Here is a 57671-nt window from a genome sequence, read left to right on the forward strand (position 1 = left end):
CCGTCCTTGGGTCGAAACACCCCCGGCGGAAGAATTGCAAGACGTGCCAGAAGTTGACGCGATTGACGCGTTGCGCGCTTTGATCACATCGCCAAACTATGCCGGTAAACAATGGGTGTACGAGCAATACGACACATCCGTCATGGGCGACTCTGTACGTCTGCCTGGCATGGGTGCTGGCGTTGTGCGTGTGCATGGCACAGACAAACTTCTGGCCTTCACATCCGACGTAACCCCTCGTTATGTAAAAGCAAATCCGGTTGAGGGTGGCAAACAAGCCGTGGCCGAAGCTTGGCGCAACCTGTGTTCTGTTGGTGCGAAACCTTTGGCGACCACCGACAATATGAACTTCGGCAACCCCGAGAAACCTGAGATCATGGGTCAATTCGTGGGCGCGATCAAAGGCATTAGTGCCGCTGTTTCCGCCCTTGATATGCCCATCGTTTCCGGCAACGTGTCGCTGTATAACGAAACCGATGGCACAGGCATTCTGCCGACCCCGACCATCGGCGCTGTTGGCCTGATTGACCACGCCGACGACCTAATCTGCGGTGATGTGCGTGACGGTCATGTTGCCCTTCTGATCGGTGCGGATAACAACGCCATCGGCACGCATCTTGGCCAATCTGCCTTGCTGGCTGAGGTCTTTAACCGCGAAGAAGGCGACGCGCCTGCGGTTGACCTAGACCTTGAACTGAAAACCGGCGAATTCATCCGCAACAACCGCGACATGATCCGTGGCTGTTCTGATCTTGCTGATGGTGGTCTTGCATTGGCGGCGTTCGAGATGGCCGAAAGCGCCGGCGTTGGCGTATCCCTTGATCCCGCCACAACACCTGAACTTTACGGCGAAGACCAGGGTCGCTACCTCGTCGCTTGTAATTTTGATCAGGCCGAAGCCCTGTTCATCGCCGCAGGCCAAGCCGGCGTTCCGGTGGCATCCGTAGGCACATTTGGCGGCGACACAGTCACCATGGGCGGAAGCTCTGCACCTTTGGCAGAACTTTCTGAGACCTACCGCACGTCCTTCGCGGCAGCCGTCGCTTAAATGACGCCCGATATCAAAAACCTGCTGACGCCTGATTGTGAAAACTGTCAGGCGTTGTGCTGTCTGGCGCTGGCCTTTGACAAGGGCGACGATTTCGCCATCGACAAGCCTGCAGGCATCCCCTGCCCCAATCTGCGCCACGACCACCAATGTAAGATCCATGAACGCCTGACCGATCAAGGCTTTGGCGGTTGTGTGAAATATTCCTGCCTTGGGGCGGGTCAATGGGTCAGCGCCCTGTATGGCCGCCAAACCTGGCGCAAAGATCCAAGCATCGCGCGTGATATTATCTCTGATTTTGCCATAGCGCGCGAAATGCGCGAAGCGCTGGAATTGTTATGCGCCGCCGCAAACCTCCCCCTAACCACGACGCTAAACGCCCAACGCGAAGACCTGATTTCTGAGATCACCGTTGACGGCGACGCCACCCGCATCGCCCTAAGCGCCTGGTCCAAACACATCAAACCACGCCATCAGGCCTTCCTCAAATCCCTGCGCGACGTGGTTTCGCACTAATTTCATCTTGCTAGAAATACTCCCGCCGGAGGCATCCCTTGTTGCATCCGGCGCAAATCCCCTTGCAGAACACGCCCCGCGCCCCTAAATCTTATATAACACTATGTTTACAGGAGCCCCCATGGCCGTCACTGCCCAGGATATAGAAGAACTGATCCGCGAAAGCTTTCCAGACGCGCAAATCACCGTGAATGGTGCGGATGGCGTGCATTTTAACGCCGAAGTCGTGGATGAAAGCTTCCGTGGCCAAAACCGCGTCAAACAACAACGCGCAGTTATGGCCGCGCTGAAAGGCAAAATGGATGGCTCTCACGGGGAAATCCACGCTTTGGGCCTGACCACACGGGCACCGGAATGAGTGACGTTCCCATTTTCTTACTTTTGGTCTTCATCCCGGGCATCCTGATGGTGGTCGGATACGTATGGTGGAACTGGCCCGAGAAGAATGGGCCCAAAGCACCACGCGGCACCGCGCCAGGACAAGGTGACACTCTTGTTGAAGGTGGCGGCGGCGGAAGCCGTGGAGGAGTTTCTACAGTCACGCGTGTCTCCAAAGACCCACAACAGTACGCCCGCGAGATGATGCCCAGAGGCAAGAAATGACCTTCAAACTGATCCTCTTTGGCATTATTGCCTTAATCGTTCTCGCCATTGCAGCAGAGGCACATTTTCGTAAGAAACGCCCTCTTTCCAGACACTCTGCGAATGACCGTCGATGGGATGATAAAAACAGTGGCGCAGAGACACAGCACATCATGCACACCTCTTGGCGCAACAGCCAAACCGGTGAAACAAGAGAACACAGCTGGAGTATCTCCAGAAACCCACATGAACAGGCAAAAGCACTCATGCCTGATGATGCCACACAAACGAAAGACCCAAAATGACCGACGTAAAAACACGTATCGACGAAACCGTAAAAGCCAATGACGTTGTTCTTTTCATGAAGGGCACAAAAGAAATGCCGCAATGTGGGTTCTCGTCCCGCGTGGCTGGTGTGCTCAACTTCATGGGCGTCGAATATCAAGACGTGAACGTGCTTGCCGATGAAGAAATCCGCCAGGGCGTCAAAGACTATTCCGACTGGCCAACCGTTCCACAGCTTTACGTCAAAGGCGAATTTGTCGGCGGTTGTGACATCATCACTGAGATGACGATATCAGGCGAACTTGATGGCATGTTTGAAGAAAACGGCGTCAGCTATGACAAAGACGCGGCTGACAAAATTCGCGAAGCCAACGCTTAAAACACCCACTCAAAACAAATTGTGTTGCCCTGATGGGGCAGCGCATCACATCTCTGACTTACCCAGCGAGCAGATTGATGTCCCTAGATGACCAAGCCCCTGTTTCCTCGATCCGCAATCTTGGCCCAGCCATGGACGAAGCCTGCGCGCGGGCGGGCATAGATACTGCGCAACAATTGCGAGATCTGGGCGCAGATGCCGCTTATGGGCTTTTGTTGAAATCTGGAAACAAACCACATTTCATTGGCTATTACGTGCTGGAAATGGCGCTTCAGGGACGACCTTGGAATGATTGCAAGGGTGATGAAAAAACGGCCCTTCGCAAACGGTTCGATGCTATAAAAACCCAGGCTTTTGATCCCCATAAGTCCGAGTTTGAAACATTGATGAATCAAATCGGACTACGCCAGTAATCCCCGCCCAAGTAAAAAGCGCCGCAGGGTCAAACCGGCGGCGCTTCATGTCAGGGCTTAAAAGCCAAAGGCTTAGGAACCCGCCACTTTTCCCTGTGCTTCTTGGGCCAATGTTTCGGCGCGTTTGGCAAGCGCATCCATCGTGTCCATGACGATCTCGGGGATCACAGCCACTTCGACCCGCTCAGGTTCCACCGGTTCAGGGACGGGTGCTTCGGAAATTTCACGGCGCAATTCTGCTATAAGCGTTTCCTGCGTCGCAAGCTTTGCTTCCAATGCGCCCACTTTATCTTCAAGTCCCGCCGTCTTATCCGCAAGCATCAAGCCAGACATCAACAGCATCCGCTCTTCTGGAATACGACCAATTTGCTTCAGCAAGGTTGCGGCCTCTGTATCCAGCATTTTTGCGGCCGATTCCAAGAAATGTTCTTCGCCAGCCTGACAGGTTACTGAGAAATTGCGTTCGCCAATTTTGATATTCACGTCGGGCATTATACGGCCTCCTGCGGTTCTGGCGATGGCACTGCACCCGCCTCGCTTTCAGGGGAATTCCCAGCTGATTGTTCGGCAGATTGCGCTGCTGTTATTGCAGGACGCAATTCAGATAAGATCCCGTCCAGCTCGGTGCGGTCCGCGTTTAACTGCGCACGCAACATCTCGATTTCAGCCTGCATACCACTGTTGATCAGCTCAAGATCACCGCCGCCTTCGGCATTAGAAACGCGTAACAAATCATTGTTTTCACGCATTTTATCACATATCAAACGCAATGCAGCAAGTTCACGCTGCTGGTCCGCTGATCGTTGACCGAACCCAATCACGCGTTCTTCCAGTTCTTGCATCGCACCTTCTTGACGCTCGTTCAAAAGCTTCAGGCGTTCTTCAAGCTGAGCGTTGCGTCCACGTTCATCATCCAGCGCACTGGTCAGTTCTGCAAGTTCAGTATCATTGCCGTTACCAAGCCCAGAAAGCGCGCCGCTGATCTGATCAAACGCCGCTGTTATCCGCTGTTCCAATGCCGCAATTTCAGCTGCTTTATCGCCGCCGCTAACGTCGTCATTAACGTCGTTTGTGGGATCGCTCATACTGCCAGTACTCCCTGTATCTTTCAAAAACTTCCGATTGGCCCGGACTAATCTAAATGGATCGGCTCTCGCGTATTTGCAGATGTCACGATCTCCGCGCGAATCAAGCTGATCATTAACTTTGTGCAACTTTACCCAAAGGTTACACGGAATTCTTCCCCCTTCCCGCCTTTATTGGTTACAATCGCCTGAAACCCGCCGACAGACCTGCAACATGTGCGGATTTACCGCCAACAACAGTTCTTTTGCCCTTTTCAGGCGCTCAATCGCGCCATCTTGGCGGTTTAAGGGGGCTAGAAGCCCATCCACGCCTTGAAATCACACCCCGGACTGATATGAGGAAGCATCTGCTTTTTATAACGCCAAAGGATCATGCCTTGGAAACTCAGCCAACGGATATCGCCGCTCTTCAAACAGCGAACCCTGACCACTGGAACAAAGCGACCGCCATTCGTGCGCTGGCACTGGATGCCGTGGCCGCTGCTAACTCTGGTCACTCTGGTGCGCCAATTGGTCTTGCCGATGTGGCAACTGTGCTGTTTGAAAAGCACCTGAAATTTGATGCAAGCGCGCCAAATTGGCCTGACCGCGACCGGTTTATCCTATCTGGTGGTCACGCATCCATGCTGATCTATTCTCTGCTGCATCTCACCGGTTACGAAGACGTGACTTTGGATCAGATCAAAAACTTCCGTCAATGGGGTGCGATCACCGCCGGTCACCCGGAATATGGTCACGTGTCTGGCGTTGAAACCACCACAGGTCCCCTGGGCCAAGGCATTGCAAACGCTGTTGGTTTCGCCATGGCAGAAGAAATTCAGCGCGCGAATTACGGCAAGAAGATCGTTGATCACCACACCTATGTGATCGCGGGCGACGGCTGCCTCATGGAAGGCATCAGCCAAGAAGCCATTGGTCTTGCGGGTCGTCATAAACTGTCCAAATTGATCGTGCTTTGGGACAACAACGACATCACCATCGATGGCAAAGTGTCCCTGTCTGACATCACAGATCAAACCAAGCGTTTCTCAGCATCTGGCTGGTCTACACATGAATGTGACGGCCATGATCCGGCTGACATTGACCGTGCGATTGAAGAAGCCAAGAACACCGGCAAACCTGCGTTTGTTGCTTGTAAAACCCACATCGCTTTGGGCACCACCGCGCAAGACACATCCAAAGGCCACGGCGCATTGACCGCACCTGAGCTGATGACAGCCGCCAAGGAAGCTTGGGGTTGGGACCACGACGCATTTGTCATCCCTGCTGACATCAAATCCCAGTGGGAAATCATCGGATCCCGCGGAGCCGCGGACCGCATGGAATGGCTGGAACGTTTCGCATCTGTATCTGAACGCAAACAAGCTGAATTCAACCGCGTTTATGCGCTTGAGGCACCAAAGCAGCTGTCCTCAGCGATCAAACGTCTGAAGAAGAAGATCGTCGAAGAGCAGCCCAAAATTGCGACCCGTAAATCAAGCGAAATGGCTTTGGAAGTGATCAACCCGATCATGTCTGAAACCGTTGGCGGTTCTGCCGATTTGACCGGATCAAACAACACCAAGACCGAAACCCTTGGCATGTTTGACCTTGAAAACCGTGGCGGTCGTTACGTTTACTGGGGCATCCGTGAACATGGTATGGCAGCTGCGATGAACGGCATGGTTCTGCATGGCGGCATGCGCGCTTATGGCGGTACATTCTTCTGCTTTACCGATTATGCGCGCCCGTCCATGCGTCTGGCGGCTTTGATGCAGATCCCGACTGTCTTTGTCATGACCCATGACAGCATTGGCGTTGGCGAAGATGGCCCAACCCACCAACCGGTTGAACATCTCGCAATTTGTCGTGCAACCCCAAACACTTGGGTGTTCCGTCCGGCCGACACCGTGGAAACCGCAGAAGCTTGGGAAATGGCTGTCACAACAACCACGACCCCATCGGTCATGGTTCTGTCACGCCAAAACCTGCCAACCGTGCGCACAGAACATAAGACAAAAAACCTTGTGTCACAGGGCGCTTATGTTCTGGCAGATGCCGACGACAAACGTCAGGCGATCATCATGGCATCCGGTTCTGAGGTCGAAATCGCCCTTGCAGCCCGTGACATTTTACAAGCCGAAGGCATCGGTACACGCGTGGTTTCCATGCCATGTATGGAACTGTTTGAAGCTCAAGAAGAAACCTATCGCAAACGCGTTCTTCCGGGCGGCCCAGTGCGTGTCGCCGTGGAAGCCGCGGTTCAGCAACCTTGGGACAAATGGCTCACAGGTGAGCGCGGAAAATCCACCAAAGCTGGTTTCGTCGGCATGACAGGTTTCGGCGCCTCCGCCCCAGCAAACGTTCTATACGAACAATTCGGCATCACCGCCGAAGCTGTTGCCCAAAAGGTGAAAGATCTGCTGTAAGCAGTTAAATCTCACTATTTTTTAAAATGGCCCCTCGTTTTTAGGGGCCGTTTTATATTTTTATTATGCAAAACTATTTGAGAAGATGACATGAAACTTTCACGCGCCGCTTTATTTTCCGCCATTTTACTTTCAGCCTGCAATCGAACAACAGATTCCCCTTTGGATACGAAACTTCAAACGATCGAAAATTCCTCTGGTACGCAAAGCTCAACTCCCGCGCAGAACACCCAAATAAATTTCAATGAGGAAGTGGCCTATCTGACCCGCCAATGCCTCGCTGCCACGCGAGGAAAGTCAAATCCACCAATCACGCGAATCGGATACAAAAAACAGCCCTTAAGAAACACCTATTCTATTGAGGGTGCCCCCGTCGGTTTTTTCAGCAACACCTCACGTCAATCGATCTCTCTTACTTATGAAACTTCGGGCAGCTGCCATATCAGTATTAATGGCCTAGGCGTCAACACATCTCGCGGGTTGGGATCTGCACAAGAACGCGAGCTATATGACCTTGTCTTTTCAACAGGTGAGCAACTTGGCTACTCAAAACGACGAATTGAAGGGTACGCTGGCACGACTGAGTATCTGGTAAGGGATGGTTTTCGTACTAAGGTCATATCTTCAGTGGAAGTTTCCCATGGCCAGCGTAGCACAGAGTTCTATTTTTGGTCTTGGGGTACATAGCATCAGGCATACAGCACTGTTGTATATGTACTTCCGTTCCCTCTAATATCTCCTAATTCTCCAGAGAAATTGTGAATATTCCAAAAGTTAAAGCAGACCACTGCGCCTAGCGGATAAAGGAAAAAACTCTCCCATCCGTCACTGCAAATCCAACTACGATGATACCAAAGCCGATCCAGGCTGCCGGTGCGACCACCTCGCCCAAGAACAACGCGCCTAAGGCAATCGCAAAAGGCGGAATCAACAGCGTAACCAACATCAAGTTCGCCGCCCCCGCCCGCTTTAAGATCGCAAAATACAACACATAGGCCAGCACTGTGGACAGGGTCGCAATGCCAAACAACGCGCCCCAGGTTGGGGCCAATAGGCCAAAGTCAGGCACGCCATCCGTAAGGATCACAATCGGGATCATCAAGACCGTGCTGCCTGTGACCATGCCAAATGCATTCATCAAGGGCGGCTGCCCGGCCAACATGACTTTGCCCCATACGCTGGCAAACGCATAAGACAGTGCCGCAAGGATCACCGCCAATTGCGCAAGATTGCTGGGGTTGAGGCCGGATAAAGCCTTTGGCCCCATGATGAACGCCACACCCGCGAGACCGATCAACGCGCCTGCGATCTTGTTACGTGTCAGCGGTTCATCCACCAAAAGCAACCCAGCCACCACAGCGCCAAACATCGCCGTCGTGCCGTTTAGAATCGACGCGATGCCGCTTTCAATCTGCTGTTGTCCCCAGAAAATAAGCGAAAATGGGATGGCATTGTTCAATGCCCCCATCCCAAGATAGGCACACCAAATGCGGGGATTTCTGGGAATTGGAATGCGTTTTAATAAGACAAGCACACCCAACATCGGCAGAGCCCAGAACACACGATGCAGGGTGATCGTCATGGGGGGAACCTCTCGCAAAGCCACTTCCGCAAAAAAGAACGACCCGCCCCAGACCGCCGCCAAAGTCAGCAGTAAGGCTATTGATTTCATATCCATCATGTTCGATTTCGTCAGGTTCTGTATCGTCGCATTCTTCATCAGAATTCTTTCCTGTAAGGCCTACTAACGCTTGCTTGAACAGCGCGCCTCATCCAACCCGTTTCTTGCGCAAAGGGATTGGTCACTTTTCCAAAATAGTCGCAAACCCTTGGATTCACTTCGGAATATTGGCCAAGATCAGAACAGGAATTTTCATATATATCTGGAACCTTGCCAAGCACCGCAATTGGCCCTTGCCACATCAGGTGAGCATCCAATTGCAGTATACCCGCAGTTTCCAGATCTTAGCACCTCGGCGTTCAGCTAGTGCCCAATAGCACGCCCCAAAACGAAACCGGAACGGGCTGAAAACCCGACCCGGCTGACCAAGCTTACAGTTCAGATCACGCCATGAGAACGCGCGCTTCATAGCCCTTCAAGCTGGGGCGTGCGCTGTGGCCATAGCTTTGACAATCCTGCTCAAGCTCAGGAAATAATTCGTAGATCTCCCGCCTGCTGGCCTCAGAAACGCTTTCCATTGAAGCCGCCCCCGGGTGAAAGCTTTCTGACAGCGCCCCTTCGGCAAAGACGATCTGATGCGTATCGAACATCATATGGAAATATTCCACCATCCCCCCAGGTTTGCGCAGAATATTGACGTCATTCACCATATGTTTCGCAGGCACCAACGCTTCGTTGCCATGGGGCAACATATCATGTTGAAACGGATCTCGAATATACCAAACGTGGCGCGCTTTACGTTGACGCACGGCTGTCAACCTAAGGGGGCGCGGTTGACTTCAAAACGCATTCCGAATTTCGCCGACACAGCGCTTCAGCCACGGGATCAGATGGCAGCAAGCCGATGGGTTGGTGCATTGATGCGAAACCCTAACGATTTGTGACCGAAGGTTAAGGAATGCTTGATGACAGGCGAAGAAGCCTATAGCGCCGATGCAACGCCCCTTTTTGCACCACAGGAGATCTGACAATGCTTGACCCTGAAACCCGTACATTGTTCCTTGATACGACTCAGAAATTCGTAAACGAGGTGCTGATCCCAGCAGAGGCCGAAGTCTCTGAAACCGATCAAATCCCAGACACCATCGTGTCACAGATGAAAGATCTGGGCTTGTTCGGCCTGTCGATCCCTGAGGAATTTGGCGGTCTTGGCCTAAGCATGACAGATGAGGTCGAGGTCGCAATGATCTTGGGGCAAGCCTCTCCCGCGTTTCGATCCTTGGCGGGTACGAACATCGGCATCGGATCCCAAGCGATCATTTTCGGCGGCACCGATGATCAGCGCAGAACATATCTGCCCCCCATGGCCAGCGGCGATCTGATCGGATCTTTCGCACTGACAGAACCCGACGTGGGGTCGGATGCGGCATCGGTCAAAACCAGCGCGCGTAAAACCGATGGTGGATACGTCCTGAACGGCACCAAGCGGTTCATTACAAACGCACCCGAAGCCGGCCTGTTTACGGTCATGGCACGTACGGGCGGAGCAGGCGCAAAAGGCGTGTCCTGTTTTCTTGTGGAAGCCGACAGCACGGGCTTGTCTGTTGGGGCTTGGGACAAAAAGATGGGGCAAAAAGGTGCCCATACGGCGGATGTGATCCTTGATGATTGTTTTGTGCCCGATGATGCCCTTCTTGGCGGTCAGGAAGGCACCGGGTTTACCGCTGCGATGCGCACGCTTGATAAGGGGCGTCTGCATATTTCAGCCATTTGCGCAGGCGCCGCGCGGCGCCTGATGGATGAAGCCTTGCGCTATAGCGTTGAACGTCAGCAATTTGGCAAACCCATTGCGGAATTTCAACTGGTGCAGGCGATGCTGGCAGAAAGTCAGACCGAAATTTATGCGGCGGAAAGCATGATCCGCGATGCGGCGCGCCAACGCGATGATGGGGAAGATACGGGAATGCTTGCGTCATGCTGTAAGCTTTATGCCAGCGAAATGGTCGGGCGCGTTGCCGATCGTGCCGTGCAGATATTTGGCGGTGCAGGCTATATGGCTGACTATCCAATTGAGCGTTTCTATCGGGATGTGCGCCTGTTCCGCCTCTATGAGGGCACAAGCGAGATCCAAAAGATCATCATCGCAAAAGCGATGATACGCAGACTAAAGCAGTCATAAGTGTGCCCGATGGTTAGAACGGGGCCGCGAGGTGGCAACAGCCTGTGACCCCATGTAAATCGCATTTCCCGCACTTTAAACTTGATCTACCCGCAGAGCTTTGCGAAACGGCTAAGGGAGGCCTGCAAATGCAGGCGCTTTCGGTCTTCTCTATCAACCACACCTCAGGAATGTCCTTATGACCATCACCCATCTTGTCACCCATTCCGGCGGTTTTCATGCGGATGAGCTGCTGTCGTCCGCTGTGCTGTCACGTCTATTCCCGCAGGCACAATTGGTACGGACACGCGACCGCGACTGGATCACACCGGGTGCTGGGAAAATCATCTATGACGTGGGCGGGGATTATAACGCCGAGGCGCAGATCTTTGACCACCACCAGCGCCCCAGCCCTCTGCGTGAGGACGAACAACCTTTCAGTTCTTTTGGGTTGATTTGGGCGCATTATGGCCGCGATTTCTTGAAATTCATGGATGTCCCAGAAGATGACATCGAAACCATCCACGCCTCCTTTGATAAGAAATTCGTCTTACCGATTGATCTGCTGGACAATGGCGCGATGGAACCTTCGGTTGCTGGCCCCCTGTCAATCTTGACCCTGCCCTCGCTTTTGGGCAGCTTAAAGCCGGTCTTTGATGACACGTCCCCCACCGCCGATGATGATGCCTTCCTGTCGGCCATGCCAATCGCCCAAAGTTTCATCGAAGCGCAGATCAAAAACCTTGCCGCCAAATCACGTGCCAAAAACATCGTGATGGATGCGATTGCAGCGGCTGGCCCCTCGCCCATTCTGGAACTGCCCATGGGCATGCCCTACCGGTCTGCCTTGGATGAAGCCGAAGCCGATCACATGTTGTTTTTGGTTGTGCCGCGAGGCGACGATTGGACCATAACAGGCATCAAACTGTCCCATGATACGTTTGAACAGCGCGCAGACCTGCCTGCGGCTTGGGCCGGTTTGACCGATGCGGCTTTGGAAGAGGCCAGCGGCGTTAAGGGTGCTAAATTCTGCCACAACGCCCGCTTCATAGCGGTTGCGAACAGCCGTGAAGCAATCATGGAAATGGCGGCAATCGCCGTGCGCGAAGCTGCGTAACATCAATATTCCAGATTAATTTGGCCGAAACACAAAAAGCCCCCGCATGGTGATCCATACGGGGGATTTTTTATTCAGATATTTGCCTAGGGCAAATTAGCCAACCAGCTCAAGACCGGAGAAGAAGAACGCGATTTCTTCTGCTGCAGTTTCTGGAGCATCTGAACCGTGAACTGAATTTTCGCCGATGGACAGCGCGAATTCTTTACGGATTGTGCCTTCAGCTGCGTCTGCTGGGTTGGTTGCGCCCATAACTTCGCGGTTCTTCGCGATTGCGTCTTCACCTTCAAGAACCTGAACAACGATTGGCTCAGAGATCATGAATTCGCAGAGTTCGCCAAAGAATGGACGCTCAGAGTGAACACCATAAAATTGCTGTGCTTGTGCCAAAGACAACTGAATACGCTTAGATGCGACAACGCGCAGGCCAGCTGCTTCGAATTTTGCAACGATTGCACCGGTTAGGTTGCGTTTGGTAGCGTCTGGTTTCACGATGGAAAAAGTGCGTTCAAGGGCCATGTCGGTCTCTTTCAAAACAGGGTTTCTGCGCAAGGCTCCATGCCCCACGCGCTATTGCCCGCCGCTTAACATGCAAATGCCGTGCGGAAAAGCCCTCGATTTGCCCCAAAGCAACAATAACGGATACAAGAGACTGTTTTGCGCGTTTAACGGTTAAATGACCCATAGACCCCGAATACTATGGGTCACTACTCGTTACATGCTGCAAGCCTATCGTTTTGGAATGGGGACACCCGGACAGGTGTACGACAAGATTAACTTGTTCAATTTAGACGATTTTGCTGGAAATTAAAATCCAAATTGATTTAATATGTAGTATGGAAAATGTTAATTTGTTTGCGTTGTCCCTACAGGATATACGCGTGTTTACGATGATAGCCGAGACCCAGAGTGTCAGCGAAGCGGCCCGGAACTTGAATATCAGTCAACCCACCGCCAGTTATGCGCTTGAGAAACTGCGCCGTGGATTCAATGACCCATTACTGGTGCGTACCGGGGGCAAAATGCACTTAACCGCGATCGGTCAAAGCATCGCTGATACGGCTGTCCCGATGCTGGATGATCTGAAAAACATTGCGCGCGCGACGGTTTTTGATCCCCTGACATCTGATCGGTCGTTCAATATTATGGGAGCAACGGCCGAACTGAAGGGCCCCTACGCTGGATTGCCCGCCAAATTCCGTGAACGCGCGCCAAACGCGGCCTTCTGTTATCGCACCTATGATCGTGAAAACTGTCTGCAGCGATTGCATGATGACATTGATATATTCGTGGGCGCAAATCTGCCTGACAGCCCCTCGATTGAACGCCACGTCCTGCACTCATATCCAGTCGTGGTGTATTATGATCCCACGATCCGATCTGCGCCTGAAACAGTGGAAGAACTTATTTCTTCAGAGTTCATCAGTTATACTGACCGTCACGCTACGATCGGGCTTGTTGATAAAGCCCTTCGAGAACAAGGTTACCCTCCGCGTAAGTTCCGCTTTATTGTAAATAACTTCTCTTCCTACGCAGATCTGGCTTTGGGTACCGACATTCTTGCGACCGCAAGCCTAGCAATGCGGACTTCAACCTTCTCTGAATTTGCGGTTGCCCCAATTCCTGCTCCACTGACGGTTCCGAAAATCCAGCATTACATCGGCTGGAGCAAACGCAAAAGCAACATGCCCTGCCTGCAATGGCTGGTCGAGCTGTTTCGCGAATGCAATGACGCCAATCTTGATAAGGTCACTATATAGCAAGAATATTCCCGCATTGACCCGGGGCGGGACTTGCGGCAAACCCACCCCATGTTAAAACTCGAAGATATCACCTATTCCGTCGCCGGCCGCACGCTGGTTGAGAACGCAAGCGTCACTATTCCTGAGGGCCACAAAGTTGGCCTTGTCGGGCGAAATGGCACGGGAAAAACCACTCTTTTCAAGGTGATATACGGCGAAATGCCCCTTGAAGGCGGTGCTGTTTCCCTGCCCAAACGTGCACGTATTGGGGGCATCAGCCAGGAAGTTCCATCATCGGAAACCAATTTGATCGATACGGTTTTAGCTGCCGATACAGAACGCGCGTCGCTGTTGGCCGAATCTGATACCGCCAAAGATCCCAATCGCATCGCCGAAATCCAGATGCGCCTGTCTGATATAGACGCCTGGTCTGCCGAAGCGCGCGCCGCTTCCATTCTGCGTGGCCTTGGTTTTGACCCCGAAGCCCAGCTAAAGCCTTGTTCCGCCTTTTCTGGCGGTTGGCGCATGCGTGTGGCTTTGGCTGCGGTTCTGTTTTCGCAACCTGATCTTTTGCTGCTCGATGAGCCGACCAACTATCTCGATCTTGAGGGCGCTTTGTGGCTGGAACATTACCTAGCCCGCTATCCCCACACCGTGATCATCGTCAGCCACGATCGTGGCTTGCTCAACCGTGCGGTTGGCGGGATTTTGCACTTAGAAGACAAGAAGTTGACCTTCTATCAGGGCAATTATGACACCTTCGCCGCGACCCGTTCCGCACGCCTTTTGGCCGCTGAATCTGAGGCCGCGAAACAAGATGCCCGCCGCGCCCATTTGCAGAAATTCGTTGACCGTTTCCGCGCGACAGCGTCAAAGGCTGTGCAGGCGCAATCGCGTCTGAAAATGATCGCCAAAATGCAACCGATCACCACCCCGCAGGAAGCCGCGCTTAAGCGGTTCACCTTCCCAAAACCCGAAGAGCTTTCCCCCCCCATTATCAACATTGAAAATGGCGCGGTTGGTTATGGTGGCACGCCGATCCTATCTAAGCTTGACCTGCGCATCGACCAAGATGACCGCATTGCACTTTTGGGCAAGAACGGCGAAGGAAAATCCACACTTTCCAAACTGTTATCTGGCCGTCTTAATGTGCAAGTCGGGGATATGGTTTGCTCCAGCAAGCTGCGTATCGGGTATTTTGCGCAGCACCAGGTTGACGAACTTTTCATCGACGAGACGCCGCTTGAACACGTTCAGCGTCTGCGCCCATCCGAAACCCCGGCCCGCCTACGCGCGCGTCTTGGCGGTTTTGGCATTGGCGTCGAACAAGCCGACACCCAAGTTAGCCGTCTTTCGGGTGGCCAAAAAGCGCGTTTGTCGCTGATGCTTGCCACAATCGATGCACCGCATCTGTTGATCTTGGATGAGCCGACCAACCACCTTGATATCGAAAGTCGCGAAGCCCTTGTGGAAGCTCTCACCGCCTATTCCGGCGCGGTGATTTTGGTCAGCCACGACATGCATTTGCTTGGCCTTGTGGCCGATCGCCTCTGGCTTGTCTCTGGCGGGCGCGTCACGCCCTATGAAGGCGATCTGGAAAGCTATCGCAAGTTCCTGTTGCAACGCGAGGCCCCTGTCAAAGATAAGAAGGCCGCTAAAGCCGCACCGAAAAAGGCGTCTCAAGAACGTATTAAAGAGTTACGTTCAGAGGTTCGTAAATCTGAAGAGCGTCTTGAAAAACTGCAAGTGATGGAAAAGAAATTGACCGCAAAACTGGCAGATCCAGCGATGTATGCCCCGGAACGCGCCAAAGAATACGAAGTGTTTCAAAAGAAATACGGCGAATTGCGGCAAGCTTTGGAACGTGCCGAGGAACTTTGGCTTAAGGCACAGGACAAGCTGGAAAAAGCTCAATCCTAATATGGGTTGGGCCTAATATGGGTTGGGCCTAATATAGGTTTGGCCCAAGACGGATTGAGGTTTCCCTTGCAATTGTCTCAACAAAAAATCACCTTTGGCATTGAGACCATAAAGGAAAACTCATGAGCGGTGATAACATTGCGCGCCTCGTTTACCTCGGCATGTTGATCTTGGCGATTGGCGGCTGGTATGTGGCCCAGAATCGCGTATCACGTGGGAAAAATGCACAATATGCTGCCATCTGGGGGCTAATTTTTGTCGGTGCCATCGCGGCGGTTGGCCTCTGGGAAGATGTCCGGCGCGACACGATTTTGAAACAATCCATCACAGACAACGGCAGCATTGAAATCCCGCGCCATCGCGATGGTCATTTCTACGCCCGCCTTTTCCTAGATGGGGTTGCCGTCGATTTCACCATCGACACCGGCGCAACCGAAGTTGTTCTCACCCGCGAAGATGCCCGGCGCATCGGTCTAAACCCAGATGAGCTTGCCTATTTGGGCCAAGCTTACACGGCCAACGGGCCCGTGCGCACCGCTGCAACACGCGTGTCTGAGGTCCGTTTTGAAGGGCTCACTGATCGTGATTTGCAAGTTTGGGTCAATGATGGCCCGATGCCTGGGTCCCTGCTTGGCATGCGGTATCTGAACCGTTTCAGCAAAATCGAAATCGCCCAAGGCATGATGCGTCTCGTGCGTTAACACCGTGCGAAACACATGATCCCGATGTTAGCCTTCAGCCTTTTTCACCCAGCGCCCATCTTCTTGGGCCCAGTATTGCGCGGGAATTTTCGCGCCGGTCATCAGCTTCCACTGGGTCCGCGCATGGGATACGGACTCTGGGTCATATCCATCAAATAAGATCATCGCCCGTTCAAGCTTTGCAACTTCTTCCGGCATCACATCCGCACGACCCACAGACATCAAGCATTGGGCATCATTAGCGATATCCATGCCGGTACCCAACAATATCGGTTGCGACGCGTCATGCGCACCCCCGGCCAATCCGTGGGGAATAAAGGATGTTGGGTCACCCAGCCAAAGACGTGTGTCCAGCACCTGCATCATAGCGTCATGACGCCCACGCACAGCGATGCGCCAGCCCGCTTGACGCGCCTTGCCCAATAGGATCGGCAAGACTGTTTCAAGCGGACTTTCCGTCAGGTGGTAAAAGAAAATAGAGCTCATTCAGCGCCTTACAGCTTATACTTCATCCATCAAGCGACTAAGCGCCATCACACCCCAACCGGACGCACCCTTGGGCGCATAGGTGGTTTCCGTGGTGGTCGCCGCAACGCCTGCGATGTCCAAATGGATCCAAGGGGTTTCGTCTTTCACAAACCGTTTCAGGAATTGCGCCGCCGTGATAGAGCCCGCCGCACGACCACAAGAATTGCGCATATCCGCAATTTTGCTTTTCAAAAGTTTGTCATAGGCCGGCGACAAAGGCAGACGCCAAGCGCCCTCGCCCTCGGTTTCAGCGGCCTTCAGGAAAGCCTTACACAACGCATCATTGTTGGAAAACACACCAGCGTTTTCATGCCCCAAGCCGACAATCACAGCGCCAGTCAACGTCGCCAGATTGATCATGCCGCGTGGCTGAAACCGTTCCTGGGCATACCAAAGCACATCGGCCAAAACCAAACGTCCTTCTGCATCTGTGTTGATGATCTCAACCGTGTCACCCTTCATGGATTTCACCACATCACCAGGGCGCGTCGCACTGCCCGATGGCATGTTTTCGACCAAGCCAACAAGACCAACGACATTGGTCTTGGCACCGCGCAACGCCAGCGCGCGCATGGCACCGGCAACAACGCCAGCACCGCCCATATCCATGGTCATGTCTTCCATGCCAGCGGCTGGTTTCAGGCTGATACCGCCCGTGTCAAATACCACGCCTTTGCCGACAAGTGCAAAGGGGGCTTCATCTTTACCGCCACCATTCCAACGCATTACAACGACTTTGGAGGGGCTGTCAGAACCTTGACCCACGGCCAACAGCGTACGCATGCCCAGTTTTTCCAGCTCGTCTTCTTCCAAGATCTCAACATCAAGGCCGATCTCTTGCATTGCGGCAAGACGTGCGGCGAAATCATCTGTGGTCAACACATTGGCCGGTTCATTAACCAAGTCACGCGTGAAAAACACACCTTCAGAAACCGCGGCCAAAGGCGCTGCGGAACGAGCGACGTCTTCAGGATTGGAGACCATCATCGTAACCTCGCCCTTTGTCTCGTCGCGCGCTTCCCCATCATCAGTACGGTAGACGTCAAAGGCATAATCCCGCAAAGCAATCCCGTATGAAATCTCTTCCGCGCGATTGATATTGCCACCAAGCACCGTCAAAGCGCCCTTGCCTTTCAGTTTCGCGATCTCAACGCCAGCTTTACGCGCAAGTTCAACAGAGGGGCGACGCCCCAGACGCACAACAACCAATGCCTCGGCCATCATCCCAGCGGGAAATGACATTAGCATTGCTGACCCAGGCTTCATTTCCTCAAATACATCGCTTTCCGACAGGCGCGCCAAGGCCCCTTTCGTCAAACGATTCACCCGACGCGCGGTCGCATCAAGCTTGCCATCTTCTGCGACAAAAACCGCAACGCGGCCTTCTAATGTGGCGATTGCGTCAATATCGGTTTCTTGAAAATGAATTGTTGTGGGCGTCGTCATAGGGGTCTCTCCGTGGTCGAAGTCCGTGATGAAAGATCACATGGTTTTCCCTTTGCTAGCGGTCTTGCGCCTAAAACACCAGATAGCAGTTTTACCCGCATTGAATTTGCGATATTCTGCGGACTGATCAAAGCGTTAACCAAAGGGGCCAATGTGGCGCGATTCGACCGATATTTGATTTCGCAGCTGATGGTTCTGTTCGGGTTCTTTTCGCTGGTGCTTGTCATGGTCTATTGGGTCAACAAAGCGGTTGGGTTGTTTGACCAATTGATCGCAGATGGGCAATCAGCAACCGTATTCTTGGAATTCTCGGCCCTCACTTTGCCCAGCGTTATTCAAATCGTTTTGCCAATTTCAGCTTTCATCGCAACGGTTTATACGATCAACCGATTGGCCAGTGAAAGCGAATTGGTCGTGGTGCAAGCGACCGGGTTTTCGTCCTTCCGATTGGCACGCCCCGTTATGATGTTTGGCCTTGGGGTCGCGCTGTTTTTGTCCCTATTGACCCATGTGTTGGTTCCCTCAGCCGCCCGGCAGTTGGCCGAACGCGAGGCCGATATTGCGCAAAACATTTCGGCAAAATTTTTCTCCGACGGTCGTTTTTTGCATCCAACGGAAGGGCTGACCTTATACATCCGCGAGATTGAACCCTCTGGCGAGATGGTTGACCTTTTCCTGTCAGACCGGCGCAATACTGCCAGCCCAACCACCTATACCGCACGACGTGCGCTTTTGCTGCGCTCCGCGGAAGGACCGCGGCTTTTGATGTATGATGGCATGGCGCAAATACTGAACCGTGAAACAAACACCCTGACGACGACATCATTTTCCGATTTCACCTATGACATCAGTGCTTTGATCGGTGACTTTGGAAACCGTCGCCCCCGTATAGACGAATTAACGACGCTTGACCTTCTGCGCGCAGACCCCAGCGCACTACAGCAAACTGGGTCAAGCCGCGCGTGGTTCATATCCGCTGCGCATGAACGCATCGCGCAACCGTTTTTGGCCATGGTGACCGCGCTTGTTGGATTTTCCTGCTTGCTTTTGGGGGGCTTCAGCCGCTTCGGTGTATGGCGTCAGATCATCTTGGCCGTCGCGCTTTTGGTGGTGATAAAAGCCCTTGATAACGTCGCATCTGACATTGCGCGCAAAGACGAAACACTTTGGATTTTGATGTATCTTCCCGTTCTGGCGGGACTTGCCTTGTCTGCATTGCTACTGTGGATCTCAGAACGCCCATCCCTGTTCAAACGCCGTGCGAGGGCACAAACATGAAGCTGCATCTGTATTTCGCCAAGCGTTTCATGATCACATTCGGTGCTGTATTCCTTGTATTTTTGGGCATTCTCATGCTTGTGGATGTCGCAGAGCAATTGCGCAAATTTGGCGATCTTAATCTGGATTTCAGCGCGATCCTTGTGTTGTCGTTGCTGAATGTCCCAACGACCCTCTATCAAATTCTGCCACTCATTACCATTTTGGCAACACTTGCGCTTTTCCTTGGCCTCGCGCGCAGCAGTGAGCTTGTCGTCAGCCGGGCCGCCGGGCGTTCTGCCTTGCGATCCCTCGCCGCACCTGTCATCGCGATTTTCGCCATTGGCGTCATCGCTGTCGCCGTCTTCAACCCCATTGTTGCCGCCACATCTGGGGCCTATGACGGGCGTGTTAATGTTCTGCGCGTGGGCACGGCTTCGACTTTGTCCATCAGTGACGAAGGGCTTTGGTTGCGCCAAGGAAACCCGGCAATCACCCCAGAAAACGCATCCACAACGGATCAGCGTATTCTGCAAACCGTTATTCACGCCCAAGCCGCAAGCCTCGCAGGCACCAGTTTACAACATGTGAGTTTCATCAATTTCAATGCGGATGGCCTGCCCTTGAGCAGGATCGAAGCACAAAGCGCAATTCTAAGTGCAGGCGGCTGGGTGTTAACGAACGCCAAGCTTTGGCCCTTGGCCACAAGCGACGGACGCCCAGCCAACCCCGAACGTGATTCACATGTTCACCAAGAACTGATCCTGCCCACCACCCTAACAGAAGAACAAATCCAAGACAGTTTTGCGGAACCCTCGGCCATTCCAATCTGGGAGCTGCCAAAATTCATCGCTCAGCTGGAAAATGCGGGCTTTGCTGCCCGTGCCCATTCCGTGTTTTTGCACACCGAACTTGCCCTGCCGCTTATGTTGGTCGCGATGGTTTTGGTCGGTGCGGGTTTCACCATGCGACACACACGTCTTGGTCAGACCGGGCCCATGGTTCTGATGGCGATTCTGCTTGGCTTCTCGTTGTTTTTCCTGCGCAATTTCGCACGCGTTCTTGGGGAAAACGGGAATATCCCAATTGAGCTCGCGGCCTGGGCACCACCTCTTGTGGCTATTCTATTGGCCATGGGGCTTTTGTTGCATATGGAGGACGGATGACACCGCCTAAGAAAATTACTGCATCACGCAGAGCATGCTTCGCCCTTGCCAGTGTATCTGCATTGTGTCTGACCCTGTTTGCGACCCTATCACATGCGCAAACCAGTCCCCCAAATGCGCGTCCCACCGCAGCGGCAAATACGGTAAGTTACGCCAGCTTGATCGCCGATGATTTGCGCCTTATCGGGCAAGCGGGGCTTGTGGCAGCCGGCAATGTTGAGATCTTCCACAATGGTGTCCGCCTGCGGGCCGAAAGCCTGCAATATGACAAACGCACCGAAGCACTGTCATTGGTCGGACCACTGCGCCTGACCGAGGGCGAAAACATCACCATCCTCGCAGATACGGCGCAACTGTCGACGGACCTGCGCAATGGTGTTTTGCGGTCGGCCCGCATCGTGCTTGAACAACAGCTACAGCTTGCCGCCAATGAAATTGGTCTTGTGAATGGCCGTTATATCCGCATGAACGATACTGTCGTGACCTCATGCCAGACCTGCGCCCAGAACCCCGTGCCTTTATGGGAAATCCGGGCGCGTTCAGTTGTGCATGATCGCAATGAAAAGCAGCTATATTTCACCAATGCCAGCTTTCGCATCAAGGGTGTTCCAGTTCTTTGGCTGCCCCGCCTGCGCTTGCCCGACCCCACGTTAGAGCGCGCAACTGGGTTTTTATTGCCTCGATTTAGGTCCTCGTCTCGCCTGGGTTCCGGGCTGCAAATGCCATATTTCATTCGCATCGGGGACCATAAAGATCTGACGTTAACCCCTTGGATCTCCTCACGAACGCGCACCCTTGAGGCGCGGTATCGGCAGGCGTTTCGCAATGGCGACATAACAATCGACAGCGCATGGTCAGATGATGATCTACAAACATCGAAACGCTGGTATGTTTTTGCAGAGGGAAAATTTGAACTTCCACGTGATTATCAGTTGGCGTTCAACATAGAAACGACCTCTGACCGAGCGTATTTGCTGGATTATGGGTTTTCTGACAAAGATCGCCTAGAATCCAACATATCGGTTACTCGCGCCCGGCGTGATAAATTCGTGCGTGCCGAACTTATCCATTTCAATTCCTTACGTGCAGGTGAAATCAACAGCACCCTCCCCACAATCGTCAGCAACTTTCTGATACATCGCCGCACTGAACCAAGTTGGATTCCTGGCGCGTTGGACTGGCAGGTTGAAGGTCATACACATTACAGAAGCTCCGACATCCGCGGGATCAGCGGCCGCGATGTCGCGCGTCTAAGTGCCCGTGTCGATTGGCGCAACAGCCACACCTTACAGAACGGCATGGTCTTTGCGACAATGGCTGGCGCTGACTTGGATTACTACGCATTTGGCGACGCCGCTGCTGGTGAAGAAGACGGGCTATACGGGACGGGCACGATTGGTGCTGAATTGCGTTGGCCCCTTATCCGCCAAGAAACCACGACCGGTGCAACCCATTTGCTAGAACCCGTGGTCCAAGTGTTCTACAGCCACAGCAATCGGTCAGGCCTCCCAAATGAAGATTCTGTCCTGCTTGAGTTCGACGAGGGCAATCTATGGTCAGACAGCCGTTTCTCAGGATCTGATCGTGTGGAAACAGGTTTGCGCAGCAACATTGGTTTCAACTGGACCCGCCAAGCGCCAAGTGGTTGGTCTCTGTCACTCGCCGCAGGGCGTATCTATCGTGACCAATCCAACGCAGCTTTCACCTCTGGGTCTGGCCTATCTGGCACAAGTTCTGATTGGTTGCTGGCCGCGCAAGTACAACTAAAAAACGGCCTCACTTTATCAAACCGTGCCTTATTTGATGACCATCTGGATTTCTCTCGCAATGAAACACGTGTGAATTGGTCCAATGATCGCATATCCCTTGGATCCTCATATCTTTGGATTGAAGCGGCCCCCGCCGAAAACCGTCCGCAAGCGTCTGAATGGGCGTTCGATGGGAAATATGATTTCAATGATCAATGGAGCGGCTCTGCCAATTGGCGTTATGATTTCATCAATGATCGGGCTGCAAAGATTGGATTGGGCTTGGAATACCGGAATGAATGTACCAACGTATCCTTCACAGCATCGCGCCGTTTCACATCAAATGCGGCAACGAAACCAGCCACAGATTACGGCATTTCAGTCAGTCTCGCTGGCTTTGGTGCAAACACGGGCCGCAGAGCTCTTGCACGACGGTGCAGTCCTTAGGTACAAGGTTTGCAAAGATGCGTGAAACATCGCTATTCAACTGGATCCTTAAGATCCAACTAGATCAGAACCGGTCGTATGACCGACGTAAAGGGCAATGGCTCGGAACATGGACAACAACATGAACGTCATTCAGCAAAGATCCGCGCAGGCAGTTACATTCGCAAGATCATTCTTCGCCAAAAGCCGCGCTTTGGCCCTTGGGGCTGCCGTCATGGCGCTGCCTTTGATCACGCTTCCACAGACAGCGGTCGCACAAAACCTGTTTGCCCCTGCGGCCACGGTCAACGATGCTGTTGTGACCAATTATGAACTTCGTCAACGGATCACCTTTCTGCGCCTTCTGCGTCAACCGGGCGATATTGAAGCCGAAGCCATCAAAGGCCTCATCGATGATCGCCTGCGCCGTCAAGCCTCAAAACTTGCGGGGATCACCGTCAGCGATGCGCAAATCGCCACTGGTATGGATGAATTCGCAGGGCGTGCACAGTTGACAGGTGAGCAATTCATCGCAGCCATCGGTCAAGAAGGTGTTGCCCCCGAGACCTTCCGCGATTTCGTATCCTCAGGTATCGCTTGGCGCGAACTTGTCGGCAGCCGTTACGCACCACGGGTTCAGATCACTGAAGCTGAAATCGACCGCGCCCTGGCCCTCGCATCTGGCAGCGGCGGCGTACGTGTTCTGCTGTCCGAAATTATTATTCCCGCCCCGCCAGAACAAATCGATCAGGCCCGTGCACAAGCTTTGCGTATCAGTCGCACCACCAGCACAGCCGCGGGTTTTGCCGCCCAAGCGCGCAATCTATCTGCATCGCAATCACGTGGTCGTGGCGGACGTATTGACTGGCTTCCTATCGGAAACCTGCCGCCCCAAATTCGCAGCCAAGTCTTGGCGCTTTCCCCGGGTGAGATCACCGCTCCGATCGAAGTTCCCGGCGCTGTCGCGCTGTTCATGTTGCGCGCAATCGAAGAAACCGATGCTGCTGCAACAGAAGTCGTTTCCATCGAATATGCACGTTATTTCATCCCCGGTGGCCGCACCGAAGCCGCCTTATCTGAGGCGCAAAAAATTGGCAATCGTGTCGACAGCTGTGAAGATCTATATGGTACAAACCTTGGCCAGGATGCATCGCGGTTGCAGCGCGACACGCTGGCGGTTGATGAAATCCCACAAGATATCGCGCTGGAATTGGCGCGCCTTGACGAGAACGAATACTCAACAGCCCTGTCCGTTCAAGGTGAAAATGGACCTGAACTGGTGTTCTTGATGCTCTGTGGTCGTGTGAATGCCATTGTTGAGGACACATCCCGCGAAGACATCCGTGCGAATCTTCGCCAACAACGCTTGGCATCATATGCCGACAGCTTGCTTGCTGAACTGCGCGCTGACGCCACGATCACCATCGCACCATGACATCAAGGTTCAATGGCGCTCCGATTGCCTTAACCTGTGGTGAACCCGCAGGTATCGGCCCCGAGCTTGCAGAAACCGTTTGGCAGGAATTGCAGCAGGATGGCCCGGCATTTTTCCTGATTGGGGACGCGACCCATCTGCCTGGAAACGTGCCACATATTCGCATCGATACGCCAAGCCAAGCCAATGCAGCAATGCCTGATGGGTTGCCCGTGTTGCACATGGATTTTGGCGCACCCAGGATCCCAGGTACACCAAATCCCACACATGCCAAAGCCGTCATAAAATCGATCGAAACTGCGGTTCAATTGGCCCAAGACGGCGCAGCCAGCGGCATATGCACCCTTCCGATTCATAAGAAAGCGCTTAAAGACGGCGCCGGTTTTGCCTTCCCCGGGCACACAGAATTTCTAGGGCATTTGGGTGGCGTCGACAACGTGGTGATGATGCTTGCTTCCCCCCTGTTGCGCGTCGTTCCCGTCACCATTCATATCGCCTTGGCCGATGTCCCCGCCCAATTGACCCCGGCCCTGCTGGAGGCAACTATCCGCATCACCCATGCCGGATTGAAACGAGATTTCGGTCTTGATGCACCGCGCCTTGCGATTGCCGGCCTTAACCCACATGCGGGTGAAGGCGGCGTTATGGGGCACGAGGACATGGATGTGATCGCGCCAACCCTTGAGAAACTGATCAGTGAGGGCATGGATATTCGCGGCCCTCTACCCGCGGATACCATGTTCCACGCGCGCGCGCGCGACGCCTATGATGTTGCGATTTGCATGTATCATGACCAAGCTCTGATCCCGATCAAAGCCCTTGATTTTGATCGCGGTGTCAATGTGACGTTGGGCTTGCCCTTTGTGCGCACATCACCCGATCATGGCACCGCTTTTGATATCGCAGGCCAAGGTATCGCCAATCCAGCATCGACGCTTGAGGCACTGCGCTTGGCAGCAAAAATGGGTTCAGCCCGCATTCAAGACGTGAAAGAAGCCTAATATGGCCACTATCGACAACCTTCCCCCGCTGCGCCAAGTCATTGAAACGCATGAACTTGCGCCAAAAAAATCGCTTGGGCAGAACTTTCTGTTAGACCTAAATCTGACATCAAAAATCGCGCGTTTCGCTGGTGATTTGTCGCAATGCGATGTGCTTGAGATCGGGCCTGGCCCTGGTGGCTTGACCCGTGCCTTGCTGTCAGAAGGCGCGCGCAAAGTGCTTGCGGTTGAGAAAGACCCACGCTGTATTTCCGCCTTGGCTGAAGTCCAAGCCGCCTATCCCGGCAAGCTTGAGGTCATCAATGCAGATGCCTTGGAACTTGATGTGTCACAGCATTTGACAGGCCCCGTGCGCGTGGTTGCCAACCTGCCCTATAATGTCGGCACCGAACTGTTGGTGCGCTGGTTGACGCCAGAAAATTGGCCACCATTCTGGGAAAGCCTTACGCTTATGTTCCAAAAAGAGGTTGCCCAACGCATCACAGCCCAACCCGGCAGCAAAACCTGGGGACGTCTTGGTATTTTGGCACAATGGAGATGCGAATGTCACACGGTGATGTCACTTCCCCCTGAAGCGTTCACGCCACCGCCAAAGGTCCATTCTGCCGTTGTGCATTTGAAACGCCGCGACACGCCCTTGTATGATGCCGACCCAAAAGTCATGAACCGACTGGTCGCTCAGGCCTTCAATCAAAGACGCAAAATGCTACGGTCCGCGTTGAAGAATTTTGTGCCAGATATGGAAGCGCACATAGAAGCCGCCGGACTGAAACCCACAGATCGCGCCGAACAAATCGACATCGAAGGTTTCTGCGCCCTCGCCCGCCAAATTGCGCCTCATATGCGCCAAGGGTAACATGTATGGAAATATGTTTGGATCAATCCAAACAGGCCGAACAAAAAAACGCCCCGTCGAAAAATTCTGACGGGGCGTTTTTTTAAATTTTATTCCGCAGCTTCTGGGCTGTCCGGAGAAACCGCTTCTTCTGCGACTTTCTTTGGAGCACGACGGCGCGGCTTGGGCTTGCTGTCTTCGACGACGGCGCCCTCTTCCCCATCTATGGCAACAGGTTTGCGGCGACGTGGCTTGCGCGCGGCGGGCTTTTCAGCACCTTCCGGCGTATCCACAAGCGTGGTCGGCGCATCCGTGATGAAAGACGGCAGTTCCGGTTGCGGTGCGTCGGATGGATCAATCACATCGGCCGGGCCAGTGATCGAGCCAGTGATCGGAGCAACCTGTTGCGGCGCATCAGCTTGGTGTTCGGCGTTGCGGTTGTCCGCGCGATTATCAGGCCGATTTTCGTTACGATTTTCGCTTCGGTTTTCAGTTCTGGCCTCATTGCGTCCGTCGGTACGCCCCTCGCTGCGATTGTCCTGACGCGTATCGTTACGGTTTTCATTGCGGGCGTCACGTTGGGCCTGGCGTTCGCGATGCTGGGCTTCTTGTTCCAAACGGCGCGCTTCGGCTTCCAAACGGCGCGCTTCGGCTTCCCGTGTCGCATCCCCCAACAAACGCACGTAATGTTCTGCGTGTTGTTGAAAGTTTTCCTCGGCGACGCGGTCATTCGCAAGCTGGGCGTCACGGGTCAGAGCTTGGTATTTATCAATGATTTGTTGAGGTGTGCCACGCACTTTTCCTTCGGGACCTGAGCTGTCAAAAACACGGTTCAGATTGTTCCCATTGGAATTTGTATTACGATTGCGGTTGGACTTACCACGCGAACGTTGTTTTGATGGTCTCATTTTTGATCTTCGCTAAACATAAGGTGGGCTAGGCCTGAAATTTCCAATATCGTTACCTCAACCGCGCTTCCTGCGTGGGGTTATCATCAACCGGGTTAAACGATGTTCTGGCTTACTGCAGATCATAGCACCTAAGGGCGCTTGTCTCTGCAGGAAAATATTACACATGTGCCCCAAATGAATACAAGTAAAATCGTGAAAATTTCCTAAAAAAGTCCAGATTTTCATCGAAATTAGCTGATCTGTAACGTCGAAGCTGATCTAAGCGGGTTTTCGTCCCACGACCACCCGATCCCGGCCATCCAAATCATGGCGGATCGACACATCGACAAGCCCCGCCTCTCGGAAAAATCCGCAGACGTCTGGCGCTTGCAGCGGCCCGATTTCCACAATCAACCATGCCCCGTCAGCCATGAAACCCGGCGCATCGCGCGCGATAATTCTGTAACTGTCCAACCCATCATTGTCCGGCGTCATGTCCGGCGTCAATGCGATATGGGGCTCAAAGTTCAGAACCTCGGGCGACAGATCACGCATTTCAGCCCCGGTAATATAAGGCGGATTTGATACAATCAAATCGTAAACACCCTGCGCCGCCCCAAGCCAATTTGATTGGGTGAACTCGGCGCGGGTTTCAAGCTTGTGAAGCTTCGCATTGCCCATCGCGATCTCAAGCGCGCTTGGTGAAATATCAACACCCTGCCCGCGGCTTTCGGGCAATTCTGCCAGTAAGCTTAGCAAAATCGCACCAGATCCCGTGCCAAGATCCAGGATGCGCGTGCCGCCCTTTTCTATCGCCACCTCAATCAGAATTTCCGTTTCAGGGCGCGGATCAAGCACCGCATCGCTGACGTGAAAATCCCGACCATAAAACGCGCGGCGGCCAATGATATGAGACACCGGACGGCGCGAGGCCCGCGCGACAACTGCCTGTTCGAAACAAACGGCTTGTTGCGGTGAAATTGGATCTTGCAACACAAGTGTCAATCGCCCCGGATCAACATCCAAAGCAAAAGCCATCAATCGGCGCGCATCCCGCGCAGCATCCGGCACATCCGCAGATTTGAGGGTCTGCGTGGCCTTAAACAAAGCAATCTGAGCCGTTTCCACAGTCATCGCGCCGCTTACAGGTTTTCTTCGGCGGCCAAGCGGCGCGCCTGATCATCTGCCAAAAGGGCGTTGATAAATTCATCCAGGTCCCCGGCAATCACCTGATCCAACTTATATAAAGTCATGGTGATGCGATGATCGCTGACCCGCCCTTGGGGGAAATTATAGGTGCGAATGCGTTCCGATCTATCCCCTGATCCAACCTGATCTTTGCGCGCCTCAGAACGTTCATCATGCAGATTCTGACGTTCCATATCAAACAGACGGGTCTTCAGAACCTGCATTGCAATTTCGCGGTTGCGGTGTTGTGATTTCTCAGAACTTGTCACGACAATCCCTGAGGGCATATGCGTGATACGCACGGCAGAATCGGTGGTGTTGACGTGTTGCCCACCCGACCCAGAAGCGCGCATGGTATCGATACGGATATCACCAGGATTGATTGTGATATCAACGTCTTCGGCCTCGGGCAGCACAGCAACCGTTGCCGCAGATGTATGAATACGTCCGCCACTTTCGGTTTCTGGCACGCGCTGCACCCGGTGCACGCCGCTTTCAAATTTCAGACGCTGGAACACATTCTCGCCTTTGACATGAATGACGGCTTCTTTGATGCCGCCAAGCTCCGTGACGCTTTCTTCCAGAACGTCGAACTTCCAACCGCGCCCTTCGGCATAACGTTGGTACATCCGCATCAAGTCACCCGCGAATAAAGCGGCCTCGTCCCCGCCAGTACCAGGGCGGATTTCGATCATCGCCGGGCGTGCATCAGCGGCATCTTTTGGCAGTAACGATAGCTGAAGTTCCTCTTCTTCAACAGGCAGGCGCGCTTGCAGCTGCGGCAATTCATCCTGCGCCAGTTCCTTCATTTCCGGATCCTGCATCATGGCTTCGCACTCAGCTATATCTGCGAGAAGTTGCTTATAGCTGATGATCTGGTCAACCACGGGACGCAGCTCAGAATACTCGCGCCCAAGTGCCGCGATATCAGCGCCTTCAGCGCCAGCATTCATCTGTGCTTCAAGAAATTCAAATCTCTCGGTGATGCGGGAAAGTTTTTCAAAAGGAACCATGTCTTCCCTTCCCCTATTCACAGCGTTTGGTCAAGGGCGGTCCCTGTGATATGCTGTATCTATGAAACGGATTGCGATGATATTCACTCTGATCAGCACGGCCGGGTTTGCCGATGTCACCGCCCCCAATGGGCGGGTTATCGATTGTTTTTGCACAGATAAATCAGGCAGTCGTCAAGAACTCGGCCAGGAAATCTGCCTGTTTGTCGATGGCCGAGCCTTTATGGCGCGCTGTGAGATGTCACTGAACGTTCCCATGTGGCGTGAAACCGGGGCCGCTTGTGTCACATCGAACTTAAAGCCCCGCCAAAGCCAACCAATGGGACACACGCCGTTGATTGACCCCAAGATCTGAACGCCCAAACCGCAAATGCCCGCGCATATGCAATCTATCGCCATCAATCCAAATGTTTGTCGTATCGGGGAAGCCCCAAAACGGGCTGCGGGTGATATAGCTGACGTGGCCTTCCTCAAGGCCACCATCCAAAAGCTGGGTGCGCGTGGTCTCGTCAATCACGCGCATGATCCGATCCAAAGCTTCGCGCCCCGGCTCGCTCAACAAGCGCACAGCTTCGAACCCGCCGTCTTCCTTATAATTCCCGGCCTCATGATAGGCGCTTTCACGGGAATGATAATCACCGGCCTCATGCGGCGCGTGGCGCACGTAAAACCGTACGATCAAAACCGCACTTAGAACTCCAGCCAAGAGCCATGTCATCATTTTTGCATTCCTTTGCATTTCAATAAGGCCCCAGGCAGAGGTATGTGTCGCAAGACGAACGGGTCAACAAAGCGCAAATACCCCTTCATCTTGCATAAAATACTCAACTCAAAGCTCGCCTCGCGCACGTTTGCCCCAGCCATATAGGCACAACAGTTCCGTCGCCACATGTGCCCCTGCCACGGCCGTTGCGCCGGTTGTGTCGTAAGACGGGTTTACCTCGACCACATCCATGCCCAACAGATTGATCCCGCGCAGATCACGCAACATTTGCGCCGCCTGTGCGGAGGTCAGCCCGCCCCAAACAGGTGTGCCTGTACCAGGGGCATACGCCGGATCCAATGCGTCGATATCAAAAGTCAGATAGGTCGGATGATCGCCCATGATCTCTTTGATCTTGGCAACTGTCGCCTCTGGCCCAATGCGATGGACTTCGGGCGCATCAATGATGTTCATGCCCATGGGATCTGGATTGTCGGTGCGAATGCCAACTTGCACCGAGCGTTCCGGGTCGATCAGGCCAAGTTTAATCGCCTTGTAGAACATGGTGCCATGGTCAATCCGATCCATGTCGTCGTCTTTCCAAGTGTCGCCATGGGCGTCAAACTGCAGCAATGCCAAGGGCTTGCCGAATTTTTCCGCATAGGCTTTTAGGATCGGAAAGCTGATATAGTGATCACCGCCCAAGGTCAGGGTCGCGGCCCCCGCGTCCAAGATCTTCTTGGTGTGGGCCTGCAATGTCGCCGGAAAATCTGAAATTTTGCCGTAATCAAACGCCATGTCACCATAGTCGGCAACATTCATGTCATTCATCGGATCAAAATCCCAACCATAGGGCTTGTCTGGTGCCTGAAGGGATGACGCCTCGCGGATGGCGCGCGGGCCGAAACGGGTGCCGGGGCGGTTGGTGACGGATTGGTCAAAACACACGCCGGTCACGGCCACATCAACATTGGTCAAGTCTTTGGTGTATTTGCGGCGTAAAAAGCTTGGCGCGCCTGCAAAAGTCAACTCGTTTGACAGGCCGCGGTGACTGTCGCGGGTGAAAGCCATATCTTCGTGGTTCTTCGCGTCTTCCAGTGACATTTCATCCCCTCCCGGATAATATGATCAAATTATCTCACCCTTTATGCGTCACGCCACGTGCCCGTTTCAAGCCCTTCAATCGTCCAGTCCCCAATTGAATAGCGAATAAGTCGTAAACACGGATGCCCCACGGCGGCGCACATGCGACGCACCTGACGATTGCGCCCTTCTGTGATGGTCAGCTGCAGCCAACTGTCAGGCACCGATTTTCGCACACGAATGGGCGGATTGCGCGGCCAGAGCCCGTCTGGCTCGCCCATCACATCCGCCTGTGCGGGGCGGGTTACACCATCTTTCAACGTCACGCCTTTGCGCAACGTGCTGATCGCAGCCGCCTCCGGCGTGCCTTCCACCTGCACCCAATAGGTTTTGGGTTGTTTAAATTTGGGGCTGGCAATCCGATTTTGCAATTGGCCGTCATCGGTCAACAAAAGCAAACCCTCACTGTCACGATCAAGACGGCCAGCCGCGTAAACCTTTGGCACATCGACATAGTTTGAAAGCGTTTCCCGCGCAGAGCCTTGCATTCCTTTGTCGGTAAACTGACTAAGGACGCCGAATGGTTTATTCAGCAAAATAACGCGTGACATGGCAGGCTCTCCGGATCGGTGCAGACCGGAGTTTTTGAAAAACTCCGGCCCGGAATTTTCGTAAAATTCCGTTTACGCAGGTTGCGCCGTTTCTACAAGCTTTGCAAAGAAACTGGCCCCAATCGGTGCGACATCATCATTGAAGTCATAGTTCGGATTATGCAGCCCCGCGCCCTCGCCCGCGCCAAGGAACAGATAGGCGCCAGGACGTGCGTTCAGCATGTAAGAGAAATCTTCCGCTCCCATGCCGCCAATTGCGTTGGGATCAACCTTATCCGCCCCCACCAGATCTTTCGCAACTTCTGTCGCAAAAGCAGTGTTGTCAGGGTTGTTCACAGTCGCTGGATAGCCGCGTTCATAGTTCAACGTGGCCTCAACACCGTAGGCCGCAGCTGTGCCTGCAACGATCTCACCCAAGCGTTTTTCGACCATATCCTGTACCTCAGGTTCAAAGGTGCGCACCGTGCCACCGACAAAACCATCATCCGCAATCACATTATCCGCAGACCCCACATGGATCTGTGTCACAGAAACAACCACTTCCTGCATCGTATAGTGATTGCGGCTCACGATGGTTTGAATCGCATCCACCATCGCAACAGCGGCGACCAACGGGTCTTTGGTTTCCTGTGGATAGGCCGCATGACCGCCCTGCCCTTTAATGTTGATCTCGAAGGTATCAACCGCCGCCATCACGGGGCCAGGTGTTGCGGTGAAATGCCCTTCCTCAAGACCAGGAATATTGTGGATGCCATAAACCTGGCTGATGTCAAAACGATCCATGATCCCTTCTTCCACCATGACACCTGCACCGCCGCCACCTTCTTCAGCGGGTTGAAAGATCAGCGCAACACGGCCTGAGAAATTGCGGGTTTCCGCCAGATAACGCGCGGCGCCGAGCAACATCGTCGTATGCCCATCATGACCACAAGCATGCATCTTGCCTTCAACGGTTGAGGCATGCTCAAGCCCCGTGGTTTCCTGCATTGGCAGTGCATCCATATCAGCACGCAGACCAATGGTTGGGCCGTCAGATTTACCCTCAATGATTGCCACAAGACCAGATTGCGCGATGCCTGTGTGAATTTCGGTGATGCCGAATTCTTTCAAACGTTCGACCACAAACGCCGCTGTTTCATGGCAGTCAAACTGCAATTCTGGGTTCATATGCAAGTGACGGCGCCAGATTTTCATATCTTCCGCATAGGCGGAAATTCGGTTGATGACGGGCATGGGGGCTCCTGAAGTTTTGCCTATATTTGGCCTGATATTTGAGTTGTGCCGACTGAACCGGGAAATGCGCGGGGACGCAAGTGAGATTGCACCACTACCGTAATTTCACGGTGCAGCAAGCTTAGTGTCATCCGACAACACTGACAAAATCCGGAATAATTGTGGAATAACAATCGGATATCTGGTAATATTGATTGCAAGACACATTGAAACATCTATTGAAAGATATGTCCCATTCCACAGCACGTTCCTTCACTGAAACCATAAAAAATTGACCATCGTAGGTGCCCTCACATGTGCCGCTTTGCCCGCTTTTGCACAGGATGCACCACATAATTGGCAAGGTGCCTATGGCGGCCTTAGCATCAATGTGACCTCGGGCAATCTTATTGACCACCTTGATCTCGGCTCACCGCGTCACAGCTTGGAAAACAGCACCGACCTTGGGCTTTTCGCCGGGTATAACGTACATTTGAACAATAATATTGTTCTTGGCGGCGAGATTTCCCATCGTTTTGGCAGCAACCCATTCACCACTGCGCCCGCCGTCAGCATCGGTGAAAGCACGATGCTCAAAGCGCGCGTCGGTTATGCGACGGACGACTGGTTGTTTTACGGGCTTGTCGGGGCAACCCGCACTGACTTAACCGGCCCTGGCGTTGGTTCATACAGTATGAAAGGCACCGTTTACGGCGTTGGGGCGGATTATGCGGTGTCTGATCATTTTATTCTTGGGGCAGCCCTGACACGTGCGGCACCAAGCTATGAAACTTCATTTGATGTTGAGCGCACATCAATTGAGCTGCGCGCAGCCTATCAATTCTGATTGCCCTCGGATGTGAAACGAACACCCGGCCCCGCAAAGTCGGGCTTTTTCTTGGCAGAACCGGGCTGCTCTGATAGCGGTAAAGCGCAACTTAACGGAGCCCCCAATGACCCGCGATTATTCTGCCTCTGATGCAATTGTTCATACGAAAAGTGGCGGCGTTGCGCGTCTGCGCGAAATCATGCGGCGTTTGCGTGACCCTGAAAATGGCTGCCCTTGGGATATTGAACAGAATTTTGCGACCATCGCCCCATATACGATTGAGGAAGCTTATGAAGTGGCTGATGCGATTGAGCGCGAAGAATGGGGTGAATTGAAGGGTGAGCTGGGGGATTTGCTGTTTCAATCCCTGTTTCATGCGCAAATGGCCGAAGATGCGGGCTTGTTTAACTTTGACGATGTGGCCGAAACCATGTCAGAGAAAATGGTCGCCCGTCACCCTCATGTTTTTGGCGACGAAGATCGGGATAAATCTGCGGAACAACAGACAGCGGATTGGGAAAAGATCAAAGCTGCGGAACGTGCAGAGCGCGCGGAAAAAGGCGCTTTGGATGGCGTGGCAGTTGGGCTTCCAGCCTTGTTGCGAGCACAGAAATTACAGAAACGGGCGGCGCGTGTGGGATTCGACTGGCCTGAAACAGCCCAGGTTCTGGATAAAATCCAAGAGGAATGCGCCGAGGTTGTGGAAGCCCGCGACACCCTGACCCAGGTGGAAGTCGAGGAAGAAATCGGGGATCTATTGTTCGTGATGGCCAATCTGGCGCGGCATTTGGGCGTCGAACCCGAGGCAGCTTTGCGTGCTGCCAACAACAAATTCATCAAACGATTTGAAGGTGTTGAAACGCATCTCGCCGCCATGGAGAAACGCCCAGAAGACAGTACATTGGAAGAAATGGATGCGCTTTGGGATCAAGTCAAAATTGAGCAGCGAAAAAAATCCGACTAAATCATTCAGGTATTGACCTGACTAAAACAGTCAGATTAAAAGGGCGCAACAAAAACACCAACGGAGCGCGCCCCATGTCCGCACTTAAAACTTCCCTTTTCGCGACGACCCTTCTGGCAATCGCAGCCCCTGCAATCGCGGAAGAAGTGAATATTTACTCCTACCGCCAGCCAGAGTTGATCGCACCTTTGACCGACGCGTTCACCGCGGAAACAGGCATTGACGTCAACGTTGTGCACCTGTCCAAAGGCATGGTTGAGCGTTTGGAAGCAGAGGGCGATCGCTCCCCTGCTGATCTCGTGTTCACTGTTGATATCTCTCGTTTGAACGCTGTTGTTGACGCTGGCCTCACACAGGCTGTCGAAAGCGAAGCGATGAACGCCAATGTGCCCGAAATTTACCGTGACCCAGCCGGTCATTGGTTTGGTCTGACCACCCGCGCACGCATTGTATACGCATCCCGTGACCGTGTAGCCGACGGCGAAGTCACAACCTATGAAGACCTGACCGACCCCAAATGGGCTGGTCGTATCTGCACCCGTTCCGGCACAAACGCCTATAACGTTGCGCTGACCTCTGCGGTTCTGGCACATCACGGTGAAGAAGAAACGCGCGCTTGGCTGGAAGGCGTCAAGGGCAACCTTGCACGTGCACCCGAAGGCAATGACCGCGCACAAGTCAAAGCAATCTGGGCTGGTGAATGCGACATTTCATTGGGCAACACCTATTATATGGGCAAAATGCTGAGCAACGAAGAGCAGCGCGAATGGGCTGACTCAGTGCGTATCATTTTCCCAACCTTTGAAAACGGTGGAACCCACGTGAACGTGTCTGGTGTTGCGATGACGAAATCTGCACCAAACCACGATAACGCATTGAAAATGATGGAATTCCTGACGTCACCTGCGGCACAAGAAATCTATGCCGAAGCCAACTACGAATATCCGATCGCGGCGGGCACAGAAGCCGCAGAACTGGTCGCAGGCTGGGGGGAATTCACAGCCGATGACGTGAACCTGATGGAAATCGCGAAATTGCGCGGTGATGCGTTGCGCTTGACCGAAGAAGTTGATTTCGACGCGGGCAACTAAGCCTTCAAATTCAAACCCTTTTCCCGAAGGTGGCCCGCCGATTGTTTCGGCGGGTCTTTTTGTGTGATCTTGAACTTGGGGGGAAGTGCTCAAAAACTAGAAAACTAGAAAACTAGAAAACTAGAAAACTAGAAAACTAGAAAACTAGAAAACTAGAAAACTAGAAAACTAGAAAACTTTATCGCCAGAGAACAAGAACGCAACATGTAGCGCTTCACATTAGCCCGCCAGAGACACATGATATTCTCCGCCGAAATAAACGCGCCACCACTTCTTGGCTGGACATTCACATGCAGGAAAGCCACTGTCCCATTCTACCGGAGGGCGCAATGACTGCACGCAAAATCATCATCGACACAGATCCAGGCCAAGACGACGCGGTCGCAATTTTGCTCGCGCTGGCCAGCCCCGACGAGATCGAGGTTCTTGGCATCACATGTGTGGCCGGAAATGTTCCCTTGGCCCTGACCCAGAAAAACGCCCGTATCGTCTGTGAATTGGCAGGCAAACCGGATGTGAAAGTGTTTTCCGGCGCAGACAGGCCCATGAACCGAACCTTAGTGACCGCCGAGCACGTGCACGGGAAAACCGGGCTTGACGGCCCAACATTGCCCGACCCTGCAATGCTCTTGCAGGATGGACATGCTGTTGACTACATTATCGACACGCTGCGCGCCTATGAAAGCGGCACCGTCACCTTATGCCCACTTGGCCCGCTGACCAACATCGCGATGGCCTTTGAAAAAGCCCCCGACATCAAAGAACGCGTACAAGAAATCATCCTTATGGGCGGTGGATATTTTGAAGGTGGAAACATCACCCCGTCCGCCGAATTCAACATTTACGTTGATCCACAAGCCGCTGATATTGTGTTCAAATCCGAAATTCCAATTGTTGTTATGCCGCTAGACGTGACACATAAAGCCTTGGTCACCAAATCCCGCAATGACGCGTTTCGTACCATTGGGACACCTGTTGGGCATGCGGTCGCCGAGATGACCGATTTCTTTGAACGTTTCGACAAAGAGAAATACGGATCCGAAGGCGCGCCCTTGCATGATCCTTGTGTCACCGCCTATTTGATCCGCCCGAATTTGTTCAAGGGCCGCCATATCAATGTTGAAATCGAAACCCAGTCAGAATTGACCATGGGGGCGACCGTGGCCGATTGGTGGCGCGTCAGCGACCGTGCGCCCAACGCATTGTTCATTGGTGACTTGGACGCAGATGGGTTCTTTTCGCTGCTCACGGAAAGGCTGGCTCGGCTGTGAACATGCTGACCCTTTGCAGGCCTGATGACCGCGACCGCATGTTACGGATGGTCACACAGTTTCATGCCGAGGAGAAATTAACCACCACCGACGCCGAGCGCGCGGCTGGTATTGATGCCTTGTTTTCGGGCGAGGTGCAGGCTGCGGCTTGGTTGATTGGGCCCAAATCGTCACCCGTGGGCTATATCATTGTTTCATTTGGGTTTTGCATGGCCATTGGTGGACGCGAAGCCCTGATTGACGAGGTTTGGATCCGCCCGTCGGTCCGAGGGCGCGGCATGGGAAGCCAGTGTTTGGCGGCTGTGGCAAAGGAACTTACAGCAATGGGTGTTCGACGCATCAACCTGGACGTTTCCGTCGATAACCCAAAAGCAAAAGCCCTGTATGAAAAGATGGGCTTCGCACCCCATGAACGATATCAACGCATGAGTCTTCGGAACTGACAGGCGCGGAAACTTTGAAAGTTTCCGTTCCGTTTTCTTAATAAAGAAAACGTTGCAGACGTGAGCGCTGCATATTTACCCCCATATCAGCCTACCAGAACTGTGGCCCTATCCAGAATGCCGTGTTACACCCGACAAAACACGCGGATCCGAGGCATTTATGACCCTTTTACAAATCAGTTCATTGCTTATCGTCATGGCAGGCGCATTTGGTGCAATCAATTACCTATTCTTAAAATTGCCGTCTGCCATAGGCATTCTTGTTGTGGCCCTGCTGGCCTCTATTGCGATCCTGATCGTTGATTTCTTCGCCCCGCATCTCGGGATCGCCTCCCAGGTCACGTATACCGTGGAAGGCATTGATTTCTCGGACGCATTACTGGAAGGCATGTTGGGTTTACTTCTGTTTGCGGGCGCCTTGCACGTGAAGCTAGCGGATCTACGGGGCGAATGGCCCGTTGTTTTTCTGATGGCAACTTTGGGCGTCGCGCTTTCAACCATGATCGTGGGATTTGGCTTTAGCTGGATCACCGGCATGCCGCTTTTGGTCGCTTTGGTCTTTGGCGCTTTGATCTCACCGACGGATCCAGTTGCCGTTCTGGGCGTTTTGCGCGAAGCAAATCTTCGCAAAACACTGGAAACCAAGATCGCAGGCGAAAGCCTGTTCAATGATGGCGTTGGCTATGTGGTGTTCTTGGTTCTGATCGGTTTGGCGTTCCCGGATGCGGGCGGGCACGGCAGCAGCGGACACGGCGAAGAACCCTCGCAACTGGCTGCAGCCGCACAATTGTTCGTGCAAGAAGCCATTGGTGGTGCATTGTTGGGCATCGTCTTGGGTTGGCTCACCTTCCGTGTGATGCGCCAGATTAATGATTATTCCTTAGAAGTTCTGATCACATTGGGCCTGGCCTTTGGGGGCTATGAATTGGCCGTTTACCTACATGTCTCAGCCCCGATTATGGCGGTTTGCGCGGGACTTTTGATCGGCGACATCGGCACCAAACACGGCATGTCCGCCGAGACGCGCAAGTATGTTGACGCATTTTGGAAACTGATCGATGAGATTTTAAACGCCGTTTTGTTCCTGATGATCGGCTTTGAAGTCTTCGCCGTTGCCTTCTCGTTTGATGCCTTGATGGCCAGCACATTCGCGCTTGGTCTTGCCCTCTTTGCCCGGTTTGCTGCGGTCTATGTGCCTGTCACCCTGCTGCGCCCTTTCCGTACATTCAGCCCTGGTGTCGTACCGATCATGACATGGGGCGGCTTGAAAGGCGGGATTTCCGTGGCGCTGGCCCTTTCCTTGCCCGACAATGAATGGAAAGGCCTGATCCTAACGGCGACTTATGTGATCGTATTGTTCTCAATCATTATTCAGGGCCTGACCGTCACACGGGTAGCCAATCGTTTCGGTCGCGAACCGGACCTGATGTAAGGCAATCACATGAGCATCACGAAACGACTTGAAGCATCAAACCTGCGCAAAACCGGTCAACGCCGGACCATTGCGCAGGTTTTGGATGCCGCCCATGATCATCCCGACGTTGATGAATTGTTCAACCGTGCCGCGCAACGCGATGCGGGCATTTCACTGGCGACGGTTTACCGCACAGTTAAGCTATTTGAAGAACATGGCATCTTGGAAAAGGTCGAATTTGGCGATGGGCGCGCGCGTTACGAGGCGGCGGATCGTGAACACCACGACCATCTGATCGATCTCGACACAGGTGACGTGATTGAGTTCGTTGACCCAGAGATCGAAGCCCTGCAAGAGAAAATCGCACAGCGCCTTGGCTATCGCCTAAAGGGGCACCGGATGGAGCTGTTCGGCGAGAAAATCAAAAAGTGAACGGTTTATTTTGCTTTCATTTTCATCGTTGCCGTAAATGATTTAAAAATCTTTTCGCCTCTGGAGAACGCCTCGACCTCAGAAGTTTCTAACCAGATGAGGTCTGGATTTTCACAATGCGTGCAGCCACATACCATGGCGGTTTCGGGATATCCGACAGGTTCAACACATCTTTCATAACTTCGCGTACGGCCTTTGGGTGGGTGGTCTTTGCATCGCACGATTGCCATTTCAATATCCTTTTTGCATTTTCTAAAATCTGAACCGAATAACAAATTGATGCGCGCAACGTAATTTTATGGCGCGGTATAGAAGATTATGAACATTTTGAACTTGCCCCTCCAGCGGCATCCTGTCACCACTGAGAAAATCGCAGGGTAAGCCCAAATAAGGGCGATCCGCTGCATGCTTTCACACAGTTTAAGACGAGGCCCCTGATGGACAATCTGCGCGGTATTCTTCTGGTCATTGCGGCCATGGTTATGTTCACGATCGAAGACAGCTTTATCAAAGGTTTGTCTACCGTCTTTCCCGTCGGTCAAATCTTGATCGTTTTGGGCCTTGGTGGTGCGAGCGTCTTTGCGGTGATTGCTTACATCAAACGTCAGCCCTTGGTCGGCCCACAAGTGTTCAGCAAAATGCTGTTCTGGCGGTCTCTTGGCGAGACAGGATCCGCGTTTTTCTTTGTCACGGCCTTGTGGCTGGTGCCCTTGTCCGTGGCGGCGGCGCTGTTGCAGACCACCTCTCTTATTGTGACAATCGGCGCGGCATTCCTATTGGGGGAAACCGTCGGCTGGCGGCGCTGGAGCGCGATTTTCATTGGCCTTATCGGCGTATTGGTGATCATTCGCCCAGGGTTTGAAGGCTTTGAACCCGCAGCTTTACTGGCCGTAGCCGCTGCGGTGCTTTTGGCCGGACGTGACCTCGCGACACGTCGCTTGCCTACAGGCACGCCTTCGGTGGCCGTGTCATTCTGGGGTTTCTTCGCGGTCATTCCAGCAGGGATCATCTTGTCGGTTTTCCTAGGATCCCCGATCATGCCAACCCTTCCACAAACGGGCCTTTTCGTTGCCTGCGTGGTGTTTGGCACCGTCGGCTATTATCTAATCGTCACCGCAATGCGCATGGGGGAAGCATCTGTCCTTGCACCCTTCCGGTATACACGTCTCGTGTTTTCGATCATCCTTGGCTATTTCTTCTTTAATGAGATCCCAGATTTTTGGACCATGATTGGCGCCGCGATCATCCTATCATCCGGCATCTATGTCATCCTGCGCGAACGCCGCGTGCTTGAAAGCCGCGTGCCACCAGAAGATGCCTGAGCCTGATTATCCTGTCGGCAAAGCGTTGCTTTAGCGCAAACACTGGGCAAACGCCGGGAAAGCGCTGGAAATCGCCCCGGCGCTCCCCTAAACAGGCGCTAACTTTATTTGCCGCTGACGGAGCCCATGATGAGCACGATTTACGATATCCACGCCCGCGAAATTCTTGACAGCCGGGGCAACCCCACCGTTGAAGTCGATGTGATCCTGGAAGACGGCATCATGGGCCGCGCGGCTGTGCCATCTGGTGCATCCACAGGCGCTTGGGAAGCCAGTGAAATGCGCGATGGTGACAAAGCACGTTACATGGGCAAAGGCGTTTTGGGCGCGGTTGAATCCGTGAACGGCGAAATCGCTGACATGTTGGTTGGTTTTGACGTGACCGATCAGACAGCGATTGACGCGGCATTGATCGAACTTGACGGCACAGAGAACAAATCACGCCTTGGTGCAAACGCGATTTTGGGCGCGTCCTTGGCGGCTGCAAAAGCCGCGGCTGTTTTTTCAATGCAGCCTTTGTATCGCTATGTTGGCGGCACACAGGCCCGCGTTTTGCCGGTTCCCATGATGAATATCATCAATGGTGGAGAACATGCTGACAATCCAATCGATATCCAAGAATTCATGATTATGCCCGTGTCTGCGACCAATATTCGTGATGCCGTGCGCATGGGGTCTGAGATTTTCCACACGCTGAAAGGTGAACTTTCTGCCGCTGGCCTATCCACAGGTATTGGCGATGAAGGTGGTTTTGCGCCAAACATCGCATCCACCCGCGAAGCCCTTGATTTTGTTCTGCGTTCCATTGAAAAAGCCGGGTATACACCCGGTGACGACATTCAACTGGCGCTTGATTGTGCGGCGACGGAATATTACAAAAACGGCAAATATGTGATCTCTGGCGAAGGCAAAAGCCTGAGTTCAGAAGAAAACGTTGCCTATCTTTCCGCCCTCGTCAAAGACTATCCAATCCTGTCCATTGAAGACGGTATGGATGAAGACGATTGGGACGGCTGGAAAATGCTGACCGACGAAATTGGTGATAAAGTGCAACTGGTTGGCGATGACCTGTTTGTGACCAACCCCACCCGTTTGGCCCAGGGCATTGAAAAAGGCTGTGGCAACTCACTGCTGGTGAAAGTGAACCAGATCGGCACATTGACAGAAAGCCTTACGGCTGTGGACATGGCGCATCGCAACCGTATGACCTGTGTCATGAGCCACCGTTCAGGCGAGACCGAAGACGCGACAATTGCGGATCTCGCCGTGGCGACAAACTGTGGCCAAATCAAAACCGGATCACTTGCGCGGTCTGACCGGTTGGCGAAATACAACCAGCTGATCCGCATTGAAGAAATGCTTGGGGATACAGCGACTTACGCGGGGAAATCCATCCTGCGCTAAGCCCCCCTATCACACATGAAAGGCCCCCGATGCATCATCACATCGGGGGCCTTTTTGATTGGCAGAGCTTACCAAATCCGGCCGCGAGAACCGGAGACATCGTGAAAAACGCGATCATCGCCACCGAAATTATATAGCAAAAACGCAGCGCGCCTATTCGGTCCCGCGTGCAAAAATGCCGGTCAGGTCTTCAATTGTCACCAGATACGGCGCGGCGTCTTTTGAGGCTTCACTGTAATGAGGATCAAAAGGCAGACAGCGATATCCACACAATTGACGCGCGCGCCGTTTTTGATTGTTCACAAACCATAACCGCCCACCTGGTGTTGAAATATAGCCATTTTCAAAGCGCCCAAAATCACCTTCCATGTCCTGAATAGAAGGGTATTCATTGAAGCTTGCCGGGTCGAACGCTGCATGTGTGTGATAACTTGCAAAAATCTCGGCATCGCCGTCAGGGGCGATTGGGCGGCAACTGGCCGCATCCCCTTTTGCCGAACGCGTCGCATGCAACACCCCATCTTCGCGATAGATAAAGCCGCAAAACTCAAGATCAACGAAAATCGAATGTCGGTTGAGGTCCGTCAAAACGCCAGCCGCGAACGCGTGTTCTTCGGCGTAGGTTTCATACCCCCGCTCAAATGGCCAATTCCCAGCATGCGTCGCAAAAGCAGAAAGCAAAACTGCGCTACAACTTAACGTAAAACGGGATAGGGCGTGAAACATATGGACTCCGGGTAAATCAATATCCAGACATTGCCCCGAAGTCCGAATGAATTCAAAGGAAATCACACAGTATCAATCACGGTTTTCACTCGGTTTTGCCAAACGCCCCCCGACGACCGGTGTATGAGTACCCGTGGTGCCCGCAGCAGATGTCGGCAGGCCCTTGCGCACACGCACCGCCAAATAGGCAAAAGCTTGGGCTTCCAGCATGTCACCATCAAGGCCCGCGTCTTCGATTGGGGCGACGGGGCAGTCCATCAAGATCGCCAAGAGGGACATCAACATCGGGTTTTTGCGCCCGCCACCGGTGACGTAAACGCCCTCGGGCATGACAGGGCAATGACGCAATCCACGGGCCGCAGATGCCGCCGCGATTGCAGTTAATGTCGCGCAGGCATCGGCATCTTCTAAGGTTTCAACCATCTCTAACAGGTTTGGAAAATCATTGCGATCCAGAGACTTAGGGGGTTCGCGGAAGAAATAATCATATTGCAGAAAATCCTCGACCAGGCCTTCGTCAACTTCACCCTCAGAGGCCAGCGCGCCGTCCTCATCAAATGCAAGACCACGACGTGAATACATCAGATCATTGATCGGCGCGTTCGCAGGCCCCGTGTCAAACGCCAGCAAAGCGCCGTCTTCTTCTGGGCGATCTTTTGACGGGTCAACCCAGGTCAGATTGCCCACACCACCAAGATTCAAAAAGGCCAGGGGCTTTTCCGCTTCGATCAATTTTGCACAGGCAAAATGGAAGAATGGCGCCAAAGGCGCGCCCTGCCCGCCCATTTCCATGTCGGCCGTGCGGAAATCCCAGATCACGGGGGTTTTCAGAACTTCTGCCAAGACTTGCCCGTTGCCACATTGATGTGTGCGCCCGTTGTCAGGGTCATGGGCCAGGGTTTGACCGTGAAATCCGATCAGTTCCGCATCGCCAAATTGCGACAAAACTTCCGCATGCGCCGTTTCGATCATCTCGGACAGGTCTTCCATGCCCGGATCATCGTGCCAGTGGCCAAAACCCGAAGCAATCGTTGCGCGTTCTTCATCCGACCACGGGCGATAGGCGGTTTTGCCGAACTCAAGAATTTCATGCCCATCGGTCTGTATCAGCGCCGCATCAATCCCATCAAGTGAGGTTCCCGTCATCGCACCCAGCGACCAGATTGCGTCTTGCTTCAACATAGGCTTTCCCTTTTGACCACACCCCGGTATATCCCAAGGACATATTGAATTCTATGGATGAAAAACCGATGACATGGCACCCCAAATCTGAATTTATCCGCGTGATGATGGAACGAGGCTTTTTGGCTGATTGTACCGATTATCAGGCCCTGGATGATGCGTTGATTGCAGGGGTTGTGCCCGCTTATATCGGCTTTGACGCGACGGCAAAATCTTTGCACGTTGGGTCATTGATCCAGATTATGATGCTGCGTTGGTTGCAAAAAACCGGCCATAAACCGATTGTTTTGATGGGTGGCGGCACGACAAAAGTGGGCGATCCCAGCTTTCGTGCCGATGAACGCCCTCTGCTGACGCCGGATCAGATTGACGATAACATCGCTGGTATCAAGCAGGTGTTTACGTCCTATGTTGAATTCGGCGACGGCGAAAAAGACGCGGTTATGGTGAACAATGCGGAATGGTTGGATGGGTTGAACTACCTTGAATTCCTGCGTGACATTGGCAAGCATTTCTCGGTCAACCGCATGCTGGCCTTTGAAAGTGTTAAATCACGTCTGGATCGTGAGCAAAGCCTGAGCTTTCTTGAGTTCAACTATATGATCCTGCAAGCCTATGATTTTCTTGAGCTTAACCGTCGTTACGGCTGTTTATTGCAGATGGGTGGATCAGACCAATGGGGCAATATCGTTAACGGTATTGATCTGACCCGTCGCGTTCTGAACAATCAGATCTTTGGTCTGACGTCACCTTTGCTGACGACCTCTGACGGCAAGAAAATGGGCAAAAGCCTTGATGGTGCGGTTTGGTTGAATGCGGACATGCGCAGCCCTTATGAATTCTGGCAATTCTGGCGCAACACGACCGATGCGGATGTGGGTAAGTTCTTGAAACTTTACACCGAACTGCCGATTGAAGAATGTGATCGCCTTGGCGCGCTTGAAGGGTCTGACATTAATGATGCCAAGATCCGTCTGGCGAATGAAGTGACCACCCTAGCCCATGGTGCCCAAGCCGCTGCCGCAGCCGAAGCAACCGCACGTGAAGTGTTTGAAAAAGGTGGCATGGGGGACGATTTGCCCACGTTGAAACTGTCTGCGGATGACATTGGTGATGGTATTTCGATTGTGCAGTTGATCGTGAAATCTGGCCTTGCGAAATCGGGCAAGGATGCAAAGCGCTTGATTGATGAAAATGGTGCTAAGATGAACGATCAACCAATTGAAGACAGAGGGATTGTGTTGCAGGTGACTGACTTGGCTGAACCTGTCAAACTTTCTGCAGGCAAGAAGCGCCACGCTTTGGTGGTTCTTGAAGGTTAACAAAACGCAGGGGAACTCTCCCGCCCCCTGATCGGCGGGGCAAAGCCCCTTATCAGGCGTTGAGCCCGGCACGCTTCGCGTGCCGGGCTTTATATTGCCCAATTCAACGCCCCATCAACCCCCATGAAATCGCCTCGTATAAGGTTAAAGCCAGAAACGGAAGCGATAGGACTGTCGCCAATAAGACTGCAGCTGCGGGTGTGAACTGTGGACGTGTTGATTTCATTCCCCCATTAACCCCCTATAAACTTTAGTATTGGTTAATGACGGGATGAATATCTCAGACGCCCCGATCCCTCTGTTTCAATCGCCCGAGTTCGCGCGCACCAGTCAAGCTTTGGGCACCCATGTGCGGACCCATCGTTGGACATCAAGCATGGACACCCATGCGGTTTGGCAAGTGCAATCGCGCAGGTTTGGGCCATTTGGTTGGGTTGATTTGGTGTCCCGTGGTCCTGTGGTGCGTAAGCCCCAGCTTCGGTTGGACTGGCTGCAAAATTGGCGGGATTGGCACGGGGGACGGCCACTTGTATTTAATCCGGTCGACACCTGTGCGCGGGCCTTGCGCGGGGCCGGGTTCTGGCCCCTCATGACGCCTGCATCTTTAGCCATTTTGCCCCTGCATCCCACCCAGATCATGCGCAGCGAAATGCATCCAAAATGGCGCAATCGTCTTCGTCGTGCTGAAGGGGAAGATATCAAGGTAACCCGCTATCCATTAAAGGAGAAACACTGGTTGTTAAGTGCCGAGAAGGCGCAAATGAAGGCCCGGAAATATCGTGGCATTTCCCCGCAATTTTCGGTGGCATTTTCCGAGTTGAATCCAGATTTGGCGCAAGTGTTTGAGGCGAAATGTAAGGGGGAAATTGTGGCCGCAATCATTGTGTTGCGTCACGGAAAAATGGCCACCTGGCAAATCGGGCATAGCACAAAACGGGGCCGACAGGTTAACGCGATGAATTTGCTTTTGTGGCGCGCGATGGAATGGCTTCAATCCCGGGGGCACACTCATCTGGACTTGGGCATCATCAATGAAGAAGACACGCCCGGCCTTGCGCGTTTCAAACTGGGAACTGGTGCATGTCGGGAACGTCAATCTGGCACATGGTTACATTGTCGATCCCTTGCCCCGATCGCGCGCCGCCTGCCTCTGTGGATGGCCGGTGTTGAAGGTGGTGTTCAGTGTGGTGTTCAAGGCGACACAAATGATGATCCTCAGGAACCCGGCCAAAACCACCCCGGAACGGGCACAAAAAAGCCCCCGCCAATACAAGCGAGGGCTGATAGCATTGGTTTTTCCAGAGGTTAGTCAACCACGGTAACGGATTTCATATAGTCCGGATCCGTGACCACACCGCCGCCACCAACACCACGTTTGATGGCATCGACGATCTCTTGTCCCTCAACCACCTGACCAAAGACAGTATATTGCCCGTTCAGATGTGGTGCCGGTTCAAACATGATAAAGAACTGGCTGTTGGCCGAGTTCGGGCTGGCAGAACGCGCCATGCCCACAGTTCCACGGTTGAACGGTGTTTGACCAAATTCCGCTGCGATATCAGGCAATTCAGACCCACCGGTGCCTGCACGGCCGGCGTTTTCGCCAATACGACCGAACTCGACATCACCGGTTTGCGCCATGAAGCTTTCAATCACGCGATGGAACACCACCCCGTCATATTTGCCTTCACGCGCAAGTGTGGTGACCTGAGCCACGTGATTTGGAGCAACATCAGGCATCAAATCGATAACGATCTGGCCCTCAGTGCTGCCCGCGACTTCAATCACGAGATTCGGCGTGTCCGGGTTATCTTGGGCCTGCGCAGGCGTTGTGAACATGTAATATGCCCCCAACACCGCAGCGCCCATGATGCCCAACGACATGGGAATCATGTCAAACTTAGACATCCGCAGCAACTTTCACAGAGGTCATGCGATCAGGTGTTTTTGGCGGCTCACCACGTGTCAATTCATCAACAATGTCCATGCCTTCAATGACTTGACCGTAAACAGTGTATTGACCGTTCAGGAAGTCATTGTCTTTGAAGTTGATGAAGAACTGGCTGTTTGCAGAGTTCGGGTTAGAAGAACGTGCTGCCCCGATAGAGCCACGTGCATGTGGAATTTTGGAGAATTCTGCTGGCAGATCAGGATGCTCGGATCCGCCTGTACCGGCACGGCCAATGTTGAAATCCTTGTCCCAGTTGCCGTTTTCAACGTCACCGGTTTGCGCCATGAAACCATCAATCACGCGGTGGAAAACAACGCCGTCATAAGAACCAGCACGGGCCAGTTCTTTCATACGATCGGTGTGCTTTGGTGCAACATCAGGCAAAAGCGCGATTTTCACGGTGCCTTTTGTGGTTTCCATGATGATTGTGTTTTCGGGATCTTTGATTTCAGCCATTTGGGGCATCCTTTGTATGATATTTGCCGCGCAGCTTATCCAATGCAGAGGCTGGGGAAAAGTAGAATTGACGTGATGGGCCAGATCATGTGTTAAAGGCGGCGAAATTTATGTGATATGGAGTGCATCATGACCGCCGCGAAACCTTGGAAAACACTGGATGACATGGAACTTGCCGGCAAGGTGGTGCTGACACGCGTGGATATCAACGTGCCAATGGCCGAGGGGCGCGTGACAGATATGACGCGGATTGAACGCATTTTGCCAACTGTGCGCGATATTTTAGCCGCGGGTGGGAAACCTGTTCTGCTGGCCCATTTTGGTCGCCCAAAGGGTGAAGTGCGGGCCGATATGTCACTGGGACTTATCCGCGAAGCCTTCGAAACCGCATTGGGCAGCCCGGTGAAATTTGCAGCAAATTGCATCGGGGCTGATGCGAAACATGGTGTTTCTGACTTGGCCAGCGGTGAGGTGTTGCTTCTAGAAAACACACGTTTTCACGCTGAAGAAACCAAGAATGATGCAATGTTTGCAGCGTCTTTGGCGGCTTTAGGCGATGTCTATTGCAATGATGCCTTTTCTGCCGCCCACCGCGCGCATGCATCCACCGAGGCCATCGCACGCCTGTTGCCTGCATGTGCTGGCCGCTTGATGCAGGCAGAATTGACCGCGCTTGAAGCCGCTTTGGGCGCCCCAGAACGCCCTGTTGTGGCAGTCGTTGGCGGCGCGAAAGTTTCAACCAAACTTGAACTGTTGGGCAATCTTGTGGGAAAAGCCGATCACCTGATCATTGGCGGCGGTATGGCAAATACCTTCTTGGCCGCCCAAGGCGTACCTGTGGGAAAATCCCTGTGTGAACATGACCTTGCCGAAACAGCACGCGAAATTATTGCGAAGGCGGAAGCCGCGGGCTGCGAGATCATTCTGCCACGCGACATTACGGTTGCACGTGAATTCAAGGCCCATGCGGACCACCAGGTTCTGGATGCAGATGCCTGCCCAGAAGACGCCATGATTCTTGATGTCGGACCAAAGACCAACGTCTATATTTCCGATGTGATCACCTCAGCGAAGACCCTAATCATGAACGGCCCTCTGGGTGTATTTGAGATGGAACCGTTTCAAACTGGCACTTTTGCCATGCTTGATGTCATCGCAACACAAACCGACGCAAATGCATTGGTTTCCGTGGCCGGTGGCGGCGATACGGTTGCGGCAATCAACTCTGCCGGAAAATCAAGTAATTTCAGCTATATATCAACAGCTGGTGGCGCATTCCTTGAATGGATGGAAGGCAAAACACTGCCCGGCGTCGCCGCATTAAGTTAACCTTTCATTCAATTGTGTGCGCTAATAGTGATGTTGGCGCTATCACAATTGCCAGTCTTGCCCTGCTCGCATAAAAGCAGGGCAAATTTACATAGTAACTGCAAAGCGGAGCAGACCAGATGGCGAACCAAAAGCAAACTGAACAAATGCAAAATGGTGCGGGCTTTGTTGCTGCATTGGACCAAAGCGGTGGATCCACCCCAAAAGCGCTCGCGCTTTATGGCGTTGATGGTTCTGCCTATAGCAATGACGCTGAAATGTTTGACCAGATCCACGCCATGCGCAGCCGGATCGTGCAATCCCCTGCCTTCACAGGCGAACGCGTTGTGGGCGCAATTTTGTTTGAAATGACAATGGATCGCGACATTGAAGGCATGCCAACTGCACAATATCTTTGGGAAAAATGTGGTGTCGTACCCTTTCTGAAGATCGACAAAGGCTTGGCTGACGAAAGCAATGGCGTGCAGCTGATGAAACCAATTGAAGGCCTAGATGCCCTGCTGGAAAAAGCTGTCGCCAAGGGCATCTTTGGCACCAAAATGCGGTCTGTTATCAACGTTGCATCATCTAAAGGCATCAAAGCCAACGTTGCGCAACAATTTGAACTGGCCGGAGACATTATTGCCCACGGTTTGATGCCAATCGTTGAACCGGAAATTACGATTTCAATGGATGATAAAGCGGGTGCCGAGAACATTTTGCGTGATGCACTTTTAGGCGCGCTGGATATGGTTCCTGAAGGTCAACAAGTTATGCTGAAGCTAACCCTCCCAGAGACGGCCAACCAATACAAAGCGCTGGTTGATCACCCGAAAGTCATGCGTGTTGTGGCCCTGTCTGGCGGCTATCCACGGGACGAAGCAAACCGTCGTTTGTCCGAAAACACAGGCATGATCGCAAGCTTCTCTCGCGCATTGACCGAAGGGCTTTCGGCACAGCAAACACCTGCAGAATTTGATGCGACACTTGATGCATCCGTTGGGTCAATCCATGCGGCATCCGTTGCTGGTTAACATCCAGAACTGCAGGGGGTTTTCGTATCCCCTGCAGTCTTTTCTGTCATGTTTCCCTGCCCTATGCGGCAAATTTGACTCACTTTAATTACAGCCTAAAAAAACTTCTCAAAAATCGAATCAGGGGATTCACAAATCGAATCGCCTGTGACATTGTGGGCCTACCACCCGTTAGAGGTGGATTTTGAGGCAGACCATGAAGAGCAGACCCGCCATCGGATCATTCCTGTATTTTGGAACATGTCTATTTTTAGGCATGTATTTCAGCTTTACGGCCGTTCAAGGTGATGGCGGGCTATTCCAACGCATCCGGGCAGAAGCGGAAGCCGACAATCTGCGTTCGGATCTATCAGCGTTTCGCGCACAAGTCTCCGAGCTGGAAAATAAAACCCACAGACTTTCAGATGAATATCTCGACCTAGATCTTCTAGATCAGCAAGCACGCGCCCGCCTTGGTATGGTCCGCGCGGATGAAGTCATCATCCCATAGCACCAGCTAGAACCTAAGTATTTCTTTCGCAATACCCGCGTTTTTGTTTTTTACTCGCAATACGATGCAATTTCAGATATGCATAGTTTAACGCTAAACTATCTATATTCTATCGCCACTGTCTGGGGGTTCGCATCTATGGCTGCCAAAAAATCCACAAAAAAAACAAATACTTCTAAGGAAGAGTTGTTAGGTCACTACCGTGAAATGCTTTTGATCCGTCGATTCGAGGAAAAAGCAGGGCAACTTTACGGAATGGGTCTGATTGGGGGGTTTTGTCACCTCTACATCGGGCAAGAAGCCGTAATTGTAGGCATCGAAGCCGCGACGGAAGAAGGCGACAAGCGCGTCACCTCTTACCGCGACCACGGGCACATGTTGGCATGCGGCATGGACCCAAAAGGCGTGATGGCAGAATTGACCGGCCGTGAAGGTGGATATTCTAAAGGCAAAGGCGGCTCGATGCATATGTTCTCGAAAGAGAAACATTTCTACGGTGGCCATGGGATTGTTGGCGCACAGGTTCCAATTGGTGCCGGCCTTGCATTCGCAGACAAATACCTTGGCAATGACCGTGTGAGCTTCACCTACTTTGGCGACGGCGCTGCCAATCAAGGGCAGGTTTACGAGACATTCAACATGGCGTCGCTTTGGAAACTTCCCGTCATTTTCGTCATTGAAAACAATCAATACGCCATGGGCACAAGCCAACAACGCGCCTCATCCACCCCAGATCTTTACACACGTGGCGCCGCCTTTGGCATCCCAGGTGAAGAAGTTGACGGCATGGATGTGCTGGCTGTGAAGGCCGCCGCTGAGAAGGCCATCGCGCATTGTCGTTCCGGCGAAGGTCCCTATATTCTGGAAATGACAACCTATCGCTATCGCGGACATTCGATGTCTGACCCCGCGAAATATCGCACCCGCGACGAAGTGCAGAAAGTACGCGAGGAACGTGACGCAATTGAACACGTTCGCGATTTGATTTTGCAGGGTGATCACGCTTCGGAAGAAGACTTGAAAGCGATCGACAAAGAAATCAAAGCCACTGTGAATGAAGCCGCCGAATTTTCCCGCGAAAGCCCCGAGCCCGCGTTGGAAGAGCTGTGGACAGACATTTACGCTGAAGCATAAAGCGCGGAAAAGACGGAGAAAATAAAGATGGCAATAGAAATCCTGATGCCCGCATTGTCCCCCACGATGGAAGAAGGCACGCTGGCGAAATGGCTCGTTAAAGAAGGCGACACCGTCCAGTCTGGCGATATTTTGGCCGAGATCGAAACGGACAAAGCCACCATGGAATTTGAGGCAGTTGACGAAGGCGTGATCGGCAAGATCATGATCGCCGAAGGCACTGCGAATGTGGCCGTGAACACAGCAATCGCATTGATGTTGGAAGATGGCGAAGACGCAGCGACAGCGGCTGCTTCCCTTACGACACATGTGGCAGAAGCGGCACCTGCAGCCGCCGCACCGGCAGCGCCCGTTGCAGCCGCCCCCGTGGCAACTGTTGTTCCCGAAGATACTGACATCCCAGCAGGCACCGAGATGCGCGCCACCACCGTGCGCGAAGCTTTGCGCGATGCAATGGCCGAAGAGATGCGCCGGGATGAAACGGTTTATCTGATGGGCGAAGAAGTCGCTGAATACCAGGGTGCCTATAAAGTATCTCAGGGATTGCTGGACGAGTTCGGCGATCGTCGCGTGATTGACACGCCAATCACGGAACATGGTTTTACGGGTATCGCAGTCGGCGCAAGTTTCGGCGGGTTGAAACCAATCGTTGAATTCATGACCTTCAACTTCGCGATGCAGGCCATCGACCATATCATCAACTCAGCCGCGAAAACATTGTATATGTCCGGCGGGCAGATGGGCGCCCCCATGGTGTTTCGTGGGGCAAATGGTGCAGCCGCTCGGGTCGGTGCGCAACATAGCCATGACTATGCTGCGTGGTATGCACAAATCCCAGGTTTGAAAGTCGTCATGCCTTATTCCGCCGCTGATGCAAAAGGCCTGTTGAAAACTGCGATTCGTGACCCCAACCCTGTTGTGTTCCTAGAGAATGAAATCCTGTATGGTCGCACATTTGATGTGCCTGTGATGGATAACTACACCGTGCCATTTGGTAAGGCTCGTATTTGGCGCGAAGGCACAGACGTCACCATCATCAGCTTTGGTATTGGCATGCAATATGCGCTTGAGGCCGCTGATAAGCTGGCCGAAGACGGAATTTCTGCCGAAGTCATCGACCTGCGGACATTGCGCCCAATTGACTATGACACGATCCTGAATTCCGTCATGAAAACAAATCGTTGCGTGACCGTTGAGGAAGGGTTCCCCGTTGCATCTATCGGCAACCACTTGTCAGCGACCATCATGGAACGGGCATTCGACTATCTTGACGCGCCCGTGATCAACTGCACAGGAAAAGATGTACCAATGCCCTATGCGGCAAACCTTGAAAAGCTAGCGCTTCTGACCACTGATGACGTCATCGCAGCCGTGAAACAAGTCACCTACCGCTAAGGGAGAAACGTGATGCCTACAGAAATTCTTATGCCAGCGCTCTCCCCTACTATGGAAGAAGGCACGCTTGCGAAATGGTTGGTGAACGAAGGAGACACGGTTCAATCCGGTGACCTTCTCGCCGAAATTGAAACTGACAAAGCCACCATGGAATTCGAAGCCGTCGATGAGGGCGTGATCGGCAAGATCATGATCCCAAGTGGAACCGAAAACGTGGCCGTGAACACGGTCATTGCCGTTTTGCTTGAAGACGGTGAAAGCGCCAGTGACATCACTGCACCATCGAAATCTGCTGCGCCTTCCCCACAGACCAATGCGGCCATAGAAACAGCCCCCATTGCTGCTCCCCAACCAACCGCAGTCGCACCTGCGAAAACGGGAAATCGCATCTTCGCAACACCGTTGGCCCGCCGGATCGCCGCTGACAAAGGTGTGGATCTGACACAAATCACTGGGTCCGGTCCCCGTGGTCGGATCATCAAGGTAGATGTTGAAAGTGCGACAGCTTCTGCTCCAGCATCAGTAGCCGTATCCGGTGCAGCGCCTGTCGCGCTCGCTCAGACACCGGATGCTGCTACGGTTGCCCGGATGTATGAAGGGCGCGAGTATGACGAAATCGCTCTGGATGGCATGCGCAAAATTATCGCAGCACGCCTGACAGAAGCAAAGCAAACCGTCCCTCATTTCTATCTACGCCGTGACATTCAGCTTGATGCCCTGCTTGCATTCCGCAGCCAGTTGAACAAACAGCTGGCCCATCGCGACGTGAAGCTTTCCGTCAATGATTTCATTATCAAAGCCTGCGCCTTGGCGTTGCAACAAGTGCCAGATGCAAACGCTGTTTGGGCTGGTGATCGGGTCCTTAAGATGAAGGCATCAGATGTTGCCGTCGCAGTTGCCATTGAGGGTGGGTTGTTCACGCCCGTCCTGCAAGACTCTGAAATCAAAACACTTTCCTCTCTTTCAACCGAGATGAAAGATCTTGCGACCCGCGCACGCAATCGCAAACTCGCGCCGCATGAGTACCAAGGCGGCAGCTTTGCGATCTCAAACCTCGGCATGATGGGCATCGATAATTTCGATGCGGTCATCAACCCGCCGCATGGTGCGATTTTGGCTGTTGGCGCAGGCAAAAAGAAACCTGTCGTGGACGACAATGGCGATCTTTCTGTGGCCACGGTTATGTCCGTGACCCTATCTGTGGATCATCGCGTCATTGATGGGGCACTTGGTGCGGAATTGCTTAACGCAATTGTACAAAACCTTGAAAACCCTATGGCCATGTTAGCTTAAACATCGCCACATAATGCAATCAAAAACGCCCCGTAGATCACTGCGGGGCGTTTTTGGATTATTCAATCGCAGTTAGCTGTTCTCAGCGTCTACAGGCAACGCCTGCTTTCCACTTAACAACTGATCCATCGTGACAGAGGGTTGATCACATCCCGCCTCACCCACGATCTTCGCAGGAACTCCGGCCACCGTCTTACAAGCTGGAACCTCTTGTAAAACAACCGAACCCGCTGCAATTCGCGAACAATGGCCAACCTTAATGTTCCCAAGAACTTTCGCCCCGGCACCGATCAAAACCCCATCGCCAATTTTCGGATGACGATCTTCGTCTTCCTTGCCCGTCCCGCCAAGCGTCACGGAATGTAGCATCGACACGTTGTTGCCCACCACCGCCGTTTCACCAATCACAATGGAATGAGCGTGGTCAATCATGATGCCACGGCCAATACGAGCCCCTGGATGAATATCAATACCAAACGCTTCCGACACACGCATTTGGAAGAAATATGCGAGATCTCGACGTCCTTCGATCCATAACGCATGACCAATCCGATAGGCCTGAATCGCTTGGAACCCCTTGAAAAACATCAAAGGTTGCAGCAGTCGATGGCAGGCAGGGTCACGCTCTTCCACTGCGACCAAGTCAGCACGCGCCGCCTGCAAAACATCCGGATGCCGGGCGTAAACACCATCAGCGACCTCTCGCAACAACTGCTCAGACATTTCTCCAGACGCCAATTTTAAAGCGATACGATACCCTAAGGCTTGGCTTAGGCTTTTATGATGAAGAACCGTCGAATGCAGCAAACCACCCAACATTGGCTCTTCAGAATGGGCCTCAGCGGCTTCTGCACGAATACGCTGCCACACCGGGTCAACTGTGTGAATATCAGACTTAACATTGTGGAACTGTTCGCTCTGCGCCATATCGCGTCCTCCGGCGGGAATATCCTATAGACTGGGATCTATGCATTCACGTTACCACTGTCGAGCATATCATCGCAGCAAAAGGAAGGATGACTGCATTGAGCGGAATATTAGAAAATTCACACCGCTCATCACCACAAACCAGTAAAAAATTCCACATTAGATCCTGAAACCATAACAATTAGGAATTCCCACCTCACGACAAACGTCAAGGAAACCCGGCGAGAGGTCGGTCAACGCGCATCATGATGGTAACCCCAGGACAGTCACATGGCCTACGTCACTCCACCCGGAAACGCGCTGGCGCTCCGGCTCCATATAGGGCTGAGATCTGCGTCACTTCAATAGTATAGGGAGCAACGGCAGCATCCGACACTTGCATCGCATTTGTATAAGTAAAACTTTGTACCGTCACTGTTTCTTCCCGCAACAATATTCCATCGTCCCAAATTTTCACAAGGTACATCTCGCTTTCTTCCCCCAAAGGCACCTCAAAGCCTTCCCAGCTGTCCCCGTCCACACGTGTACGCCGCACCCAAGTCACGTTCATATCTGCGCCGTCAGGCATGGCTTTCAAATGGGCCGGAGAATAGGGTCGCAGGCCATTTCCTTTAAAGTTTCCAATGACGTGGATATAAGAAGGGTCATCAACGGGCCTGCCCGCTGGTCCAACCCTGTAATGACGATCAAGCCCGCGTGCCTCGATCCCACGCTCGATCTGCAGGGGGGCGTTGTCCATCAACACAAACAAACTGCCCACGGGCCAATCATTGGCAATAATGCCGTCAGATCCCTTTTGCCCACGTAGAAAGCCGCGTAATTCCCACGTGTTTGGCGCAACCAATACAGCTTCCTCAAACTGGAACAACTCCCATCCATCCGCGGAACCATCGCCAATCGCAGCAAGGTTTGCGCCATTCAAAACCGCAGGCCAATCCGCCGATGACAAGGTACCTGTGGACAATTTGACGGTCAAAAACGCAGTCCGATCTTTAACCCCAGATGGGGCCTTTTGCAGATCAGACAATGTCGTACCAAATGTCGCGCTTGATGGGAACAATCTGTTCACCTCATAGCCGCTGTCGCTTGGCGAACTCATTGCCGCAACCGTGCCAGGCCAAGGTTTCGCAGCGACAGCCAACCAAGGCGCATGCGCCTCATCGTTGCCGAAAATAAGTGGAAGGTCCATAAAGACGGGAAGCACAGGGACTGGTGCCATGAACGGTCGTAACTTGGGCACGTCCAATGAACTGTCCCCTGGGACATATACCCCAGGCTCCACACGGATAGCATCAACCAGTTGAAACCCTGATTGTTCCACATGATCAATACGATACATCGCATTTCTGCCCTCTTCATCCGGCAAATGCACCACGTCCCCAGCCCCAATAGGAAGCCGAGACGGCGGCAATGCAATCCGAACCGTATCGCGGGCAACGCGCGCCTCGGCCAACCAACGTTCTGCCACAGCACGCGCTTCGTTTTGGGTCATCGCAAGGGGCAATTCGTTCTGGCTGATCGAATATGTTACCTCATCGGGAAATATCGCCTCCGTCGACACAGTGTCATAATTTCCACCCGCTTCGACATGATTTAAGCGTATACGCCCCGCAATCTCGGCGGCGGCGGAACGTGTGGTTTGCACCCGAACGTCTTGCTCTTCTGTCACCGCAAGATCACCTGTCGGAATCTCGGTCGTTGGCCGGCCATCACGCAATTGGAACGTCACAACACCTTCGCGTTCGATCGCATCGAACCCGTAAGCCAACATCAGCGGTTGCAACGCCGCACGCGCATCGCGTCCACCATCATCAAGATAACCGCGCACATAGCCATGCAGATCAGAAACATCAAACTTGTCCACGCCGGACCTTTGGCAAATCTCTGCAACAACACCGGCCAATGTCCAACCAGAGGCACGCCCATTCAGCCAATGCCCACGGGGATAGTTCACACCATCCGACCACAAGGTGCCATTATTGGGAAACCAAGGAAAGGGACGCGCATCCCAAGCCCAAACATGTGCCCGCGACATATCCACCATCTGATAGCCACTCAGTGCATCCACCGGATTGTTCACCGGATCGGCCCAATAGCTTTGCACAGCGCCCAGCGCGGCACGTTGCATCAACTCATCACGGCTTCCATCCGAATAATGTGGCAACCCACTTTCGGAACTTTTCGGATCAAGGAATTTGTTGGGTTCATTGGCACCTTTGTCTATCGCAGCGCAGCCATATTCCATGAACCAGAACGGTTTTGACCCCGGAACCCATTCATTTGGATCCGCATCACGCAGACCGCCGTTACGGCGATTGTAGTGCAACTTCGTCCACCAACTGTGAATATCCTTATAGCGAAACACCCATGGCTCATTCTCAGCACCATCTGTGATTGGGGTACGTATCTGCGCCGCCCGTGCTTCCGGAGAATGGTAAAACCAATCATACCCCTCCCCCCCAGCGACATTCCCTCGCAGGTAATCGGGGTTGTATATTGAACCCCAATGGGCGTCCAAATGTTCCGTTCCCTCACGCCAATCAGACAGTGGCATATAATTATCCACGCCGATGAAATCGATATTGGTATCCATCCAAAGCGCATCTAGGTGAAAATATACATCCCCCGATCCATCTTGGGGGTGATAGCCAAAATACTCTGACCAATCCGCAGCATAGCCGATCTTCACGTCTGGCCCCAAAATGCTGCGCACATCTGCGGCAAGCGCAATCAATGCCTCCACAGCTGGGAACGTATCGTTGGCGC

General features: G+C 53.1%; 57 protein-coding genes (2 of these 57 only partly in view). 37 read left to right on the forward strand and 20 right to left on the reverse strand.

Going from position 1 to position 57671, the window contains the following annotated elements:
• From purL to RJ38_RS12115, 7 genes are all read left to right on the forward strand, one after another.
• Positions 1-1048, forward strand: partial view of a phosphoribosylformylglycinamidine synthase subunit PurL gene (gene purL, locus RJ38_RS12085; RefSeq protein WP_039019136.1) — the 3' portion only. Its footprint begins 1124 nt before the window's first position; the window shows 1048 of its 2172 coding nt (coding positions 1125-2172); its start codon lies beyond the left edge, outside the window; it ends in the stop codon at positions 1046-1048.
• Entirely contained in the window at positions 1049-1564 is a 516-nt protein-coding gene (locus RJ38_RS12090; RefSeq protein ID WP_039019137.1) for a hypothetical protein, read from the forward strand.
• 121 nt (positions 1565-1685) lie between these two features.
• Entirely contained in the window at positions 1686-1922 is a 237-nt protein-coding gene (locus tag RJ38_RS12095; RefSeq protein ID WP_039019138.1) for a BolA/IbaG family iron-sulfur metabolism protein, read from the forward strand.
• Positions 1919-2167: a hypothetical protein gene (locus tag RJ38_RS12100; RefSeq protein WP_039019139.1), complete on the forward strand. Its 249-nt coding sequence runs from the start codon at positions 1919-1921 to the stop codon at positions 2165-2167. The genes RJ38_RS12095 and RJ38_RS12100 overlap by 4 nt, the downstream gene beginning before the upstream one ends.
• The gene (locus tag RJ38_RS12105) at positions 2164-2451 is read left to right on the forward strand and encodes a hypothetical protein (RefSeq protein WP_039019140.1); all 288 of its coding nucleotides are present in this window, start codon (positions 2164-2166) and stop codon (positions 2449-2451) included. The genes RJ38_RS12100 and RJ38_RS12105 overlap by 4 nt, the downstream gene beginning before the upstream one ends.
• On the forward strand, positions 2448-2810 hold the full coding sequence (gene grxD / locus RJ38_RS12110; protein WP_039019141.1) for a Grx4 family monothiol glutaredoxin: 363 nt from the start codon (positions 2448-2450) through the stop codon (positions 2808-2810). The genes RJ38_RS12105 and grxD overlap by 4 nt, the downstream gene beginning before the upstream one ends.
• A gap of 77 nt (positions 2811-2887) precedes the next feature.
• Complete coding sequence (locus RJ38_RS12115) at positions 2888-3223, forward strand: TfoX/Sxy family protein (protein WP_039019142.1); 336 nt, start codon at positions 2888-2890, stop codon at positions 3221-3223.
• A 72-nt stretch (positions 3224-3295) separates the two neighbouring features.
• On the opposite strand, the gene RJ38_RS12120 is transcribed toward RJ38_RS12115, so the two are convergent.
• Together RJ38_RS12120 and RJ38_RS12125 are read right to left on the reverse strand one after the other, a co-directional pair.
• Positions 3296-3715, reverse strand: coding sequence for a cell division protein ZapA (locus RJ38_RS12120; RefSeq protein WP_039019143.1), 420 nt, complete (start codon positions 3713-3715; stop codon positions 3296-3298).
• Entirely contained in the window at positions 3715-4308 is a 594-nt protein-coding gene (locus RJ38_RS12125; protein WP_052245359.1) for a hypothetical protein, read from the reverse strand. Before RJ38_RS12125 ends, RJ38_RS12120 begins: the two co-directional genes overlap by 1 nt.
• A 377-nt stretch (positions 4309-4685) precedes the next feature.
• Between RJ38_RS12125 and tkt the strand changes: the two genes are divergently transcribed.
• Both tkt and RJ38_RS12135 read left to right on the forward strand, forming a co-directional pair.
• Positions 4686-6716 (forward strand): transketolase, encoded by a 2031-nt coding sequence (gene tkt, locus RJ38_RS12130; protein WP_039019212.1) that lies wholly within the window; start codon positions 4686-4688, stop codon positions 6714-6716.
• Positions 6717-6806: 90 nt separating this feature from the next.
• Positions 6807-7403 (forward strand): hypothetical protein, encoded by a 597-nt coding sequence (locus tag RJ38_RS12135; RefSeq protein ID WP_039019144.1) that lies wholly within the window; start codon positions 6807-6809, stop codon positions 7401-7403.
• Between the two features lie 106 nt (positions 7404-7509).
• Here the strand turns inward: RJ38_RS12135 and RJ38_RS12140 are convergent, their stop codons facing one another.
• Positions 7510-8436, reverse strand: coding sequence for a DMT family transporter (locus RJ38_RS12140; RefSeq protein ID WP_202903885.1), 927 nt, complete (start codon positions 8434-8436; stop codon positions 7510-7512).
• Positions 8437-8780: 344 nt separating this feature from the next.
• Positions 8781-9146 (reverse strand): Hint domain-containing protein, encoded by a 366-nt coding sequence (locus tag RJ38_RS12150; RefSeq protein ID WP_238321692.1) that lies wholly within the window; start codon positions 9144-9146, stop codon positions 8781-8783.
• A 221-nt stretch (positions 9147-9367) separates the two neighbouring features.
• On the opposite strand from RJ38_RS12150, the gene RJ38_RS12155 reads away from it, so the two are divergent.
• A complete protein-coding gene (locus RJ38_RS12155) occupies positions 9368-10516 on the forward strand; it encodes an acyl-CoA dehydrogenase family protein (protein ID WP_039019146.1) in 1149 nt (382 codons plus the stop codon).
• 178 nt (positions 10517-10694) lie between these two features.
• Positions 10695-11612, forward strand: coding sequence for an MYG1 family protein (locus tag RJ38_RS12160; protein ID WP_039019147.1), 918 nt, complete (start codon positions 10695-10697; stop codon positions 11610-11612).
• A 96-nt stretch (positions 11613-11708) separates the two neighbouring features.
• On the opposite strand, the gene ndk is transcribed toward RJ38_RS12160, so the two are convergent.
• Complete coding sequence (gene ndk, locus RJ38_RS12165; RefSeq protein ID WP_039019148.1) at positions 11709-12131, reverse strand: nucleoside-diphosphate kinase; 423 nt, start codon at positions 12129-12131, stop codon at positions 11709-11711.
• A 317-nt stretch (positions 12132-12448) separates the two neighbouring features.
• Here ndk and RJ38_RS12170 point away from each other — a divergent pair, with 317 nt between their 5' ends.
• The 3 genes from RJ38_RS12170 (at position 12449) to RJ38_RS12180 (ending at position 15975) form a co-directional block, all read left to right on the forward strand.
• A complete protein-coding gene (locus RJ38_RS12170) occupies positions 12449-13372 on the forward strand; it encodes a LysR family transcriptional regulator (RefSeq protein ID WP_039019149.1) in 924 nt (307 codons plus the stop codon).
• 51 nt (positions 13373-13423) lie between these two features.
• On the forward strand, positions 13424-15274 hold the full coding sequence (locus RJ38_RS12175) for an ABC-F family ATP-binding cassette domain-containing protein (RefSeq protein WP_039019150.1): 1851 nt from the start codon (positions 13424-13426) through the stop codon (positions 15272-15274).
• Between the two features lie 122 nt (positions 15275-15396).
• Positions 15397-15975, forward strand: coding sequence for a retropepsin-like aspartic protease family protein (locus tag RJ38_RS12180; RefSeq protein ID WP_039019151.1), 579 nt, complete (start codon positions 15397-15399; stop codon positions 15973-15975).
• A 27-nt stretch (positions 15976-16002) separates the two neighbouring features.
• Here RJ38_RS12180 and RJ38_RS12185 read toward each other — a convergent pair whose 3' ends face one another.
• The gene (locus RJ38_RS12185) at positions 16003-16461 is read right to left on the reverse strand and encodes a DNA polymerase III subunit chi (RefSeq protein WP_039019152.1); all 459 of its coding nucleotides are present in this window, start codon (positions 16459-16461) and stop codon (positions 16003-16005) included.
• A 15-nt stretch (positions 16462-16476) separates the two neighbouring features.
• Positions 16477-17949, reverse strand: a complete 1473-nt coding sequence (locus RJ38_RS12190) for a leucyl aminopeptidase (protein WP_039019153.1) — start codon at positions 17947-17949, stop codon at positions 16477-16479.
• A gap of 153 nt (positions 17950-18102) precedes the next feature.
• Here RJ38_RS12190 and lptF point away from each other — a divergent pair, with 153 nt between their 5' ends.
• From lptF to rsmA, 6 genes are all read left to right on the forward strand, one after another.
• Positions 18103-19227: an LPS export ABC transporter permease LptF gene (lptF, locus tag RJ38_RS12195; protein ID WP_039019215.1), complete on the forward strand. Its 1125-nt coding sequence runs from the start codon at positions 18103-18105 to the stop codon at positions 19225-19227.
• Entirely contained in the window at positions 19224-20372 is a 1149-nt protein-coding gene (gene lptG / locus RJ38_RS12200; protein ID WP_039019154.1) for an LPS export ABC transporter permease LptG, read from the forward strand. Before lptF ends, lptG begins: the two co-directional genes overlap by 4 nt.
• Positions 20369-22567 (forward strand): LPS-assembly protein LptD, encoded by a 2199-nt coding sequence (locus RJ38_RS12205; RefSeq protein WP_052245362.1) that lies wholly within the window; start codon positions 20369-20371, stop codon positions 22565-22567. The genes lptG and RJ38_RS12205 overlap by 4 nt, the downstream gene beginning before the upstream one ends.
• 121 nt (positions 22568-22688) lie before the next feature.
• Positions 22689-23981 carry a peptidylprolyl isomerase gene (locus RJ38_RS12210; protein WP_156121854.1) on the forward strand — a complete coding sequence of 431 codons (1293 nt, stop codon included), beginning with the start codon at positions 22689-22691 and terminating at the stop codon, positions 23979-23981.
• The gene (gene pdxA / locus RJ38_RS12215; RefSeq protein ID WP_039019155.1) at positions 23978-24982 is read left to right on the forward strand and encodes a 4-hydroxythreonine-4-phosphate dehydrogenase PdxA; all 1005 of its coding nucleotides are present in this window, start codon (positions 23978-23980) and stop codon (positions 24980-24982) included. Before RJ38_RS12210 ends, pdxA begins: the two co-directional genes overlap by 4 nt.
• A 1-nt stretch (position 24983) precedes the next feature.
• Entirely contained in the window at positions 24984-25838 is an 855-nt protein-coding gene (gene rsmA / locus RJ38_RS12220) for a 16S rRNA (adenine(1518)-N(6)/adenine(1519)-N(6))-dimethyltransferase RsmA (protein WP_039019156.1), read from the forward strand.
• A gap of 89 nt (positions 25839-25927) precedes the next feature.
• On the opposite strand, the gene RJ38_RS12225 is transcribed toward rsmA, so the two are convergent.
• From RJ38_RS12225 to RJ38_RS12255, 7 genes are all read right to left on the reverse strand, one after another.
• On the reverse strand, positions 25928-26725 hold the full coding sequence (locus RJ38_RS12225; RefSeq protein WP_039019157.1) for a DUF4167 domain-containing protein: 798 nt from the start codon (positions 26723-26725) through the stop codon (positions 25928-25930).
• 261 nt (positions 26726-26986) lie between these two features.
• Positions 26987-27841, reverse strand: a complete 855-nt coding sequence (prmC, locus tag RJ38_RS12230) for a peptide chain release factor N(5)-glutamine methyltransferase (RefSeq protein ID WP_039019158.1) — start codon at positions 27839-27841, stop codon at positions 26987-26989.
• Positions 27842-27849: 8 nt separating this feature from the next.
• Complete coding sequence (gene prfA / locus RJ38_RS12235; protein WP_039019159.1) at positions 27850-28908, reverse strand: peptide chain release factor 1; 1059 nt, start codon at positions 28906-28908, stop codon at positions 27850-27852.
• Between the two features lie 295 nt (positions 28909-29203).
• Complete coding sequence (locus tag RJ38_RS12240) at positions 29204-29629, reverse strand: DUF1499 domain-containing protein (protein ID WP_052245363.1); 426 nt, start codon at positions 29627-29629, stop codon at positions 29204-29206.
• A 108-nt stretch (positions 29630-29737) separates the two neighbouring features.
• Positions 29738-30715 carry an agmatinase gene (speB, locus tag RJ38_RS12245; protein ID WP_039019160.1) on the reverse strand — a complete coding sequence of 326 codons (978 nt, stop codon included), beginning with the start codon at positions 30713-30715 and terminating at the stop codon, positions 29738-29740.
• A gap of 41 nt (positions 30716-30756) precedes the next feature.
• Positions 30757-31305 (reverse strand): rRNA large subunit pseudouridine synthase E, encoded by a 549-nt coding sequence (locus tag RJ38_RS12250; RefSeq protein ID WP_039019161.1) that lies wholly within the window; start codon positions 31303-31305, stop codon positions 30757-30759.
• A 72-nt stretch (positions 31306-31377) separates the two neighbouring features.
• Positions 31378-32538: a M20 aminoacylase family protein gene (locus tag RJ38_RS12255; RefSeq protein ID WP_039019162.1), complete on the reverse strand. Its 1161-nt coding sequence runs from the start codon at positions 32536-32538 to the stop codon at positions 31378-31380.
• Positions 32539-32809: 271 nt separating this feature from the next.
• Between RJ38_RS12255 and RJ38_RS12260 the strand changes: the two genes are divergently transcribed.
• The 9 genes from RJ38_RS12260 to eno all read left to right on the forward strand — a co-directional run bounded on the left by RJ38_RS12260 (position 32810) and on the right by eno (position 41687).
• Positions 32810-33364: an outer membrane protein gene (locus RJ38_RS12260; protein WP_039019163.1), complete on the forward strand. Its 555-nt coding sequence runs from the start codon at positions 32810-32812 to the stop codon at positions 33362-33364.
• 106 nt (positions 33365-33470) lie between these two features.
• A complete protein-coding gene (gene mazG, locus RJ38_RS12265) occupies positions 33471-34310 on the forward strand; it encodes a nucleoside triphosphate pyrophosphohydrolase (protein WP_039019164.1) in 840 nt (279 codons plus the stop codon).
• 74 nt (positions 34311-34384) lie between these two features.
• On the forward strand, positions 34385-35401 hold the full coding sequence (locus RJ38_RS12270) for a Fe(3+) ABC transporter substrate-binding protein (RefSeq protein ID WP_039019165.1): 1017 nt from the start codon (positions 34385-34387) through the stop codon (positions 35399-35401).
• A gap of 329 nt (positions 35402-35730) precedes the next feature.
• Entirely contained in the window at positions 35731-36672 is a 942-nt protein-coding gene (locus tag RJ38_RS12275; protein WP_039019166.1) for a nucleoside hydrolase, read from the forward strand.
• Between the two features lie 2 nt (positions 36673-36674).
• Positions 36675-37115, forward strand: coding sequence for a GNAT family N-acetyltransferase (locus RJ38_RS12280; protein WP_039019167.1), 441 nt, complete (start codon positions 36675-36677; stop codon positions 37113-37115).
• A 160-nt stretch (positions 37116-37275) separates the two neighbouring features.
• Positions 37276-38547 (forward strand): cation:proton antiporter, encoded by a 1272-nt coding sequence (locus tag RJ38_RS12285; protein WP_039019168.1) that lies wholly within the window; start codon positions 37276-37278, stop codon positions 38545-38547.
• A gap of 9 nt (positions 38548-38556) precedes the next feature.
• Positions 38557-38961, forward strand: a complete 405-nt coding sequence (locus RJ38_RS12290; RefSeq protein WP_039019169.1) for a Fur family transcriptional regulator — start codon at positions 38557-38559, stop codon at positions 38959-38961.
• 437 nt (positions 38962-39398) lie between these two features.
• Positions 39399-40283, forward strand: a complete 885-nt coding sequence (locus tag RJ38_RS12300; RefSeq protein ID WP_039019171.1) for a DMT family transporter — start codon at positions 39399-39401, stop codon at positions 40281-40283.
• A 129-nt stretch (positions 40284-40412) separates the two neighbouring features.
• Positions 40413-41687, forward strand: coding sequence for a phosphopyruvate hydratase (eno, locus tag RJ38_RS12305; protein ID WP_039019172.1), 1275 nt, complete (start codon positions 40413-40415; stop codon positions 41685-41687).
• Positions 41688-41840: 153 nt separating this feature from the next.
• On the opposite strand, the gene RJ38_RS18190 is transcribed toward eno, so the two are convergent.
• A complete protein-coding gene (locus tag RJ38_RS18190; RefSeq protein ID WP_052245364.1) occupies positions 41841-42413 on the reverse strand; it encodes a DUF4329 domain-containing protein in 573 nt (190 codons plus the stop codon).
• Between the two features lie 72 nt (positions 42414-42485).
• Positions 42486-43595 (reverse strand): anhydro-N-acetylmuramic acid kinase, encoded by a 1110-nt coding sequence (locus tag RJ38_RS12315; protein ID WP_039019173.1) that lies wholly within the window; start codon positions 43593-43595, stop codon positions 42486-42488.
• 68 nt (positions 43596-43663) lie between these two features.
• On the opposite strand from RJ38_RS12315, the gene tyrS reads away from it, so the two are divergent.
• Together tyrS and RJ38_RS12325 are read left to right on the forward strand one after the other, a co-directional pair.
• Positions 43664-44917 (forward strand): tyrosine--tRNA ligase, encoded by a 1254-nt coding sequence (tyrS, locus tag RJ38_RS12320; protein WP_039019220.1) that lies wholly within the window; start codon positions 43664-43666, stop codon positions 44915-44917.
• Positions 44918-45188: 271 nt separating this feature from the next.
• Positions 45189-46226 carry a GNAT family N-acetyltransferase gene (locus tag RJ38_RS12325; protein WP_082005729.1) on the forward strand — a complete coding sequence of 346 codons (1038 nt, stop codon included), beginning with the start codon at positions 45189-45191 and terminating at the stop codon, positions 46224-46226.
• On the opposite strand, the gene RJ38_RS12330 is transcribed toward RJ38_RS12325, so the two are convergent.
• Both RJ38_RS12330 and RJ38_RS12335 read right to left on the reverse strand, forming a co-directional pair.
• Positions 46223-46825: a peptidylprolyl isomerase gene (locus tag RJ38_RS12330; RefSeq protein WP_039019174.1), complete on the reverse strand. Its 603-nt coding sequence runs from the start codon at positions 46823-46825 to the stop codon at positions 46223-46225. The two genes, RJ38_RS12325 and RJ38_RS12330, sit on opposite strands and share 4 nt — an antisense overlap.
• Positions 46818-47324, reverse strand: coding sequence for a peptidylprolyl isomerase (locus tag RJ38_RS12335; protein ID WP_039019175.1), 507 nt, complete (start codon positions 47322-47324; stop codon positions 46818-46820). The genes RJ38_RS12330 and RJ38_RS12335 overlap by 8 nt, the downstream gene beginning before the upstream one ends.
• A 129-nt stretch (positions 47325-47453) precedes the next feature.
• Between RJ38_RS12335 and RJ38_RS12340 the strand changes: the two genes are divergently transcribed.
• The 6 genes from RJ38_RS12340 (at position 47454) to RJ38_RS12365 (ending at position 53978) form a co-directional block, all read left to right on the forward strand.
• Positions 47454-48653 carry a phosphoglycerate kinase gene (locus RJ38_RS12340; protein WP_039019176.1) on the forward strand — a complete coding sequence of 400 codons (1200 nt, stop codon included), beginning with the start codon at positions 47454-47456 and terminating at the stop codon, positions 48651-48653.
• A 119-nt stretch (positions 48654-48772) separates the two neighbouring features.
• Positions 48773-49666 carry a fructose bisphosphate aldolase gene (locus RJ38_RS12345; protein WP_039019177.1) on the forward strand — a complete coding sequence of 298 codons (894 nt, stop codon included), beginning with the start codon at positions 48773-48775 and terminating at the stop codon, positions 49664-49666.
• Positions 49667-49862: 196 nt separating this feature from the next.
• On the forward strand, positions 49863-50156 hold the full coding sequence (locus tag RJ38_RS12350; protein ID WP_039019178.1) for an FtsB family cell division protein: 294 nt from the start codon (positions 49863-49865) through the stop codon (positions 50154-50156).
• 138 nt (positions 50157-50294) lie between these two features.
• Positions 50295-51290 carry a pyruvate dehydrogenase (acetyl-transferring) E1 component subunit alpha gene (gene pdhA, locus RJ38_RS12355; protein ID WP_039019179.1) on the forward strand — a complete coding sequence of 332 codons (996 nt, stop codon included), beginning with the start codon at positions 50295-50297 and terminating at the stop codon, positions 51288-51290.
• Between the two features lie 27 nt (positions 51291-51317).
• Positions 51318-52685 carry a pyruvate dehydrogenase complex E1 component subunit beta gene (locus tag RJ38_RS12360; protein WP_039019180.1) on the forward strand — a complete coding sequence of 456 codons (1368 nt, stop codon included), beginning with the start codon at positions 51318-51320 and terminating at the stop codon, positions 52683-52685.
• A gap of 12 nt (positions 52686-52697) precedes the next feature.
• A complete protein-coding gene (locus RJ38_RS12365) occupies positions 52698-53978 on the forward strand; it encodes a pyruvate dehydrogenase complex dihydrolipoamide acetyltransferase (protein ID WP_039019181.1) in 1281 nt (426 codons plus the stop codon).
• 72 nt (positions 53979-54050) lie between these two features.
• On the opposite strand, the gene cysE is transcribed toward RJ38_RS12365, so the two are convergent.
• Together cysE and RJ38_RS12375 are read right to left on the reverse strand one after the other, a co-directional pair.
• Entirely contained in the window at positions 54051-54905 is an 855-nt protein-coding gene (gene cysE, locus RJ38_RS12370; protein WP_052245365.1) for a serine O-acetyltransferase, read from the reverse strand.
• A gap of 280 nt (positions 54906-55185) precedes the next feature.
• Positions 55186-57671, reverse strand: the 3' portion of a protein-coding gene (locus RJ38_RS12375; protein ID WP_039019182.1) for a baseplate multidomain protein megatron. Its footprint extends 1522 nt past the window's final position; only the last 2486 of its 4008 coding nucleotides appear in the window; the start codon falls outside the window, past its right edge; it ends in the stop codon at positions 55186-55188.

Origin of the sequence: Halocynthiibacter namhaensis, assembly GCF_000812685.1 — a bacterium.
In the GTDB taxonomy this organism is placed as follows: Bacteria; Pseudomonadota; Alphaproteobacteria; order Rhodobacterales; family Rhodobacteraceae; genus Halocynthiibacter; species Halocynthiibacter namhaensis.

Excerpts from the sequence above, each read along its gene's own strand:
- RJ38_RS12090 (WP_039019137.1), top strand. The coding sequence starts at position 1,049 with ATGACGCCCGATATCAAAAACCTGCTGACGCCTGATTGTGAAAACTGT.
- RJ38_RS12095 (WP_039019138.1), top strand. The coding sequence starts at position 1,686 with ATGGCCGTCACTGCCCAGGATATAGAAGAACTGATCCGCGAAAGCTTT.
- RJ38_RS12100 (WP_039019139.1), top strand. The coding sequence starts at position 1,919 with ATGAGTGACGTTCCCATTTTCTTACTTTTGGTCTTCATCCCGGGCATC.
- RJ38_RS12105 (WP_039019140.1), top strand. The coding sequence starts at position 2,164 with ATGACCTTCAAACTGATCCTCTTTGGCATTATTGCCTTAATCGTTCTC.
- grxD (WP_039019141.1), top strand. The coding sequence starts at position 2,448 with ATGACCGACGTAAAAACACGTATCGACGAAACCGTAAAAGCCAATGAC.
- RJ38_RS12115 (WP_039019142.1), top strand. The coding sequence starts at position 2,888 with ATGTCCCTAGATGACCAAGCCCCTGTTTCCTCGATCCGCAATCTTGGC.
- RJ38_RS12120 (WP_039019143.1), bottom strand. The coding sequence starts at position 3,715 with ATGCCCGACGTGAATATCAAAATTGGCGAACGCAATTTCTCAGTAACC.
- RJ38_RS12125 (WP_052245359.1), bottom strand. The coding sequence starts at position 4,308 with ATGAGCGATCCCACAAACGACGTTAATGACGACGTTAGCGGCGGCGAT.
- RJ38_RS12135 (WP_039019144.1), top strand. The coding sequence starts at position 6,807 with ATGAAACTTTCACGCGCCGCTTTATTTTCCGCCATTTTACTTTCAGCC.
- RJ38_RS12140 (WP_202903885.1), bottom strand. The coding sequence starts at position 8,436 with ATGAAGAATGCGACGATACAGAACCTGACGAAATCGAACATGATGGAT.
- RJ38_RS12155 (WP_039019146.1), top strand. The coding sequence starts at position 9,368 with ATGCTTGACCCTGAAACCCGTACATTGTTCCTTGATACGACTCAGAAA.
- RJ38_RS12160 (WP_039019147.1), top strand. The coding sequence starts at position 10,695 with ATGACCATCACCCATCTTGTCACCCATTCCGGCGGTTTTCATGCGGAT.
- ndk (WP_039019148.1), bottom strand. The coding sequence starts at position 12,131 with ATGGCCCTTGAACGCACTTTTTCCATCGTGAAACCAGACGCTACCAAA.
- RJ38_RS12170 (WP_039019149.1), top strand. The coding sequence starts at position 12,449 with ATGGAAAATGTTAATTTGTTTGCGTTGTCCCTACAGGATATACGCGTG.
- RJ38_RS12175 (WP_039019150.1), top strand. The coding sequence starts at position 13,424 with ATGTTAAAACTCGAAGATATCACCTATTCCGTCGCCGGCCGCACGCTG.
- RJ38_RS12180 (WP_039019151.1), top strand. The coding sequence starts at position 15,397 with ATGAGCGGTGATAACATTGCGCGCCTCGTTTACCTCGGCATGTTGATC.
- RJ38_RS12185 (WP_039019152.1), bottom strand. The coding sequence starts at position 16,461 with ATGAGCTCTATTTTCTTTTACCACCTGACGGAAAGTCCGCTTGAAACA.
- RJ38_RS12190 (WP_039019153.1), bottom strand. The coding sequence starts at position 17,949 with ATGACGACGCCCACAACAATTCATTTTCAAGAAACCGATATTGACGCA.
- lptG (WP_039019154.1), top strand. The coding sequence starts at position 19,224 with ATGAAGCTGCATCTGTATTTCGCCAAGCGTTTCATGATCACATTCGGT.
- RJ38_RS12205 (WP_052245362.1), top strand. The coding sequence starts at position 20,369 with ATGACACCGCCTAAGAAAATTACTGCATCACGCAGAGCATGCTTCGCC.
- RJ38_RS12210 (WP_156121854.1), top strand. The coding sequence starts at position 22,689 with ATGAACGTCATTCAGCAAAGATCCGCGCAGGCAGTTACATTCGCAAGA.
- pdxA (WP_039019155.1), top strand. The coding sequence starts at position 23,978 with ATGACATCAAGGTTCAATGGCGCTCCGATTGCCTTAACCTGTGGTGAA.
- rsmA (WP_039019156.1), top strand. The coding sequence starts at position 24,984 with ATGGCCACTATCGACAACCTTCCCCCGCTGCGCCAAGTCATTGAAACG.
- RJ38_RS12225 (WP_039019157.1), bottom strand. The coding sequence starts at position 26,725 with ATGAGACCATCAAAACAACGTTCGCGTGGTAAGTCCAACCGCAATCGT.
- prmC (WP_039019158.1), bottom strand. The coding sequence starts at position 27,841 with ATGACTGTGGAAACGGCTCAGATTGCTTTGTTTAAGGCCACGCAGACC.
- prfA (WP_039019159.1), bottom strand. The coding sequence starts at position 28,908 with ATGGTTCCTTTTGAAAAACTTTCCCGCATCACCGAGAGATTTGAATTT.
- RJ38_RS12240 (WP_052245363.1), bottom strand. The coding sequence starts at position 29,629 with ATGATGACATGGCTCTTGGCTGGAGTTCTAAGTGCGGTTTTGATCGTA.
- speB (WP_039019160.1), bottom strand. The coding sequence starts at position 30,715 with ATGTCACTGGAAGACGCGAAGAACCACGAAGATATGGCTTTCACCCGC.
- RJ38_RS12250 (WP_039019161.1), bottom strand. The coding sequence starts at position 31,305 with ATGTCACGCGTTATTTTGCTGAATAAACCATTCGGCGTCCTTAGTCAG.
- RJ38_RS12255 (WP_039019162.1), bottom strand. The coding sequence starts at position 32,538 with ATGCCCGTCATCAACCGAATTTCCGCCTATGCGGAAGATATGAAAATC.
- mazG (WP_039019164.1), top strand. The coding sequence starts at position 33,471 with ATGACCCGCGATTATTCTGCCTCTGATGCAATTGTTCATACGAAAAGT.
- RJ38_RS12270 (WP_039019165.1), top strand. The coding sequence starts at position 34,385 with ATGTCCGCACTTAAAACTTCCCTTTTCGCGACGACCCTTCTGGCAATC.
- RJ38_RS12275 (WP_039019166.1), top strand. The coding sequence starts at position 35,731 with ATGACTGCACGCAAAATCATCATCGACACAGATCCAGGCCAAGACGAC.
- RJ38_RS12280 (WP_039019167.1), top strand. The coding sequence starts at position 36,675 with ATGCTGACCCTTTGCAGGCCTGATGACCGCGACCGCATGTTACGGATG.
- RJ38_RS12285 (WP_039019168.1), top strand. The coding sequence starts at position 37,276 with ATGACCCTTTTACAAATCAGTTCATTGCTTATCGTCATGGCAGGCGCA.
- RJ38_RS12290 (WP_039019169.1), top strand. The coding sequence starts at position 38,557 with ATGAGCATCACGAAACGACTTGAAGCATCAAACCTGCGCAAAACCGGT.
- RJ38_RS12300 (WP_039019171.1), top strand. The coding sequence starts at position 39,399 with ATGGACAATCTGCGCGGTATTCTTCTGGTCATTGCGGCCATGGTTATG.
- eno (WP_039019172.1), top strand. The coding sequence starts at position 40,413 with ATGAGCACGATTTACGATATCCACGCCCGCGAAATTCTTGACAGCCGG.
- RJ38_RS18190 (WP_052245364.1), bottom strand. The coding sequence starts at position 42,413 with ATGTTTCACGCCCTATCCCGTTTTACGTTAAGTTGTAGCGCAGTTTTG.
- RJ38_RS12315 (WP_039019173.1), bottom strand. The coding sequence starts at position 43,595 with ATGTTGAAGCAAGACGCAATCTGGTCGCTGGGTGCGATGACGGGAACC.
- tyrS (WP_039019220.1), top strand. The coding sequence starts at position 43,664 with ATGACATGGCACCCCAAATCTGAATTTATCCGCGTGATGATGGAACGA.
- RJ38_RS12325 (WP_082005729.1), top strand. The coding sequence starts at position 45,189 with ATGAATATCTCAGACGCCCCGATCCCTCTGTTTCAATCGCCCGAGTTC.
- RJ38_RS12330 (WP_039019174.1), bottom strand. The coding sequence starts at position 46,825 with ATGTCTAAGTTTGACATGATTCCCATGTCGTTGGGCATCATGGGCGCT.
- RJ38_RS12335 (WP_039019175.1), bottom strand. The coding sequence starts at position 47,324 with ATGGCTGAAATCAAAGATCCCGAAAACACAATCATCATGGAAACCACA.
- RJ38_RS12340 (WP_039019176.1), top strand. The coding sequence starts at position 47,454 with ATGACCGCCGCGAAACCTTGGAAAACACTGGATGACATGGAACTTGCC.
- RJ38_RS12345 (WP_039019177.1), top strand. The coding sequence starts at position 48,773 with ATGGCGAACCAAAAGCAAACTGAACAAATGCAAAATGGTGCGGGCTTT.
- RJ38_RS12350 (WP_039019178.1), top strand. The coding sequence starts at position 49,863 with ATGAAGAGCAGACCCGCCATCGGATCATTCCTGTATTTTGGAACATGT.
- pdhA (WP_039019179.1), top strand. The coding sequence starts at position 50,295 with ATGGCTGCCAAAAAATCCACAAAAAAAACAAATACTTCTAAGGAAGAG.
- RJ38_RS12360 (WP_039019180.1), top strand. The coding sequence starts at position 51,318 with ATGGCAATAGAAATCCTGATGCCCGCATTGTCCCCCACGATGGAAGAA.
- RJ38_RS12365 (WP_039019181.1), top strand. The coding sequence starts at position 52,698 with ATGCCTACAGAAATTCTTATGCCAGCGCTCTCCCCTACTATGGAAGAA.
- cysE (WP_052245365.1), bottom strand. The coding sequence starts at position 54,905 with ATGGCGCAGAGCGAACAGTTCCACAATGTTAAGTCTGATATTCACACA.